The organism is Actinokineospora terrae (genome assembly GCF_900111175.1).
GTDB classification, from domain to species: domain Bacteria; phylum Actinomycetota; class Actinomycetes; order Mycobacteriales; family Pseudonocardiaceae; genus Actinokineospora; species Actinokineospora terrae.
The window spans coordinates 285,728-342,827 of record NZ_FOGI01000007.1; the positions used below are offsets into that span (position 1 = coordinate 285,728).

Here is a 57,100-nt window from a genome sequence, read left to right on the forward strand (position 1 = left end):
TAGTACCCCCGTGGACGAACCGCCGCCGCCCGTGCCCGGGCGGCGGCGGTTCTTTCGTCAGGGGGTGAGGAGTCCGCGCAGGGCGCGGTCGACCAGGTCGGTCACGACGGGCCGCGCGGCGTCGGTGTCCTGTCGCACCAAGCCGATGCGGGTGCGCCGGTGCAGGACGTCGTCGGCGTCGAGGGCGCCCTCGTGGCGGACCGCCCAGATGACCTCGGCCGCGGTGACCCCGGCGGCGACGGGCCTGCCGAGGTCCGGGTCGAGCAGGCCCATCGCGGCCACCGTGGGGGATTCGGTGCCGTAGCGGGCGATCAGGCGGCGTGGAGCGTCCAATGTGGCCAGTCGGGTGCGCGGGGCGGCGCCGACCAGGGGCAGGGTGCGGGTGCGGGAGGGGCCAGCGGACAGGCCCGCGAGGTCGATGGCCCGGTCGACGGCGTCGGCGGCCATCCGGCGGTAGGTGGTGAGCTTGCCGCCGACCACGGTGACGACCTTGTCCTCGGTGAGCACCGCGTGGTGGCGGGACAGGTCGGCGCTGCGGCCCGCCGCGCTGGGCAGGTCGACCAGCGGGCGCAGCCCGGCGAACGAGCCGAGGACGTCGTCTCGGGTCAGCCTGCTCTCCAGCACGGACGAGGCGACGTCGAGCAGGAAGTCCACATCGGACTCGGGAACCGCGGGCACGTCGGGGATCTCGTCGACGGGTTCGTCGGTCAGTCCGATGTAGACACGGCCGTCGTCCTGCGGCAGCACCAGCGCGAACCGGCCGAACGCGCCCGGGATCGGCACCGTCAGCGACGTCGCCCCGCAGCCGACCGCGGCCGCGTCGACCACCAGGTGCGACCCGCGCGAGGGCCGCAGCCGCACCGAGGGGACGAGCGTGCCCGCCCACACCCCGGTCGCGTTCACCACGACCCGGGACCGCACCAGGACTTGCTTGCCGGTCAGCCCGTCGACCACCTCGACCGAGTCCGGCGCCACGCCGGTCACCCTGGCCCTGGTGATGATCCGCGCGCCAAGGCCCGCTGCCGTGCGGGCGAGTGCGACGACCAGGCGGGCGTCGTCGGTGAGCTGGCCGTCGAACGAGAGCAGGCCGCCGCGCAGCCCGGCGGCGCGCAACCCGGGTGCCAGGGCACGCGCCTCGGCCGCGGAGACCCGGCGCGGGCTCGGCAGCAGGTCGGTGCGGGTGCGGGTGGCGCGGCGCAGGCCGTCCCCGGCGACCAGGCCGGTGTAGGCCAGCGCGGCGTCGCGGCCGGAGACCGGCGGGTGCAGCGGGATGAGCTGGGGGAGCGTGCGGGTCAGGTGCGGCGCGGTGGTGGTCATCAGGACGCCGCGCTCCACGGCGCTCTCGTGCGCCAGCCCGACATCGCCCTTGGCCAGGTAGCGCAGGCCGCCGTGCACGAGCTTGCTCGACCAGCGGGAGGTGCCGAAGGCCAGGTCCTCGGCCTCGACCAGGGCGACCGACAGGCCGCGGGCGGCCGCGTCGAGCGCGACCCCGGCCCCGGTGACCCCGCCGCCGATGACCAGGACGTCGACGACCTCGCCCGCGGTGATGGCGGCCAGGTCGGCGGCTCGGCGTTCGGCGTTCAGCGCGGTCGTGCTCATGTCGGCTCCGGTCTCAGGCTGGCGTCGAGCAGGTGGGCCAGCTCGTCGAACAGGGCGGCTGGGTCGAGGTCGGTGGTGGCCGGGCCGTGGGAGAGGACGAAGGACTGCACGACCAGCAGCAGGGCGCGCGCCTGCACCGCGGGGTCGCCCGCGCGGACCGAGCCGTCCGCGTGGCCCGCGAGCAGCCGCGCGAGCAAGAACTGCTCGGCGATGTACTGCGTGCTGCCCAGCCGCTGCACCACGTACGGCAGCACCAGTTCGCCGTCGCGGTCGAGCACGCTGCGCATCAGCGGGTCGGCGACGATCGCGCGCACCCCGGCCACCGCGCCCGCGACCAGCCGCGCCCTGGCGTGCGAGCCGTCGGCGCCGTGGTTGGTGCTGGCCAGCAGCGCGCCGAACTCGCGGGTCATCAGGGCCGCGAGCAGGCTGCGCACGTCCGGGAACCGCCGGTACAGCGTCATCCGGCTCACCCCGGCGCCGCGCGCGACGTCGGTCAGCGTGGTGCGGCGCACCCCCCGGGCGAGCACGCAGTCGCGCGCGGCGTCCAACAGGACGTCGTCGTCCACCCGACTGGGCGAAGCCATGTGACGTTTCACCGTCATGTGTCACACTCTATTCGTGAACGTGCCTGTGGACCACCTCGACCACCGGGTCCGCGGCGGCTGGACCCCCTCCGGTGCCGCCGACGCCGCGTTGCCCGCGCACGCGAGCAGGTGGTTGAGCGCGAGAACCGGGCTGACCCCCGTCGACACACCCGTCGCGCCCGACTCCGGCCTCCCGGTGCCCGAGTCGGTGCTGCCCGCGCCGGTGCGGGCCGTCCTGGCCGACATTGTCGGGGCAGAGCACGTGCTGGTCGAGCGCGAAGATCGGCTCGGCCGCTCCGGCGGACTGTCCTATGTGGATCTCCTGGTCCGGCGCGGTGCCGGTGAGCTGCCGGTACCCGACGCGGTGGTGCTCCCCGGCGACCCCGACCAGGTGCGCGCGGTCGTCGAGGCCTGCGCGTCACACGGGGTCGGGATCGTCCCGTTCGGCGGCGGCACGTCCGTCGTCGGCGGGGTGTCGGCGCTGCGCGGGGACAAGGTCGCGGTGGTCGTGCTCGACCTCGCGCGGCTCGACGAGCTCGTGTCGGTCGACCCGGTCTCGCGGCTCGCGGTGTTCCAGGCGGGCGTGGTCGCCCCGGACGCCGAGCGCATGCTCGCCGCGCACGGGCTGACCCTCGGGCACTTCCCGCAGTCCTACGAGCGCGCGACCCTCGGCGGGTTCGCCGCCACCCGGTCGTCCGGCCAGGCCTCCGCGGGCTACGGGCGGTTCGAGGACATGGTCGAGGGCGTGCGGCTGGCCACCCCGCGCGGCGACTGGCGCCTGGGCGTCTCGCCCGCCTCGGCCGCCGGGCCCGACCTGCGGCAGCTCGCGGTCGGCAGCGAGGGCCTGTTCGGCGTGATCACCGAGGTCACCGTCCGGGTGCGGCCCGCGCCCGCGTGGGAGCGGTACGAGGGGTTCGTGGTCGACGGGTTCGCCGCGGGCGCCGAGGTCGTGCGGCGGTTGGCGCAGGCGGGAGTGCTCGGCACCGTCACCCGGCTGTCCGACCCGCAGGAGACGGAGGTCGCGCTGACCCTGGCCGGTGGGTGGAAGACCGCGGCGGTGAAGGGCTACCTGCGCGCTCGCGGGATCGCCGAGCCGAGCCTGCTGGTCATCGGCTGGGAAGGCGCGACGCGGGAGGAGATGCTGACCCGCCGCCGGGCGACGCTGCGACTGGTCGACGGCGCGGTGCGGCTGGGCGTCCGGGCGGGGGAGACCTGGCGGCACGGGCGGTTCGCGGGGCCGCGGCAGCGCGATCTGCTGATGGACGTCGGGATGTGCGTGGAGACCCTGGAGACGGCGACGTACTGGTCGAAGTTGGGTGACCTGCGCGAGGCAGTGCGGGAGGCGCTGTTGAGGTCTCTTACCGCTGGAGGCCGCCGACCGATCGTGGCCTGCCACATCTCGCACTCTTACGAAACCGGCGCCTCGCTGTACTTCACGACTCTTGTCCCGCGCGATCCGTCCGACCCGGTAGGGCAGTGGCGCCGCGCGAAGGAAGCAGCCAGCGAGGCGATCGTGGGTCTAGGCACCATCACCCACCACCACGCCGTGGGGGTCGACCATGCCCCTTACCTTGCCTCCGAGATCGGCCCTCTTGGCGTGGACGTACTCCGCGCCATCAAGGCAGAACTGGACCCGTCGGGCGTTCTGAACCCGGGGAAGCTGGTCTGACCCGCCGCACCACCCCGAGCGCCAACCCGGCGATCAGCCCGCCGAAGAAGAGGAACACCGCGTAGTCCCCGCGGTTCCCGATCGCCCGCTCGCACATGTCGATGTACTGCACGAGCTCCTGCCGCTCCGGCTTGCCCAACGCCTCGGCGAGCGCGCCGCTCTCGACCCCGCCGAAGGTGTTCCCGCAGCTCACCGAGCTGTTGCTGGTCGGATGCGCCACACTCACCGGCACGATCGCCAACACCAACCCGACGACGAGCGCGAGCACCGCCAACACCGCCCCGAACGCCCGCGGCGTCAGCGTGATCTGGGCCAACGGATCCGGCTGCTCACTCATGCCGAGGAGCTTCGCCCATCCCCACCCGCCAGGGCTAGCCCCGATCGATCCGCGCCCGGCGGTTTACATCTCCCGGATATCGGGTAGAAAGTAACTACCTACGACGCCGAGTGGGTGTGACGCTCCCGTTGGGTGTTGTGGGTTGTGGGGATGCTCCCACAGGGATCGGGGTGGTGGTGGGCCACGGTGGGACGGCACCGTCGGCCCACCACTCCGGTCACCCCACCAGTCCGGTCACGGGGTGTGGAAGGCGCTGTGTTCGATCCGGCCGCCCTGGCACACCGAGCCGAACGGGAAGACCACGGTCACGGCGGTTCGGGAGCCCGGCGGGGTGACCTTGAGCGCGGTGGACGGTGGTTGGCACTGGTCGGGTTCGCCCGGGCCGGGGATCACGCCCCAGTGCAGGGTCTTGTCGGCGACGGCGCCCGGGGCCAAGAGGATGCGCACGCGGCCGGGGGCGATGCGGACCGCGTTGGTCGGGTTCGGGCGCCCGGACTGGTTCGTGAGTTGCAGCGTGCCGTAGCCGTTGAGCAGACACGCGGCGGTCGAGGCGTTGCGGACGCGCAGGGTGGCCCAACGCTGGCCCGCCCCCGGCTCCACGTTCCGGATCTCGCCGGTCAGGTGCTGACCGGTGCACTGGTTGACGACATCCGCCTGGGCCGGTGACACCAGCCCGGCAGCAAGCGCGACGGCGCTGAACAAGGTCCCCCACATGGCATTCTCCCTCTGATGAGGGCCCTGTCATACCGCGTCGGCGAGAACCGTTGCGGCGCAATGGGAATCCTTCACCCCATCGAGCAAGGACGAATCGGTCAACGGCGCCACGGGCCGGTCAAGACCGGCATTCCCGCCACCGGGGCGGTCCACACGTAGGTCCAGGCGAGGGTGCCGTCTGTGAGTACGACTCTTACGCGCGTGTAGTTCTCGCCCTCGTACTCGTCTATCTCGGTCAAGTCGGTGCCTGGCACCAAGGGGACGACACTGCCGTGGATGCCGGGGCCGATGCCCAGGGCTAGGGCGGGGTAGCCGTGGCCGGTGTCGTAGAGGGAGCCGTTGAGGTGTGCGTCTAGAGGGGCGCCGTTGGCGTGAGGGGCTAAGAGGTGCCAGTGGGTGTCGCCGGGGCGGAGGGTGCCGTAGGTGAAGAGGGTGGATGGGTAGTCGGTTGGGGGTGGGGTGCCTTTGATGAGGTCGGCGGTGAGGCCGTCGGTGGGGGCGGGGGTGCCTGTCATGCCTACCGCTGCTGCTTGGGGTATGTCGGCGCAGCGGATGGGGAAGCTGTTGACCAGTAAGGGTTTGCGGATGGTTGCCGCGCCCACATAGGCGGGAACGCGGTCGAAGACCGCACCGTTGTCGATCAGGGTTACCGTTCCGGTCGACACTGCCGCGAGTTCGTACCGCTCACCGCGGCCCTCGCACCTGTCGAGCACGGCCACCTGGTCGGGCGTGAGCATAAGAACGGCGTGGTCCTCCACCGCGCCGGGCACGGCTGCCAGCACTACTGGGCGCTGGTCATCCACTACGCGCAACCCGCTCGCCCACACGGCAGCGAGGCCCGAACACCGCACGCGCAGGACGACAACGGCGCCGGTAAGGCCAAGAGCGGACCGCAGCCACGCAATCTTGGACGGGCAAGGGTTCGAGCCGTACGACAGCACCGGAACCCGGTCCGCCAACGGACTCCAGTCACGTTCGGCCAACCACCCATCAAGGTCACGACCCTCGACTCGCCAACCCGACAACGCTGCCTGGTCAGCCTCTAGCCGCAAACCGCCACCGTCTTCGTGGACGTAAGAGAACGGCGGGCGCGCGCCCGGGTAAGGCACCGCTGGGTAGTCGGCGTCGGCGAACGTGGTCACCGCGTGGGCTTGCGCTCGTCGTAGGCGGCCTGCGCAGCCAGGACGCGTTCGGTGCTGGACTCGATGAGCCGATAGAGGCCACGCACCTGCTCGGCGATCGGTAGCCCAAGCTCGGTGAGGGAGTACTCCACGCGCGGCGGGATAACCGGGTGCACTTCGCGGTGGATCAGTCCATCGCGCTCTAGGGCCTGGAGGGTCTGGGCGAGCATCTTCTCGCTTACCCCACCCACCGCCCGGCGGAGTTCGCTGAACCTGTGGGTCTTGCTGAGCAGCACGCCGAGCACCAGCACTCCCCAGCGGCTGGCGATGTGCTCCATCACCGCCCGCCCGGGGCAGTTGCGGTCGAAGACGTCGAACGATGTGTCCTGGACCATCTCGCTCATCAGTCGCACGCTCCTCACCAGGACTCTTTCGTCCAGGTAAGTATAGGACGTTCAGGTAGGTACTTACCAGGAGTTAGTACCACTCGTACGGTGAGCGCACCACAGAAGAGGGAGAACCCACGATGACGATCCTGGTGACCGGGGCTACCGGACAGCTCGGCGGCCTCGCCGTGCGCCACCTGCTCGACCGCGTGCCCGCCGCCGACCTCGCCGTCTCCGTGCGCGACGCGAGCAAGGCCGCCGACCTGGCCGACCAGGGCGTCGACGTCCGGCAGGGCGACTTCAGCGCGCCGGAGACCCTGCGCTTCGACGGCGTCGACACCCTGCTGCTCATCTCCACCAACGGCCCGGACGAGATCCGCCTGACCGAGCAGAACGCCGCCGTGGACGCGGCCGCCCGCGCGGGCGTCAAGCGGATCGTCTACACCAGCGTCAGCGACGCCACGACCTCGCCGCTGGGCCTGGCCAAGGTCCACGCGGGCACCGAGGCGCGGATCAAGGCCAGCGGCGTGGCGCACACGTTCCTGCGCAACGGCATGTACCACGAGAACTACCTGGTCAGCCTCCCGCACGCGCTGGAGACCGGCACCCTCATCACCGCGACGGGCACCGGCCGCGTCGCCTCCGCCAGCCGCGACGACCTGGCCCTCGCCGCCGCGATCGTCGTCTCCGGCGAGGGGCACGACGGGGCGGTCTACGAGCTGACCGGCCCCCGCGCGTGGAACTTCGACGAACTCGCCGCGATCGCCTCCGACGTCAGCGGCAAGCCGGTCACGCACCTCAGCGTGCCGGGGGAGGACTTCCAGGCCAACCTGCTCGCGGCGGGCCTGCCCGGGTTCCTGGCCGCGCTGTTCACCGACATCCAGGTCAACATCGGTCTCGGCGTGCTCAGCGAGGTCACGTCCGAGCTGGGCACGCTCATCGGGCGCGAGCCCAAGACGATCGAAGAGGCCGTGCGCGACGCCCACTGACGGCGGCGACGGCGGTGGCCGATAGAAAGGGTCACCGGCAGACGAGCCTCCCAGGCCAGACGCCGAAGCAGCCCCCGTGACACACGCGCCGTGTCGCGGGGGCTGTGCAATTAAGAAGCCAGACGAGCAGCCTCTACGGCCAAGAGCAGCTCCGCGCCATCCCGGGGACGCGCTGGGTCTCGCCCGGTCAGCTCTTGCACCCGTCGAATCCGGTACCGCACGGTGTTGGGGTGCACGAACAACAGCTCTGCCGCCTCTTTGGCTGACCCCGCGACCTCGAACCACGCGACCAGGGTCCGGATCAGCACGTCCCGCTCACTCGCCGGTAGCGCCAACAGCCCACCCAGCACCATCCGCGACAGTTCGACGGCGAGCTTCGGTGAGCCCGCGACAAGACTCGTCACCGCGCGATCACCGAACACCACCACACCGTTCTCGCCCGGTGCTAGACACCGCAAGGCGATCCGCGCCCGCTGCACCGCCCACGGCAAGTGCCGCAACGAAACCACCGGGCTCACACCCACGGCTCCCGACAGCGTCTGCCGCACCGGAGTCAGATCTCCCCGTGGCACCAACAGGATCGTCCCCAAGGAGTGCGCCACATACCGCCAGTGCGAGGGGAGCCCGTTGGCGCCAACGGCGACGACGAACTGACCGTTCGCCGGTAGCCCCAACGCACGTGCAGCTTCCTCGTACTCGTAGTCGCGCGACAGCCGCCCTTCCAGTAACGCCTCCGCGACCGCGTCCCTGTCATGCCGGGCGGAGTCCGCAGCGAAGTCGCTATAGGCGGTGGCGATCGCATCCGAGTACGAGTCGATGATGCGCCACACGGTCGCGCTTATCGGCAACAACTGTTCGGGCGTAAGAAGGCCAGGCGGGATAGCCCGTTCCATCAACGCCTCATAGGTGAACGTCCCCGCGATCCGGAAAGCCCGCAGCACCGCCGAGAGCGGGATGCCCTGCATAGCCTGGGCGCGTCCGGTTTTACGCGCCGCGTCCAGCGCTACCTCGCTGCCCTCGATGAACGCTGTGAACGCGTGCCGCAGATTGACCTCGCACACCTTGCGCAGCTCGGCGGGCGTTACCTCGTTGACCCTGCGGTAAGAGGCTTCCTTCTCGGTGAGCTCCTCGGCCAGCTCGTCCGCGAGCTCCGCTACCCGCGCTAGCTGGGCTTTCGCCAGGTCACGCAGCTCGGGAGGCAGCGGCGACCTGGTCGTCGGGGCGGCCACCGCTCGACTCTAGCCGGTTGTGAACCTGTTTCCTACCGGCCGTTAGCTTGGCGCCCGGCACTAGAGCCCGAGGGCCTGCAACAAGGTGCGCAACTTGGCCTCGGTCTCGGCCAGCTCGGCGGCCGGGTCCGAGTCCGGCATGATCCCCGCGCCCGCGAACAGCCGCATCTCGTTCGCCCGGACCTGCGCGCAGCGGATCGCCAGTACCCACTGCCCGTCGCCGTCCGCGGTGCACCAGCCGACGGCGCCGCTGTAGAAGCCCCGGTCGAACGGCTCGAGCTCGGCGATCGCGGCCCGCGCGGCCCAGGTCGGCGTCCCGCACACCGCCGGGGTCGGGTGCAGCGCGGCCGCCAACCGCAGTGACGACACACCCCGGTCCACCAGCTCCCCGCCGACCCGGGTCGACAGGTGCCACATCGTGGGCGTGCCGACCAGCGACGGCCCCTCCACCGACAGCTCCCGGCAGAACGGCCGCAGCACCTCCACCACCGACTCGACCACCACCCGGTGCTCGGCCTGGTTCTTCGCCGAGGCCAGCAGCGCCGCCGCGTTCGCCCGATCGGTGGACGGATCACCCCCGCGGGGGAGGGACCCCGCCAGCGGGTTCGACACCACCCGGCCGCCGTCGCGCTCCAGCAGCAGCTCCGGGCTGGCCCCCAGCAGAGTCGACCCGTCGGGCAGCGGGGCGGCGAAGGTGTACCCGAGTGGGTTGGTCGCGGTCAGCCCGGACAGCAGCGCGCCGACCCGCACCGGCTCGTCGAACAGCAGCCGCGACGACCTCGCCAGCACCACCTTGCGCAGCTCGTGATCGGCACGCAGCGCACTCACCGCGGCCGCCACCGCGCGCCGGTACCCGGCGGCGTCGGGCACGTCGGTGACCTCGGGCCGGGCGGGCACCCACGGCTCGACCGGCCGGTACGGGTGCACCCCGCCAGCGCGCCGAGCGGACTCGGGTACCACCAGGTGGGCGGGGGTGTCCTGGCTGAACGGGATCGCGCCCACCGCGAACGGGGCGCCGGTGTCGACCAGCTGCTTGGTGACCTGGGCGGCCAGCTCGTCGGGGTCGGTGTCGGCCACGACCGCCCTGCTGCCCTCGGCTGCCACGGTGACCCCGGGCCCGGCCAGCACGAACGACCCCGGCTGGTACCCCTCGACCAGCGCTGCGGCCCGACCACCGTCCATCTCTCCATCATGCCCAGCGACCGGCTGGCGGACCCGTCGGCGCGGCTATGGCGTTGGCCACGAAAAAAACCGCAGGTGGGCGCCGAGAACGGCACCCACCCGCGGTTGCTGTGGCGCTCTGGTGGAGCTAGTTGAGCGCGTCGATGAGCGCGGAGCGCTGGCGGTCGCCAAGGCCCGCTGCCCGGCGGTCCGGGTCGATCCCGGCCTGCTCGAGCAGGGCGGCCACCTTGACCGCGCCGAGGCCGGGGACGGCCTTGAGCAGGGCGGCGACCTTCGTCTTGCCGATGGTCTTGTCGTCCTTGGCCTTGCCGAGCACCGACGCGATGGTCCGCTCACCGGACTTGATCTGCGCCAGCAGCTCGGACCGGGCCTTGCGGGCCTCGGCTGCCTTGGCGAGCGCATCGGCCCGCTGCTCGGGAGTCAACGTGGGCAGAGCCAACGTGCTAGTCCTTTCCCTCTTCACCCGACCGCGGCAGCGGACGGGCCAGCTGTGGTTCGTGGGCATCGCGGCTACCGACGGTGACCGAAGCGGATTGTTCAGCCCGCCCCGGCCGCACCGTGCGACCCGGGGACCGGATGCCTTTCACCAGTAAACGACACCTCGGAGGGCAACATACCCCCGACACGCGCAAAGGTCTTGTTCAGCGCACCCGCGGCCACCTCGCGACGCAGCGTGACAGCATGATCAACTAGCCAAATTGGACTGTTTCACCCGTGTTGCCCGGAGCGGGAAAGCACTATCGTCGGGTCCTACCGGCGGGTAAGTCGCCGGTCGCGCGTCGGGGCCCGATCCGTCAACCCGCCCCCAGGGAGCAACCAACGATGCTGAGCACGATGCAGGACGGCAACCTGTCGATCGCCACGCTGCTGCGCCACGGCGCCAGGGTGCACGCGACCGCCACGGTCACCACGTGGACCGGCACCGAGGGCCGCTCGGCGACCTTCGCCGAGGTCGGCACCGAGGCGGCGAAGCTGGCCAATGCGCTGCGCGGGCTGGGCGTCACCGGCGACCAGCGGGTCGGCACGTTCATGTGGAACAACCAGGAGCACCTCACCGCGTACCTGGCCGTCCCCGCCATGGGCGCCGTGCTGCACACGCTCAACATCCGGCTGTTCCCCGAGCAGTTGACCTACATCGTCAACCACGCCGAGGACCACGTGATCATCGTGGACGCCTCGGTCGCGCCGCTGCTGGCGAGGATCCTGCCCGGTTGCCCTACCGTCCAGCACGTCATCGTCGCCAACGGACCGGCGGAAGCGCTGACCGCGCCCGATCACATCACCGTCCACTCTTACGCGGACTTGCTGGAGAAGGCTTCCGGCGAGTTCGAGTGGCCAGAGGTAGACGAACGCACCGCGGCCGCGATGTGTTACACCTCAGGCACTACCGGTAACCCCAAGGGCGTCGTGTACTCCCACCGGTCGATCTGGCTGCACTCGATGCAGGTGTGCATGCCGGACGGGATGCAGATCTCCTCGGCCGACCGCACACTCGTGATCGTGCCGCAGTTCCACGCGATGTCCTGGGGCATCCCGTACGCGGCGTTCATGACCGGGGCGTCGCTGATCATGCCGGACCGGTTCCTGCAGCCGGAACCGTTGGCGCAGATGATCGCCACGCTCAAGCCGACCCAGTCGGCCGCCGTTCCCACTATCTGGCAGGGCGTGCTCTCTTACCTCGACCAGAACCCGGTAGACCTGTCCTCGCTGCGTGAGGTCGTCGTCGGAGGAGCGGCCTGTCCGCCCGCGATGATGCACGCGTTCTCGGAGAAGTACGGGCTATACATCGTGCACGCGTGGGGTATGACCGAGACCTCGCCTCTTGGCACGCTCAGCCGTCCACCGGTGGAGATCTCCGAAGAGGAGACCTGGCGCTACCGGTACACACAGGGCCGCCTGCCTGCCGGTGTCTCCGCTCGTCTTATCGGTGACGACGGCCAGGAAGTGCCGTGGGACGGGGAAAGCGTGGGCGAGCTGGAGGTCCGCGGCCCGTGGATCGCGGGCGCCTACTACAAGCCGGAGCCGGAGGACGTCGCCAAGTTCGTCGACGGCTGGCTGCGCACCGGCGACGTCGGCACGCTGACCCCGGACGGTTTCCTCTCGCTCACCGACCGCTCCAAGGACATCATCAAGTCCGGCGGCGAGTGGATTTCCTCGGTGGAGCTGGAGAACCACGTGATGGCGCACCCCGCGGTCGCCGAGGCGGCGGTCATCGGCATCCCCGACGCGAGGTGGGACGAGCGCCCGCTGGTGTCGGTCGTGCTGCGCCCCGGGGCCACCGCCACCGCCGACGACCTGCGCGAGTTCCTCGGCGCGAAGGTCGCCAAGTGGCAGCTCCCGGAGAACTGGGCCTTTGTGGAAGAGGTCCCCAAGACCAGCGTGGGCAAGTTCGACAAGAAGGTCCTGCGGGCCGCCCACGCACAGGGCAAGCTCGACGTCAAGCACCTCGACTGAGCCGGTCGCCGTCCCGGGACGCCCACCCGGCGTCCCGGGTACCGCCGAACGGGGACACCGGTTCACCCTGCTAGGTAAGGTCTTGGCGTCGCGACTTACCCGGAGGTGCCACCCTGCCCCGCGATAACCGCAAGCTCAACCCCACGTCCTTCGTGGTGCTGGGCATGCTCGCCCACGGCCCGGCGACCAGTTACGACCTCAAGCAGCGGGTCGCCTTCACCATCGGCAACTTCTGGGCCTTCGCCCACTCGCAGCTCTACGACGAGCCCGCGCGCCTGGCCGAGGCGGGCCTGCTGACCGCGACCGAGGAAGAGGGCGGCCGCCGCAGGCGCACCTACGCCATCACCGACGACGGCCGCGCCGCCCTGTCCGACTGGCTCGCCTCGCCCACCCCCGAGGAGACCGAGGTCCGCGACCTCGGCCTGCTCAAGCTCTTCTTCGCCACCTTCGCGGGCCCCGGCGACCTCCCCACCCTCGCCCACACCCGCCGCGACTCCCACCGCGTCCGCGCGGACGGCTACCAGGCGCTCTACGACCAGATCGCGCCGTACGCGGACAAGTGGCAGGTGAAGTCCCTCGAACTGGGCATCCGCATCGAGCGCACGGTCGAGGAGTTCTGGACCGAGTTCATCGACAGCCTCGACGCCGAGACCCCGCCAGGGCAGTAGCGGGTCAGCCCGCGCAGGACGGGGGTTGGCAGAGCAGGCCGCTGAGGGCCTTGTAGAAGATGGCGCCGATCTTGGTGGGGTCCGGGGTGACGAAGGCCTGGCCGCCGGTGGGGGTGGTGATCGCTTGCAGTTCGGCGAGGTCGGCGTCCGGGCCGATGCCGATGCCGATGAGCTGCAGGGGGCGGCGGGGGTCCTGGAGCTTGGCCAGTTCCTCCAGCAGTTGCGATCGGCTGATGCCGTCCGGGTCCTCGTTCTCGCCGTCGGTCAGCACCACCACCAGGTTGATCCGGCCCGGCTCCCAGTTCTCCCGGCCGGACTTGTAGGCGGCCAGCACGCTGTCGTACAGCCCGGTGGCCCCGCCCTTGATGGCCTTGACGCCGCGCAGCTTGTCCAGGGCGCCGGTGTTGAGCTGTTCGGTGACCGGGAGCACGGGCAGCAGTTCGCGGTAGTCCTTGGTGCCGTCGAGCTTGGTGGCGAACAGCCACATGCCGAACTTGGTGGTGGGCCGGAACAACCCGATGCCCACCTCGGCCGCCTTGATCGTCACCGCCATCCGGTCCAGCCCGGTGCCGGGCACCGGTTCGGCCATCGAGCCGGACACGTCGAGCAGCACCTGCATGCGGGAGCTCAGGTTCACCCCGGCCCACTGGTTCAGCAGCTGGTCGACGTCGTCGGTCGGCGGTAGCGGGATCGGGGCCTTGGACTCGATCGTGGTGCGGCCATCGGCGGAGCGGTCGCGCAGGACGGTGCCGTCCGGGCCGCGGAAACCCGCGTCGCCCAAGGCGGTCATGGACTCGGCCTTGCGCAGTTCGTCCAGGAGTCGTTGGGCTACCGGTAGTGCTGCCTGCGACGCGTTGGGTAACACCGTGTACGGGAAGTCCAAGGACGGCACATCGGCGTAGGTAGCCACTAGAGGGAACGCGGTGGTGCTTGCGTTGTGGCGTAAGAGAGTGCTCTCCGGGGTCGGAAAGACACTCAGCGGCGCTGAAGGGCTGTTCGTACCCGGTAAGCGCGCATAGAGGTCCGAGGTCTGGGGGAGTGTGTTCTGCGCCAGCTTCCGTAGTGACGTCGTGGTGGCCGCTGCTGGATCCGCGACCGCAGCGGCAGCCGCGCGTATGCCCAAGAGCGTGGACAGGCCAGACGGGTCTCGAGACGGGTCGGAGATGCCTACGGGGTTGATCTCCAGCGCCTGCGCCCACGTCGGCTTGTTGCCCGGCCACCCGAGCCCCACGGCGACGTCCTCCGTCATCGCCAGGACTACGGGCGTGGACGCGACCGGCGTGCCGCTCAGCTCGACGTTCCAGGCGCCCTTCTGGTGCGCGCGGCGCAGCCACAGGGTCGACTCGGGCAGCCACACGTCCGGCAGCGGCGTGCCATCCGACACGATCAGGGCCTCGGCGACCGCGTTCGACTCACGGGGCGACACCTGTACCTGCGTGCAGGCGTCGTTCACCCTGTTCGCCGCTGTCTGCACTATCGGCGCCAGGTCAGGCGTTACCGCGACAGCTAACGTCGCCTGGGCACAGCTCGCCGTGGTTGGGCGGTTGCTGACCGTGTCCAGCGCGAACCAACCGCCCACCACGAGTGCCAGCAGGACGACCAGGAGCAGCGCGGTCGAGCGGAAGCCCCATTTCGGTCGCCTGGGCGACGAGTGTCGTCCCATGGCCTACCTCTCGTGGGAAGGGGTGGCGCCATGCTAGACGCCATCAGCCCCCACGAGAAGCCGTCATGTGAACGGACCTCACGAGTACAGCTTGTCCACCTCGGCCCCGAAGTCGCGCATGATGACCCGGCGCTTGAGCTTGAGCGACGGGGTGAGGTGCCCGGTCTCCGGGGTGAACTCGGTGGCCAGCACGGTGAACTTGCGCACCGACTCCGCCGTCGACACCGCCGCGTTGCCCTCGTCGACCGCCTTCTGGATCTCGGCGAGCAGGTCCGGGTCGTCCACCAGGTCGGCGACCGTGGCCCCGGCGGGCTTGCCCGCGGTGGACTTCCAGTAGGTGAAGTACTCCGGGTCGACGGTGATCAGCGCGGCGATGTACTTCTGCCCGTCGCCGACCACCATGGCCTGCCCGACCAGCGGGTGCGCCGAGATCCGGTCCTCGATGACGGCCGGGGCGACGTTCTTGCCGCCGCTGGTCACCAGGATCTCCTTCTTCCGCCCGGTGATCCTCAGGAACCCGTCGGCGTCGAGCTCACCGAGGTCGCCGGTGTGGAACCAGCCGTCGCCGTCGATCACCTCGGCGGTCGAGGTCTCGTTGTTCCAGTACCTGCGGAACACCTGCTCGCCCTTGAGCAGGATCTCGCCGTCCTCGTCGATGCGCACCGTGGTGCCCGGCAGCGGTCGGCCGACCGTGCCCGGCCGCAGGTGCTGCGGGGTGTTGACCGCGGACGCCGCCGTGGTCTCGGTCAGCCCGTAGCCCTCCAGCACGACCAGGCCGACGCCGCGGAAGAAGTGCGTGAGCCGGGCGCCGAGCGCGGCGCCGCCGGAGATGGCGTACTTCGTGCTGCCGCCCATCGCGGTGCGCAGCTTGCCGTAGACCAGCTTGTCGAACACCAGGTGCTTGAGCTTGAGGCCGATGCCCGCCTTGCCGTCCGCCTCGCTGTAGGCGATCGCGGTGGCCGCGGCGGCGTCGAAGATCTTGCCCTTGCCCGCGGTGTGCGCCTTCTGCCGCGCTCCGTTGTAGACCTTCTCGAACACGTACGGCACCGACAGGATGAACGTCGGCTGGAAGGACGCCAGGTCGGACATGACCTGCTTGACGTCCGCGCTGTGGCCCATGGTGCAGCGCGCGTAGACGCAGCCCACCTCGACCATGCGGCCGAACACGTGCGCGATCGGCAGGAACAGCAGCGTCTTGGCCGCCTGGTCCTGGCCGCGGCCGTGGAACAGCTCGGCGAGCACCTCGGCGCCGTAGCCGCACTCGGCGAAGAAGTTGTCGTGGGTCAGCACGCAGCCCTTGGGCTGGCCGGTGGTGCCCGAGGTGTAGATGATCGTGGCCACGTCGTCGGCGGACACCGCGGCGCGCCTGGTGTGGATCTCGGCGGCGTCGACCTCGGCGCCTGCGGCGGTGATCTCGTCGAGGTTGTCGACCCGCCACACCTGGCGCAGGTCGGGCAGCAGTTCGCGGACGCTGTTGAGCCTGCCCAGGTGCTCGTCGGTCTCCACGACGACCGCGACCGACCCGGAGTCCGACAGGATCCACTGGATCTGCTCGGCCGACGAGGTCACGTAGATCGGCACCGGCACCGCGCCCGCGGCCCAGATCGCGAAGTCGAGCAGGGTCCACTCGTAGCGGGTGGCGGCCAGGATCGCGACCCGGTCGCCCGGGGCGATGCCGGAGCCGATCAGGCCCTTGGCGACCTCGGTGACCTCGTCGGCGAACTGGGTGGCGGTCACGTCCTGCCAACCCGCGCCCGCCTTGCGCCGGAAGGCGATGTCGGCGGGGCCCACCTCGGCGTTGTCGTACACCAGGTCGGCGAGTCCGCCCGCAACCTCACGCTTGGCGACTGGGGGTACGGCGAACTCGCGCATAGCTCTCCTCCGGCGCACGTCAGGCAGCGCGGCGAAGGTGACTCCTGCCGTCTACCTAGCGGTAACTTGGCCCGTATCTTGCCGCCAACCTCCTGCGGGAAGCCAGAGGGGCGGCGGAACTGATATCTGGCAATTGTGACAAATAAGTCCGCCCCGGGTGCACGGCGCACCCGGGGCGGACGGAGTAATCCTGCGGCTACTGCTCGGTCGTCAGGCGCCCAGCTCCCGCGCCTTGGCCGCGATCGCCGAGGACAGGGCGCTCACCTGCGCGTACACGCCGGGGTAGTTCGGGCGGGCGCAGCCGCGGCCGTAGGACACGATGCCGACCTGGACCCAGTTGTTCGCGTTGTCGCGGCGGAACATCGGGCCGCCCGAGTCGCCCTGGCAGGTGTCGGTGCCGCCCTGGGTGTAGCCGGCGCAGATCTCGACGTTGGCCTTCAGGCTCGGGTACGGGGTCTTGCAGCTGGTGTCCGAGACGAACGGGACCTGGGCCTTGAGCAGGTAGCGCTGCTGCGCGCCGCCCTCGGACGCCGCGCCCCAGCCCGCGATGGTGAAGGTGCCCGAGTCGTAGGCGGTGGACGTGGCGATCGGGAGCTTCGCCGCGCCGGTGATCGGGCTGGAGAGCTGGATCAGCGCCCAGTCGCCGCCCGCGGAGGTCGAGTAGCCCGGGTTGCGGTAGACGTACTTCGACGTGCGGGTGACCCGCGACGAGCTCTGCAGGTCGACCGCGCCGTAGGTGGCGGTGATGCTGGTGTTGTTGCCGGTGCCGTTGACGCAGTGCGCCGCGGTCAGCACGAGGTTGTCGGCGTACATCGCGCCACCGCAGCCCATCGACAGCCGGACCATCCAGGGGAACTCGCCCTGGGCGGCGCGGGTGCCGCCGACGACGGCGGGACCGTACTCGCCGGTGGGGCCGGGCTGGGCCGCCGAGGCCGGGACCGCGATGGCCGCGGCCGCGACCGTCCCGGCGATGACCGCCATGACCTTGCGCAGGGTGCTGAGCTTGCTCACGAAGTGTCCTCTCGTGTCCACACGGCACCGGGTTGTGCCGTTGCAGGGCGTGGAATCAACTCGCGACCGCCCACTGGATTCCACAGTGGACGGACGAACGGGGTGGTGCGGGTTCGGTGGGTAGCCGCACGGGCACTGTCCGTAGTGGAGTGCGGACAGGGCTTTGCGCCTCTCGGCGGGCGAAGGCGGCCGTGGTGCCCCGGGCCGGGCGTGGCGCTCGGCCCGGGGCAGTGGTCCAGCAGGGGTGGACCGACTAGAAGGTCAGCTTCCAGCTGTTGATGTAGCCGGTGTCGGTCCGGTAGGTGTCCTGCACCTTGAGCTTCCAGGTGCCGTTGGCCACCTCCGTCGAGGCGTTCACCGTGTACGTCGCGATCACGTTGTCCGCCGAGTCGCTGGTGGACGAGTTCTTCAGCCGGTAGGCGGAACCGTCCGGCGCGACCAGGTCGATGACGAGGTCACCGCGGTAGGTGTGCACGATGTTGACGTCGACCTTGAGCGTCGCCGGGGCGTTGCCGGTCACGCCGGAGACCACGATGTCGCTGGTCACGGCCGCGCCCGCGTCCGGGATGGTGACGTCGGCGGTGTTCTCGAAGACCTTGCCGCCCGGGTCCGGCGGCGTGGTGCCGCAGGTCCCGCCGATGGAGCGCTTCGGGCAGTCCGCGTAGTCGAGCAGCAGGAGCACGGCTTCCTTGTTGCGCGCGGTCTCGCGGGCGATGACCTCGTCGGGCGGGTAGAAGCCGCCACCGGCGGTGCCCGTCGGGTACATCTCGAAGGTGTAGCCGTAGATCTTGTGCACGCCCCACAGGTAGTCGTCGATCGACCCGTCGGTGATGTACAGGTCCGAGGACTGCTCGGGGGTGTAGTTGTTCTTGGTCGCCATCGCCTTGCCGATGGTGGAGAACACCCGCTGGTCCTCGCTCGTCAGACCGGGGGCGGTGTCGTCGTAGGTCCAGCCGTAGGGCCAGAGCACCAGCTCGGAGTAGGTGTGGAAGTCGATGCCCACGGTGATCTGCTGCTTGCCGCCGACGATCCGGCTGCCGACGAAGTTCTGCAGCGCCTTGACCTCGGGCGAGCTGGCCGCGGACGGGCCGCGGTAGGTCTCACTGCTGGTGGTACCCGAGGAACCGTTGCAGCAGCCCCACTTGAAGTCCCAGTTGCGGTTGAGGTCGGTGCCGACGTTGGACGACCCGGAGTTGGGCTGCCGGTTCTTGCGCCAGCTCTTGTAGGAGCCGGTGCTGATGTCGAACTCGCCGCCGTCGGGGTTGACGTCCGGGATGATCCAGATCTCGCGGCTGTCCACCAGGCCCTTGATCTTGGCGTCGGTGGTGTAGCCGTCGGTCAGCAGGTTGATCAGGTACACCGCCATCTCGACGGTCAGGTGCTCGCGCGCGTGCTGGTGCGCGGTGAACAGCACCTCGGGCTCGTCCTCGTCGGTCGCGGCGTTGTCCGAGATCTTGATCGCGAAGATGTCGCGGTTCTCGTAGGTCTTGCCGACGACCTGCTTGGTGATGATGCCCGGGTGGTCGGTGACCGCCTTGGTGATGACTGCGGTCATCTCGGCGTAGTTGTGGTAGTTCGAGTCGGCGCTGGGGAAGTCGGCCGGAGCCGCCGCGCCCCGCTCCGCCGCGAGCGCGGCGGTGTCCTGGGCGTCCACCCGGTAGCCGAGCTTGCGGATCTTGGCGACCTCGTCCGGGGTCGCGGTGATCAGCAGCCTGCTGTCCTCGACGCCGTTGACGGCGGCGCCGGTCTTGGCGATGGAGCTGCGCTCCTGGTGGGTCTTCACCCCGACCACGGCGTACTCGGCCGAGGTCCTGGTCTCGGCGGTGTCCGGCTTGGCCGAGGCCCCCGGGTTCGTTGACAAGATCACGGCAAGGGCGGCGATCGCCCCTACCGCTACGGACAGGCGTTTGCGCTTCACGCGTAGGCCCTCCTACAGGGAGTGCCCGGGGGCACTGGAGGTGGGTAATCGGGTCGACCGCCACGCGCGCCGGACGAACCCGAAGGTGCCCTCACGACCGGCGCGCATGGCTGTGCAGTTGGATGGTGGCCCGCCCGCTTCGCACGCCACAAGGCTGCGGAGGTGGTTTCCCGTTACCGGATATTTCCCAGTCGATTACCCCCGCGGCCGGAATAGATACGTATCCCTACCTACCGGTGCCTCGATTGTTCGTGGGCCGCCGCACCGGCACGCTTCACAGCAAGCACGGCGGGCCTACCGGCCCCCGGGCCAACCTCGGGAAGTCGGGGGAGCGGCGCCCACGCCCTCGTCACTCCCCCGCCCGAGGTCCCCCGGCCACGTGGTCACTTCGAGCCACGCACCCCGGGACCCGCGGCGACCAGCCAGGCGCTCGGCACCGCCTGGCGTGGTGTGGTGACGTCCTTGATGCAGGGGGCCGCTCACCGGTCGTCGGGTTCCGACGAGAGAGACCGTCCACCCCCGGACGGTCTTTCTCGTGTTCAGGCCCCTGCTAGCTCAAATCCTCGGCTTGCAGCTCGGCCCGCGAGGACACGCCCAGCTTCCGCAGGACCCGCGCCGCGTGCTGCTCGACCGTGCGCGGCGAGAGGAACAGGACGTCGGCGATCTCGCGGTTCGTGTGGCCCGCCGCCAGCAGCCGGGCGACTTCCTGCTCGCGCGGTGACAGCTCGTTGCCGTACCCCCGGCGCCCGCGCCGCGACGGCTTGCCGCCGCCCATGCCGCGCAGCAGGTGTCGGCACCGGGCCGCGTCCCTGGTGGCGCCCAACGAGTCGAACGTGTCGATCAGGGTCGACAGGATCTCGGTGGCCTTGTCGTTGTCGCTGGGCAGCAGGCAGATCGCCTCCCGCTCGGCGACCAGCGCGGCGAAGTACGGGGCGGGCAGCCGCTCGTAGCGGTCCACCGCCTCGCGGTAGTGCGACACCGCCACGTCGAGCTGCCCGCGCGCCTCGGCGAGCCGGCCCCGGCACTGGGCGAGCGCGGCCACCGACATCGGCGCGTCCCTGCCCTCGATGCCCGCGGCGACGTCCTCGATCAGGTTCTCCGCGTCCATCTCCCGGCCCGCGGCCAGGAAGGTGGCCACCGCGACCGGTCCCAGCTCGGTCGCCCACGCCCACACGCCCTTGGTGCGCAGGATCGACACGCCGCGGTCGACGTCCACGCAGGCGCGGGTGACCTCGTCCTGCGAGAGCATCGTGGTGGCCAGCGCCGCGCAGCCCGCGATGGCCACCGGCGCGATCGACTCCTCCGGCACGAACGCGCCGGTCTCGGTCAGGTAGCTGGTCGCCTCGGCCCACTCGCCGCGGGCCATCGCCAGCGACCCCAGCACCAGGCACAGCTCGCTGGCCACCGGGAACAGGTCCCGGTACTCGTCGAGCAGCCTGCCAGCCCGCTCGGCCAGCCCGTCCCAGTCGCCGGTCAGCCAGTCCAACCTGGCCTTGGTCGCCCGCGCGGTGCTCACCACGAACGGCGCCCCGCACTCGGCGGCGTACCGCAGGCCGCTGCGCAGCAGGTCGTTGGCCAGCCGGAAGTGCCCGGTCGAGGTGCACGCGTCGGCCAGGTTGCAGTGCGCGCGGGCCAGCTGCCGCTGCTCGCCGGGGGTGGACACGGTGTCGGGCAGCCGGTCCAGGTTGGCCAGCACGGACGGGTCCCCGGTGTGCAGCTTGGAGCCCATCTCGTTGGCCATCAGCGAGATCCGCAGCTCGTTGTCGTCGGTGGCCTCGCGGTAGCGGTCGGTGCGGGCCAGCCACGGCTCGAACTCGCGCAGCGGGGTCATCCCCATGAACGGCTGGCCGAGCACCGCGGCGCCCTTGGCGGCCAGGTCCGGCCGCTCGGTGAGGTCCGCGATGGCCATCTCGATCTCCGAGCGGGCCTCCTCGACCCCACCGGCCTGCCGGACCAGCAGCAGCCCGCGGTAGAGCCGCACCTCGCCGCGCGCCGGGGTGGACAGCCGCCGGTCCGACAGCAGCCGCTCCAGCGCCTCGGTCGGGTCGTGCTGGTCGAGGCCCAGGTGCGCGACCTGGCCCAGCTTGATCGCCAGTCGGTCCACATCGGCCGCGGGCACCGTCGGCTCCACCAGCAGCCGCTGCAGCAGGGCCGTCGCGGTCCCGGCGTCGCCGATCTCGGCGGCCCGGTCGGCAGCGGCCTCGCCGTAGTGCAGCCACGCCGCGGTGCGACCGGCGCGCTCGCTGTGCTCGGCCAGCTGCACCAGCGGCCGCGGCTCGACCTGGTCGAGCGCCTCGATGGCCCGGTTGTGCAGCTGCTGGCGGTCCGGGCCGCTGAGCGTGTCGTAGACGGCCTGCTGGGCCAGCGCGTGCCGGAACCCGTAGCGGCCGGAGTCGACCTCGTGCAGCACGTGCCCGGTCAACGCGTGCGTCAGCGCTGCCCGCACCCGGCTCTCACCGATCGCGGCGACCTCACCGAGCAACTCGGCGGGGGCGGGCACACCGAGCACCGCGGCCGCCTGCGCGAGCCGGGTGGCCGTCGTCGGGAGCGCTGCCAACCGCTCCGCCATGGCGTCGCGCAGCAGCACCGGGACGTCCACGTTGTCCAGCAGCCTGCGCGCCGTGGCGCCGTCGGCGTGGACCGCGCCCGCCGGGTTGCGCAGCGCGCGCAGCGTCTCCTCGACCACGAACGGGATGCCCGCGGTGCGCTCGTGCAGCTTCGTGGCGAACTCCGCGGACACGGCTTCCTCGTCCAGGATCGCCGAGGTCAGCGCCCGCACCTCGTCCACGTCGAGCGGGCCGAGTTCGAGCAGCACGCTGGTGATCCCGCTCGGCGGCCGGTACGCCGACCCCAGCGGCACCCCGCCTGGCACGTCCTCGCGCCGGTAGGTGACCACAATGGACAGGTTGGCAGGCGGGTCGCCCATCAGGAACCGCAGCAGCTGCCGGGAACCGTCGTCGGCCCAGTGCAGGTCCTCCACCACCAGCAGGACCGGGCCGAGCACGCTGAGCAGCTCGCGCATCGCGCGGAAGAGCCGGTGCCGCTCGGTGCGCGGGTCGCCGGTCGAGGCAGGCGCCTCCGGCAGGTACTCGGCGAGTTCCGGCAGCAGCGGCCCGATCACGCCTGCGACCGGGCTCAGCCTGGGGTGGTTGCGGGCCAGCCGGTCCGACGCGTCGCGCAGCGCCTCCAGCACGGCGCCGTACGGGAACGGTTCACCCACGGGTTGGCAGTAGCCCATGAGGACGGCCATGGGACCCAGTTCGGAGTCGAGGAGTTCGCGCACCAGCCGCGATTTCCCGACACCGGCCTCGCCCTCGATCATGATGACCGCGGGCTGCCTCGGCACGGCGGCCAGCAGTGCGCCGAGCTGGTCACCCCGGCCGACCAGCACCGGCGAGCTGGTCCGCATCAACCCGCTCGCGTCCTGGCGCCGCACGCTCGGCCTCGGTGTCCGGCTCATCCACACCCTCCCGACCGACGTGTCCGCTACCGCACCCGCTGGGGTTTTGGCGAGCCTAGGCGGCCTGCTCGTGATCTGAAACTCCATGATGTCACGGACTGAGAAGTTGATCTTAGGTGAAAGACGGGTATCCCTACGTACCGATATCCGGATTGTTCGTCCTGCCGCGCCCCTCGATGGTGATCCGCAAGTGGCTGTCAGTTACCAACCCTGCCCGACGGCCACACCCCCGGGTGGACCCTGCCACCCGGAGGAGCGGAATGGAGAAGCCCAGATGCGACTAGATCGCAAGACCCGCCGGGTTGTCGTGGCCGGGGTGGCCGCCGGTGCCACCGCCGTCGCGGTCCTGGCCGCGGTCACCAGCCCGGCTGCCGCCCAGCAGGCCACCGGTTCGATCCTGAGCGCCGCGCAGCCCATCGCGGGCAGCTACATCGTGGTGTTCAAGGACGGCGCCACCGACGCGCAGACCACCAACGGCAAGGCGCTGGACCTGGCCCGCAAGCACGGCGGCAAGGTCAGCAACACCTACGTCGCGTCGCTGCGCGGGTTCGCGGTCAAGCTCGACGAGGCCGCGGCCAAGCGCCTCGCGGCCGACCCCTCGGTCGCCTACGTCCAGCAGGACGGCGTCGCCAGGATGTCGGACACCCAGACCAACCCGACCTGGGGCCTGGACCGCATCGACCAGGCGAACCTGCCGCTCGACCAGAAGTACACCTACGCCAACACGGCCTCCAACGTGACCGCGTACATCCTGGACACCGGCATCTACAAGGCGCACACCGAGTTCGAGGGCCGGGCGACCGACGGCTACGACTTCATCGACAACGACTCCGACGCCTCGGACTGCCAGGGCCACGGCACGCACGTGGCGGGCACCGTCGGCTCGAAGACCTACGGCGTGGCCAAGAAGGTCAACCTGGTCGCGGTCCGCGTGCTCGACTGCTCCGGCAACGGCGCGTACTCGGTGATCATCAAGGGCATCGACTGGGTGGCGCAGAACGCCAAGAAGCCCGCGGTGGCCAACATGAGCCTCGGCGGCGGCGCGGACACCTCGGTGGACAACGCGATCAAGCGCGGCATCTCCGCAGGCGTCACCTTCGCCCTCGCGGCGGGCAACAACGCGGGCGACGCCTGCAACACCAGCCCGGCGCGCGTCCCCGAGGCGATCACCGTCGGCGCCAGCGACAACGCCGACAAGCGCTCCATCTGGACCGCGGGCTCGCTGGAGTCCAACTACGGCACCTGCCTGGACATCTTCGCGCCCGGCTCGGCGATCCTGTCCACCAAGAACGGTGGCAGCACCGCCACGATGAACGGCACCTCGATGGCCACCCCGCACGTGGCCGGTGCCGCCGCGCTCTACCTGTCGGCCAACCCGTCGGCCACCCCGCAGCAGGTCCGCGACGCGCTGGTGAACAACGCCACCTCCGGCAAGATCACCGACCTCAAGGGCTCGCCCAACAAGCTGCTCAACGTCAGCTTCATCGGCGGCGGCAACCCCGACCCCGAGCCGGGCACCTGCGACGCGGTGACCAACGGCGCCGACGTGTCCATCCCGGACACCAGCACCGCGGTGAACTCCCCGGTGACCGTCTCCAACTGCACCGGCAAGGCCTCGACCGGCACCAAGGTCAAGGTCGACATCAACCACACCTACACCGGTGACCTGGTCGTCGACCTGATCGGCCCGTCCGGCGCGACCTACAACCTGAAGAAGGCCCGTGGCGCCAGCTCCGCGTCCGGCATCCACGAGACCTTCACCGTCGACGCCTCCGCGGAGAACCGCAACGGCACCTGGAAGCTCCAGGTGACCGACGTGATGACCTACGACGTCGGCACCATCGACACCTGGACGCTGACCTTCTAGGGCGATCCAGTGGCCGCCGGTCCCCGGCGGCAGCGCGAGACCCCGGGCACCCGGCGCGCGGTGCGGACTCCACGCGCCGGGTGCCCGGTCCATGAAGGGCGAACACCCTGTTCGGCCGTGCTCGCACGGCTGTCGACCATCGTGGAAGGACCTCCTCATCATGCAACGATCCACTCGCGGGCGAGTCGTGCTCGCGGCGTTCGGTGCCGCGGCAGTCGCCGCCGCCCTGGTGGCCGTGGCCACCCCGGCGACCGCTGCCGAAGCCGACTTCGTGCGGGCCAAGGTGCCCGCGGCGGGCAACAGCTTCATCGTCTCGCTCAAGCCGACCGCCGCCGCGTCCGCCGCCAGCATCCAGGCCGCTTCCAGCGCCCTGGTCCAGAAGTACGGCGGCAACCTGGACTACGTGTTCTCGAAGTCCATGCAGGGCTTCCAGGTCAAGGGCCTGACCGACACCAAGGCGCGGCAGCTCGCCGCCGACCCCGCGGTCAAGAAGGTCTACCAGGACGGCACCGCCAAGGCGCTCGACGTCCAGGACAACCCCACCTGGGGCCTCGACCGCGTCGACCAGGCGAACCTGCCGCTGGACAAGAAGTACAACTACCCCAGCGGCGGCGCGTCGAACGTGACCGTCTACGTCACCGACACCGGCATCAAGACCGGCCTTGCCGAGTTCGAGGGCCGCGCCTCCGTCGGCGCCGACTTCATCGAGGACGGCCAGAACGGCCAGGACTGCTCCGGGCACGGCACGCACGTCTCGGGCACCATCGGCTCCAAGACCTACGGCGTGGCCAAGAAGGTCAAGCTGGTCTCGGTCCGCATGCTCGGCACCAGCTGCACCGGCAACGGCCCGGACTCCGCCGGTGTCAAGGCCATCGAGTGGATCACCGCGAACGCGCAGAAGCCCGCGGTGGTCAACGCCTCGTGGACCTTCGACACCGCCGACCTCGGCAACGACGCCCTCGCGGGCATGGTCAACTCCGGCGTGCAGATGGCGGTCGCCTCGGGCAACAGCTCGACCGACGCCTGCTCCACCGGCCCGGCGAAGGTCGCGGCGCTGATCACCGTCAACGCCACGTCCTCCAACGACGCGCGCGCCTCGTTCTCCAACTACGGCACGTGCACCGACATCTTCGCCCCCGGTGACAACATCACGTCGTTGTCGCTGACCGGTAGCGCCACCAACATGTCCGGCACCTCGATGGCCACCCCGCACGTCGCGGGCGTCGCGGCGCTGTACCTGTCGGCCAACCCGTCGGCCAGCCCGCAGGCGCTGCGCGACGCGCTGGTGAACAACGCCACCAGCGGCAAGGTCACCAACCCGGGCTCCGGCTCGCCCAACAAGCTGCTCTACAGCGGCTTCATCACCGGCGGCCCCGGCCCGGACCCGGACCCCACCTGCGGTCCCGGTACCAACGGCGACGACGTCACCATCCCCGACGGCGGCTCCGCGGTGTCCTCCTCGGTCACCATCGCCAACTGCACCGGCAAGGCCCCGACCACCACCTCGGTCAAGGTCGACATCAACCACACCTACACCGGTGACCTGAACGTCCAGCTCATCGGCCCGTCCGGCCAGGCCTACAGCCTCCAGCGCGCAGGCGGCGCCAGCTCGGCCACCGGCATCCACCAGACCTTCACGGTGGACGCCTCGGCGGAGAACCGCAACGGCACCTGGAAGCTCCAGGTCACCGACATCTACACCTACGACACCGGCAACATCGACACCTGGACCCTCACGGTCTAAGGCTGTTGTAGCTCCAGCGGGACCCCGGAGGCCGTTACGGCTCCGGGGTTCTTGCTTGTGGTGGCGGTACCCCGGACACGGCGAAGCAGCGGGGTTCCGGTGAACTCCCGCTGTGCCTGTGCCTTGCTCTGAAGGGCCTGCGCCCTGCTATGTGGGGAAAACGGGCAACGGCCGCCCCTCGCCTCCCAGCTGACGACCGTCGTGGATGGTCAGTCAGTTCGAGGGGCCGCCGCTGTTACCAGGTCCACCTGATGCCGTGAATGGCCGACTCCGAGCCCTGCACCGCCGTGTGGACTCCGCCGTAGGAGCCCGGTTCCAGCGTCTCCCGGTGCACCTCCGGGTCCTCCGCCGACTCCTGCGCGTACGCGTAACACGACGTGGGCAGCGTTGACGGGTGGAAGTTCACCTCCGCCAAGTAGTCCCGGAACGCCCGGCGTGAGCCTCGGGAGAACCGGCTAGAGCGGGCCTGGCCGAACCAACGCACCTCGTACTCGAACACCGCCGTCTGCCCAGCCGCGAGCGACCGGTCGAACAGCACCTCTGCCACCGTGAACCTGCTAGCCGTAACGGGTCGCACGCGCCCGACAGCGCAACCGGACCCAGTCAGCACAGCAGGCAGTGCTCGGTCTGTCTCCTCAGCGCGGTGCAAGACGACCATCGAGCGGAGTTGGTCCACCTCGGACCGGATCAGCATCCGGACCCTCGTGCGGACGTCCCGGCCGTTGTGGTCGAGGAAGTGCTGGTCGTGCACGCTCAGGTAGGTCAACTCGCCCGGCGCGGGCTCCGAGAGCTCGGAGAGCACCGGGGCGAGGCCGTTCGTGCTGTCCCACAACGACTCGTGCGGCCGCACGAGGCCGCCCCGGGCAACCCACCGCCCGCGGGGCTTGCGCGGCCCCAGGAGGGCAACCAGGTACCCGTGCGGCAGCTTCAGCACCTCCTCGATGACCTCGACCGCCCGCAGGGACTCCGGGCGCTCGGGGCGGGTGCGGCCGCGGCGCCAGTAGCTGAGGGTGGAGAGGCTGACCCGGATGCCCTCGCCCGCCAGCTTGCGCTGCAGGTGCTCCAGGCTCAGCCCGCTGCGCTCGATGGCGCCCGAGAGCACCGTCGGGAAGGTCTCCAGCGGTACGGGATCGCTGACGCGGAATGGCTGCATTGGTTCCCTCCTCGAGAAAACGGCAAGGACGGCAGGCCCCCGGTGGGGGCCTGCCGTCCCTGGCCAGTCAGGTGATCAGCTGGGGATCCTTGCGGTGCCCGCGTTGAACGCACCGAAACGGGTGACGGTCAGCGTGAACGTGGTCTTGCCGGTCTTCCCGTCGGCCGAGGTGGCCGTGATGGTGATCGGGTAGGTGCCGACCGGGGTCTGGAAGTTGGTGAAGAACCAGACGTTGCTGGTGCCGTTCTGGGCGATGGTCGCCGGGTTGAACGTGACCTGGGTGCCGGTCGGGGCGCCGGTCGCGGTCAGCCGCAGGCTGCCGGTCCCGCCGCTGGCCTTGACCGAGGTCTGCACGAGCTGGCCCTGCCAGCCGCTGCCCGAGGACGGGGTCGCGGTGACGGTGACGTCGCCGGCCGGCGGCTCGGTGGTGCCCTCCACGGTCAGCGAGACCGAGGTGGTGGCCGTCTTGCCGTTGGCGTCGGTGCCGGTGACGGTGATGTTCGAGGTGCCTGCCACCGCGGTGGACGACACGTCGAGGGTCAGCTTGGACGAACCACCAGCGGTGACCGAGGTCGGCTGGAAGACGGCCTTCACACCGGTCGGGACACCGGAGGCGGTCAGGTTGATGGTCTGGCCGCGGCTGCCACCGGCGGAGCTGATGGTGGTGGAGATGTACTTGCCCTTGGCCGCCTTCACGCTGCTCGGCGAGGCCGAGAGGGTGAAGTCACCGGCAGGCGGCTCGCCGCCACCGGTCACGGTCAGCGAGTACTTGCCGGAGGCCGTCTTACCGCTAGAGGTGCTGGCGGTGATGGTGACCTCGTAGGTGCCGTTCGGCGCCGAGGCGCTCGCGTCGAAGGTCAGCTTCGCCGAGCCGCCGGTGGTGACGGAGGTCGGCTGGAAGACAGCCTGGACGCCGCTGGGCAGGCCGGAGGCCGACAGCGTCGCGTTCTCGGCACCGCCGGAGCCCGCGGTGGTGTTGACGGTGGCCGACAGGTACTTGCCCGCGGCGACGGAGCCGCTGCTGGGGGTGACGCTGACGCCGAAGTCACCGGTCGGCGGGTCGACGGTGCCGACCTCCGACTTGACCCAGTCGCCCATCTCGTTGTCGAGGCGGCCGTAGACGCTGTACCACTTGAAGTCCGACCGGCTCCACGACGCGACACCGTAGATCTTGTTGTTGACGATCAGCGGGCCACCGCTGTCGCCGGGCAGGATCGTGATGCGGCCGTCGGAGTAGCCCGCGCAGATCATGTACGCGGACTTGAAGCCTGCGCCGACGCCCTGGCAGACCGAGTCGCCGTTGACGATCGGCAGGCTCGCCTTGTCCAGGGTGACGTCGGCGGAGTTGTCGTTGAAGTCCTTCTTGCCGTAGCCGAAGCCCTGGGCGGTCTTGCCGGGAGCGGCACCGCCGGAGTCGGCCGAGGTGGCGAACGCCGGGAACGCCGCACCACCCTTGAGCGCGATGTCCTTGTCCACGGTCACGACGGCGACGTCGTAGCCCTGGTCGAAGTTGACGTACTTCGGGTGCTTCTTGTAGCTGACGGCCTTGACGGCGAACCCGGTACCGGAGCCGCCCTTGTAGTCCTTGAGGTCGTCGAGGCCGTAGACGAACGACTTGTCGCCCGCGGCGTCAGCGCAGTGCGCGGCGATCAGGATCTTGCGCGGGGCGACGACGGTTCCGGTGCAGGTCTGGCCCTCGGGACGGGTGCCTCCTGCGCGGATGCCCGCGATGATGCCCGGGAACTCGCTCACGGTGGCGTCCGTGCCGCCGACGAACGACGGGGTGGCATCGCCGAGGTTGGCGGGGACGGTGTCACCCAAGTAGTTCGCCGCGGGGGCGTTCGCCGGGGCACCGGCGGTCGACTGCGCCGCATTCGCGATGCTGGCGCCGACCGGCACCAACACCGTGGCCGCGGCCAGAGCCATCAGACCCCAGGACCGTGGTGTTCGTTTCACGATGGTTCCTTTCCGGATCAGGAACGCTCGCCTCTAGGCAGGGACGGCGGCGGTTCGCTGCAGGTCACTTTCGAGTGACGCCCGGTGAGGAACAATCAGGGTCGGTATCCGTAGGGGTACGGAACTTTATCCGGACCTGCGAAAACACGTGCTGGAGATGGGGGTCGGGTGGACTCGACGGACGCCACGAGGCTGCGTATGAGCAGGCAGCGGGCCCGCGACACCGGGATCGAGGTCGCGCTGCGCAAGGCCCTGCACGTCCTCGGCCTGCGCTACCGGGTGCACCAGCGGCCGGTACGCACGGTGCGCAGGGAGGCCGATGTCGTCTTCAGCCGGGCCAGGGTCGCGGTGTTCGTCGACGGCTGCTTCTGGCACGGCTGCGCCGAGCACGCGACGTGGCCCAAGCGCAACGCGGCGTTCTGGCGCGACAAGATCGAGACCAACCAGCGCCGCGACCGCGACACCGACGCCAGGCTCACCGAGGCGGGGTGGCTGGCGCTGCGGGTCTGGGAGCACGAGGACCCAGTAGCCGCCGCCGAGCGGGTCCGGGCCGAGGTGCTGGCGCGTAGGTAGCCGGCGTGTGTGTGGTTACGCCGGGGAGTCGCGGCGCAAGGCAGTGCGGACCTCGTCGTACCAGGCGACCAGGCCGCGCTCGGTGGTGATGCTGCCGCGCAGGGTGAGGTACTCGTGCAGGCGGTGGCCGGTCAGCGCGTCGCGGTCCGGGAAGTCGTGCCGCTCGACCACCTCGTACCCGGCCAGCCGCTCGGCGTGGTGCGCGCGGTGCCGCTCGACCTCGGCCAGCACCGCGGCCTGGTCGCCGAAGCAGGCACCGCGGATCTTCACCGCCAGGTCGTCGCGTACCTGCACCGGCTGGGTGGGCTCGGCCAGCCACCTCTTCAACTCGGCCTGGCCGGGCGCGGTGACCGTGTAGACCTTCTTGTCCGGCCTGCCGGTCTGCTCGACGTGCTCCACCGCCACCCAGCCGCCGTCGGCCATCCGGTTGAGGACCCGGTAGATCTGCTGGTGGGTGGCCTGCCAGAAGTCACCGCCGGACCGGTCGAACCTGCGGGCCAGCTCGTAGCCGGTCCCCGTGTGCTCGCTCAGCGCGACCAGGATCGCGTGCTCCAACGCCATGTACTCGACAGTAGGTAAGCGCTTTCCCGCACTACAACGAGACGCGTGTCTCAGTGGGCCGCCAAGAACCGGGCGACGGCGTCGTTGAACTCCTCGGGCCGCTCCAGGTTGGGCAGGTGCGCCGCGCCTCTTATCTCTACGACGTGCGTGGCGGGGATGAGCTTCACCTCGTCGAGCGGGGTGTACTCGTCCTCGCTGCCCACTACGACCAAGGTAGGCACGGGGTGGGCGCGTAGTGATTCGCGGTAGTCAGGCCTGTCTGCTCGTCCACGCTGCGCTGCTGCTGCTCCCTCTGGTGGCGCTGACAGCATCATCTTCAGCACGTGCTCCGCGGCTTCGTTATTGCCGGGGGCGACCATCTTGGACAGGACTTCGCGCGCGTAGGGCTCCATCCCTTCTCGACTGAGCCTGTCCGCCATGTCCAGGCGGTCCTGTCGCGACTGTGTTGTCTCCGCGCGGGCCGTCGTGTCGGCGAGGATCAGGGCGCGCACGCGTTCCGGGTACCGCCGGTGGAACTCCATAGCGATCTGGCCGCCCATAGACAGGCCGCAGAGGACTAGAGGGACGTCCGGGGCTAAGGCGGCGAGGTCGTCGGCGAAGGTGCTCATCGCGGTCTTGCCGGACGCGGGTTCTGCCGTGCCGTAGCCGCGCAGGTCAGGGGCGATGGCGTCGAACCGGGCCAGTTGGGGCGTCCACATCGTGCGGTCGAACGGGTGGCCGTGGATGAGCAGCAGCATGGGGCCTCCTTGTCCCCACCACCGTATTCGGGGCATGCTGTCGGAGCAATGAAAACAATGCCCTCGGAGCAATAATGGACTTCCGCACGGTCGCCGACCGGATCGCCCGCGACATCGCCACCGGCGCGCTCGGCCCGGGGACGCGCCTGCCACCGCAGCGCCGCTTCGCCCGTGACCACGGGATCGCCGTGTCCACGGCGTCCCGCGTGTACGCCGAGCTGGTGCGGCGGGGCCTGGTGGTCGGCGAGGTCGGGCGCGGGACGTACGTGCGCGCCACGCCATCGGTCGCCGAGGCCGCCCTGGCCGAGCCGAGTGGCGCGCCGGTCGACCTGGAACTCAACTTCCCGGTCCTGCCGGAGCACACGGCGCTGATCGCTGAGAGCTTGCGCGTGCTCCTCCGCCACGACGTGCTCGCCGAGTCGCTGCGGGCCGTTGGCGTTACCGGAACTCCTTCGGCTCGGGCGGCGGCCGTCGAGTTGCTTGCGCGCGGGGGTTGGGTGCCGCGTCCGGAGGATGTGTTGTTCGCGGGCAATGGGCGTCAGGCGATCGCGGGGGCTATCGCGGCCTTGGTGGCGCCGGGGGAGCGGTTGGGGGTGGAGGACATCACTTACGCGGTGGTGAAGGGGATCGCGGCGCGCCTGGGTGTGGTCCTCGTGCCGCTGGCGACGGACGGCGAGGGGGTGACACCGGAGGCGTTGTCGTCGGCTGTGGGCCTGCGTGCTGTCTACCTGCAACCCACGCTGCACAACCCGCTGGGTGTCTCAATGGGACCTCGCCGCCGCGAGGCGATCGCGGAGCTGTTGTGTGCCAGGGACATCCCGCTCATCGAGGACGCCATCTACGGCTTCCTCCACGACGACCCTCCATTGTGGTCATTTGTGTCGCGCGCGGTTCTCGTTGACAGCCTGTCGAAGCGCGTTGCCCCCGGCCTCAGCCTCGGCTTCGCGGTGACCTCCCCGACCCTGCGCCCGCACCTGGTCAACGCCATCCGGTCCGGCGGCTGGTCCCCGCAGCACGTCGCCATGGCCGCCATGACCACCTGGACAACTGACGGCACCGCGGCCCGCCTCCGCGCCGACAAACGCGCGGACGCCCAAGCCCGCCAATCCCTGGCCGCCCAGTACTTGTCGGGCCAGGACATCCAGGCCGACCCCCGCTCCTACCACCTCTGGTGGCGCCTACCCCCGACCTGGCGCCCCGACACCTTCGTGGCCGCCGCGGCCCGAGCCGGGATCTCCGTCACCCCAGCCGCCGCTTTCGCCATCCCCCCGACAGTCCCCCCACAAGCCATCCGCCTGGCCCTGGCCTCCCCACCCCTCCCCACCCTCGCCACGGCCCTCTCCCACCTGGCAGCCCTAGCCGCGACCCCAACCCCCGACGCCGACTGATCCCGCCCCCTGGCTGATAACGATCAGCCAACCCCGCAGTCCCCGAACCCCGTGCTCCCCGCCCAATCAAGATCAACTCCCCGACCGGGGCCCACCCTCCCGGGGTCCGGGGTCCCATCTCTGAACCTATCGCTTTGCCCGCGGTGTCAATAGCGTCGCGCAAGGCCTGTGGACAACCAGCCGCCTTGGGGACAACCCGCCACGCGCGCCCGGCTACTGGTCGCGAACTCACCCGGCGACAAGCCGCAGTGCCTCGATCAGCACCGGCCCGGGGATCCGCACCTGCAGGTCCGGCGCCGCGTGCAGCAGCAGGTCCGGCGGCCCCCCGGCCTGGTCCGCCAGCCGGTCGATCAGGATCGCGATCTCCACCCCGCTGAACTTCTGCCAGTGCTGCGGCCAGTCCGGCGGCACCGCGTCGTCGGTCACGAACGCGTCGACCACCCGGTCGCGCAGCACCAGCCGGGTCCGGGGCGGCCGGGTCGGGTCCGCGGGCAGCACGAGCGTCGCGGCGAGGACGGCGATCACGGCTTCCCGGTACTCGATCTGCCCGGTGTGCGCCAGCTGCAGCACCGCCTCCGCCTCCGACCGCGGTTGCGGCCACCCCAGCGCCACCGGCGACGGCCGGTACTGGGGGTTGGCCTGGAACTCCGCGATGACCCCGCCCCAGGTGTCCACCGGGTAGCGGCCGACCACCGCCCAGTCGGGGGTGTCCGGGCCGGGGTGGGAGGGGTCGAGGACCTCCACCCAGCCGCCGGGGTGGCCCAGGGCGTAGGACCGCATCTCCGGGGTGATCGGGGGCGACCACCGGGGGCGGTAGCGCGGGTTGGGGACGAACTCGCTGGTGATCTCCCCGTTGCCGTCGACCAAGTACCTGCCTGCGACCTGCCCGTCCTCGGCGACGACCGGCAGCCAGCTGTCGGGCGCGGACTTGGCCTCCGCGCGCAGGGCGGCGGTGATCGGAGGACGGTGCGGGGTCGACATCGGCCGTGCCACTCTCCCTGGCTCGTGACGGGTCCTGACGAGTAACTCGCAGGGTACGAGAATCGGTTGCCGGAGACGGGACGACAGGGCGACACCGCCCGGGGGTCGCGCAGTCTTGCCCGACCAGGTGGAACGCGGCTTCACCCCAACCGGTGACCACGGAATCGCCTGCTCACACTCCGTGTAGGCGCGGACCTGCGTGGACGCGGGGGAGCGGCCAACATCGACAGTGCCCCTGACGCCTCCGGTCGGATCTGCCAGGTGTACCCGTTCGTGTCCAAGGTGGGCTCCGGGACCGCACGTCGTCCGGGCTGGGGAACGCGGCGAGCGGCGCGGTCCGGTCACGACACCGCCGGGCCGCCGTCAGTAGCCGAGCGGAGTGTGCTCGTGGCAGCGGCATTGGGCCATCCCGGTGAACCACGGGGGCCACCGAATCCCGCAGTGGTGCGAAATCCACCGCCATCCGGGTGTCGACGGCTGGTCGGGCCGTTGGTCGATATGTCCACAGTGGACTCGACGCTATGCCTGCATTTACGAAACAATAGGCAACACGATCAGATGGGCGTTTCGCTGTCGTCATGGCGCTTGGCATGCGGGATCATCTGCGCCATGACCGGTCGGGACGGCGAAGACACCAACTCTTGGCCACTCGGGGAACTGCTGCGCCGTGCGCGTGACGATAAGGGCTGGTCGCAGGAGGACGCGGCGCAGAAGGCCCGGTTCTCCCGCACCTCGTGGCAGCAGTTGGAGAGTGGGCGGCGGGCGGACCGCAAGCCGTTCCGCCCCAAGGCGGACACGGTGATCAACGCCGCGCTGGCGGTGGACATCGAACCGAGCGAGGCGCTGCGGCTGGCCAACCTCGACCCGACCAAGTACGAGCCTGCCCGCGCCGGGCGGCCAACGGCGACGGTCACCGAGGTCCGCGAGCTGGTGATGCGGCTGACCGAGGAGCAGCGGCAGGCGGTGGTCAACCTGATCCGGTCGTTCACCGAGCCGATCCCCTCGACCTCGCCCACCACCGCCGAGGCCTACCGGCACAACAACGTGCTGCCGCACAAGAAGCGCGGCAAGGGCGACTACTAGCGGCACCGCCGAACGGGTGGAGTTCGGACACCGTTCCTCCGCACAACGTCCACCCGATCGCACCACCGGCCGGGGCAGGCTGGGTCGTGGACCCGCCCACCCGGGGCGGGCTGCGAGAGGAGTGCCATGAGCACGGTCGTCCTGGGGGCTGTCGCAGCGGTGTTCGCGAGCGTCCTGCCCGCGGATGCGGGGACCAGCATCACCTTCGCGGGCGCGCCCGGCGCCTTCCCGGTCGACGGGGCCAGCGGCGCGTGGGCGACGCCCGAGCTGGAGCCGAGGATCTGGGAGTACGACAACGTCATCAAGTTCGACAGTGACAGCTACAACGGGCACGGGTTCGACTGGCTGGCCATCGAGCTCTCCGGTGCCGGTGGCGCCCCGCTCGCGCCGGGGACCTACACCGGCGTGACCAACCGGTACCAGCACCCGGACAACGTCGGCATCCAGGTGATCTGGAACGGGCTCGGCTGCGGCGACGACACCGCCGAGTTCACCATCACCACCCTGGAGCGCGACGAGGACACTGGGCGCCTCACCGCGTTCGACGCCGACATCACCCAGCGCTGCGGGGCCGCGGACGGTCCGGTCTTCACCGCCGCGCTGCACCACCGGGGCTGATCGGCGCCAGGGCGAGGATAGGTCTAGACCATAGTGGCCGGTTGTCGCTAGCCTGCGGCCATGCGGTCGCGTGTGGTCACCCTGCTCCTCGCCCTGGTGTGCGCCCAGGTCCTGCTCGTCGTCCCGGCGACCGCGACCCCGGTGGTCCGGTTGCCGCGCCCGACCGGACTCCTTCCGGTTGCCACCAAGGCCGTCCACGTCGTCGATGAGTCCAGAGTGGACCCGTGGGCGCCGTCGCCGAGGCCGCGCGAGCTGATGGTCCAGCTGTGGTACCCGACGTGGACAACCAGGGGCGAGCGCGCCGAGTACGCCGACGTCGAGGTCACCCGGTCGCTGGAGGCCGCGCTCGGAGCGCCCCAGGACTCGCTGCGGGTGATCACGCCCAACGCCGTGCGGGATGGCGCCGCGGTGCCGGTCCGGTTGCCGCTTGTGCTGTTCAGCCACGGTTACGCGGGTTCGCGGGCCACGGGAACGGCACTCGCGGAGGACCTGGCCAGCCACGGGTACCTCGTCGCCGCCGTCGACCACACCTACGAGGCCGCCGCGGTCCGCTTCCCGGACGGTCGCGTGATCCACCACGGACTCCCGCCCGAGGACGACGTCGCCGCCGCGATCCGGGTCCGGGCCGACGACCTCAGCACGGTGCTGACCGAACTGCTCCGCCGCCGTCTGGTCGACCCGCGTCGAGTCGCCGCCATCGGCCACTCCGCGGGTGGCGCTACCGCCTTCGAGGCCGCCCGAACCGACCGCCGGATCCACGCTGCTCTTAATCTCGACGGCGGTCTTACGTCACCGGTGGCTCCGGTCCCGGTTCCAGCGCTCTTGCTGACAGGCGCGTGGCACTTCGACTCGTGGACTGAATGGGCTTCGGTGCAACGCTCGTGGGGCCGTCACCTGGCTGTGAACACCATGGGCCACTACAGCTTCACCGACGCGCCGTACTACATCGAGCCCGGTAACCTGCGCGCACTACCGGCCGATATCTTCGCCGAGCTATTTGGCACCATTAGCCCTACCCGTGCGATCGAGTTGCAGCGCACCTACGTCCGCGCCTTCCTGGACCGCCAGTTGCGCGGAGTGCCCACCGCGTTGTTCGACCGGGAAGTCCCGCGATACCCGGAAGTCGAGATCCGCTGAACCGTCACCCGGCCGCGGAATCGTCGTCCCGCGCTTTCTCGGTCAGCCGGTGGAATTGGTCGACAATGAGCTGCACGTTGTTCTCGATCCGGTCGAGCCGTTCCGTCCGGACATCGATCACGTCGATCTTCCCGCTGATTTCCCGCAACAGGTGGACGATCAACTCCAGGTACCCCGGCACGTCATCGGCCGACTTGGCCGCAGGCTCACCCGGCCGCGGCGGGGACCGGTGCTCCAGCACGGAAATCAGGTGCTGCGGGTGCAGTTCCAACGCCGTCGACAACGCCTCCAGCGTCAGCGGGCTGCGCTTGCGGTCGCCGAGGTTGTACTGGATCTCCCGAATGGTCCCCTTCGACAGCTGCGACCGCCGGATCAGTTCCTGCTGATTGAGCCCCAGCGCCACCATCCGCTCGCCAACCACAGCAGCCACCGCCGCCCAGTCTTCCTCCACCAATTCCCTCCACCCTCGGCACAGGCGCCCGAGAGTAGCGCCCCCCGATTGTCGAGGCAGCCCGCCCGGCGGTACGGTTAATATTAATCCAATAGAACGGATAAAAAGAGTTGTCCCGAGAGGGTGTTGAGTCGACTCCGCAACCTGCACACCACCTCCGGCAGTGCTGCGGACGCCAGCTCTCGGGCGACTTCCCACTCGGCCCGCAACGCCCTACCCCCGCAGCCCCTAGCAGTCCCTCCCGCCAAGCGACCTCCTTCACCATCCGCGCCGTCGAGCCGCTACGAGAAGAACGAGTTGCGTGGTGCGCAACGCTGGTGGCGGCGTGCGGCGGATGCGGGCCATTGGCTAGCGGCATTGGAGTTGGCACGGATCACCAGTGATTCCGCGCTGCATGCCAAGCGAGTCCTTCTGCGGCAGGCGGCTCGTGGCGGTATCGGGCCTGCCGCGTCGGTTCTGGGCGGCATGCTGTCGCGCGAAGGGAGGTGGATCTCGTCAGCTGCTGTCCTGCACAAGGCCGCGGCCGCCGGAGATGTCTCCTGTCTGCGGATTCTCGGTGTCGCCTACGCCGAGTTGGGACGGACAGGCAAGGCGCGTGAGGTTTGGGCTAGAGCTGCGGAAGCGGGCAGCGCCCCCGCTGCGGTCAACCTCGGCACGGTGGAAGCGCAGTCCGGCCGTGTCCCTGCGGCCCTAGCGATATGGGAAAGCCTTGAGGAGTCCAGCTACTCGCCGGTCGCCTTTCGTTGCCGAGGTGTGGCCGCGCTGCTGGCTGGTGACCACGCAAGTGCGCTCGCTCTTCTCGCGAAGGCCAACGAGGTGACCGACTGGCGTTCGTCGGTACTCCTGGCCTATTCCCATGCCCGCCTCGGGAGCTCGGCCGAGGCGGCGATCTGGATTCGGATAGCGCGTCGTGTCGGCCTGGGCAGCGCACGAGACGGTCACGTTTACCTGCGCAAGGTCGTGGCCGGTGACTGGTTGGCAGTGGTGGGCGATTGGCAACGATAGCGAGAACAAGGTCAGGCCCTGGCCCGCGATCTCGCAGACCAGAGCCCGACATCACCCGGCGAAAGGTGTCCACCGACCATCGCTCCAACGGCCCCCACCGCCAACACAACAGCCAAACCCTCCAGGCGCCCATCCCCCCGCACCCAACCTCGCCACCCCGAACCCGCCCGCCGCACCCCCACAACAAGCGCCCCACACAGACCCCAAACACCTAACGCGCCCCCCACTCAGGGGCCCGGGGCCAAGCTCTCCCGGTCGGGCACAGTCAAACCCGCGCCCCCACTCGGGGGCACAGTCAAACCCGCGCCCCCACTCGGGGGTCCGGGGGCGAAGCCTCCCGGGCGGGCCTGGGGTTGCACCCCAGAGAAAATGACGAGCGACACCCCCCGCGCTTTCCGCGGGCACACCTCGCCCAGAGCTCGTGCCCCCGGCAGGATTCGAACCTGCGACGCACGGTTTAGGAAACCGATGCTCTATCCCCTGAGCTACGAGGGCGGCGCCTGACACCCTACCGGGTCCGTCTCTGGCACGGCTCGCGGGTGGTCCTCAGGGTGGACGTCCGGGGAGGGGGGTGGGTGGTCCACTAGGGGCGATACCGGATGTCGGTCCGTTTGAGGTGTGGGCAGGATGCTCCTGGTACGGGCTGTGGATGAGGGGAGTCGGGGTGGCTGGGCGGCGGTTGGAGATCGATGGGGTGTCCAAGCGGTACGGGGACATCGTGGCGTTGCGGGAGATGACGTTCCAGGTCGGGGCGGGGGAGCTGTTCGGGTTCGTCGGGTCGAACGGGGCCGGGAAGACGACCACGATGCGGATCGCGCTGGGGGTGTTGGCGGCGGATGCCGGGGTGGTCCGGTGGGACGGGGAGCCGATCACCCTGGAGACGCGCAGGCACATCGGCTACATGCCGGAGGAGCGCGGGCTCTACCCGAAGATGAAGGTCGCCGAGCAGCTGGTCTACCTGGCTAGGCTGCACGGTTTGACCACGGCGCAGGCGAAGCGGTCCGTGCAGGAGTGGACCGAGCGGCTGGGTGTCGCGGCCAGGCGTGACGACGAGGTGCAGAAGTTGAGCCTGGGCAACCAGCAGCGGGTGCAGCTCGCGGCGGCGCTGGTGCACAACCCGTCGATCCTGGTGCTGGACGAGCCGTTCTCCGGGCTGGACCCGGTCGCGGTGGACGTGATGAGCAAGGTGTTGTCGGACAAGGCGGCGGAGGGGGTGCCGGTGGTGTTCTCCAGCCACCAGTTGGACCTGGTCGAGCGGTTGTGCCACCGGGTAGGGATTGTCCGCAATGGACAGATGGTCGCCTGCGACACGGTCGAGGCGTTGCGCGCGGGCGGCATCGAGCACCTGGTGGTGGACGCGCCGCGGGCTCCGCGCGGGTGGGCGGACGGGCTGCCGGGTGTCACGGTGGTCGAGCAGACCGGCACCAAGACCGTGTTCGAGCTGGGCGAGGGGGTCGACGACCAGGCCGTGCTGCGGGCGGCGCTGGCGACCGGGCCGGTCACCGAGTTCAGCAGGCGCGGGCAGTCGCTGACCGAGCTGTTCCGCAACGTGGTGTCCGAGTCGCACGAGGCGGTGGCGGCATGAGTTCGGTTCCCGATGTGCGCGTCGGCAACTGGGAGGCGGTCGGGCTCGTCGCGGGGCGGGAGATCACCGGCAGGCTCAAGTCCAAGGCCTTCATCATCACCACCGCGGCGACGCTGCTGCTGCTGATCGGCTTCAGCCTGGTGATGAAGTTCGTCGCGGGCGGCTCCGACGCCACGGTCGGCGTGTCCGGCGGCTCGGTCGCGCTGGAGGCCCCGCTCAAGGCGACGGCCACCTCGATCGGGCAGACCATCGACACCCGGCAGGTCGACGAGGCCGCAGGCCGGGCGCAGGTGGACAGCGGCGACCTCGACGCGCTCCTGGTCGGCGACGGCAGCAAGATCGTCGTGGTCGTGAAGAAGGAGATCGACGAGAAGCTGCGCAACACGCTCAACGTGCTGGCCGGTCAGCTCGCGCTCAACCAGGAGATCACCGACCTCGGTGGTGACCCGGCGCAGGTCGGCAAGCAGGTGGCCGATGCCAAGGCCGAGGTCAGGCCGATGGAGCCGCCGTTCGACTACAACGGCCAGCAGCTGGTCATCGGCATGATCGCCGGGATCCTGATCTACATGTCGCTGCTGATCAACGGCCAGTCGGTGGCCCAGGGCGTGGTCGAGGAGAAGTCCAGCCGGGTGGTCGAGCTGCTGCTGGCCACGATCCGGCCGTGGCAGCTGATGCTGGGCAAGGTGGTCGGCATCGGCGTGGTCGGCCTGGTGCAGATGGTGGTGATCGGCGGGGCCGGGATCGCGGTCGGTCTGGCGACCGGGGTGTTGACCATCTCGGTGTCGGCCGCGGTCGGCACGGTGGTCTGGCTGGTCGTGTGGTTCCTGCTCGGGTTCTTCGCCTACTCGCTGGTGTTCGCCGCGCTCGGTGCGCTGGTGTCGCGGCAGGAGGACATCGGTGGGGTCATCACGCCGCCGTTGATGTTCGTGATCCTCGGCTACGTGCTCGGTATCTCGATCCTCCCCTCCGACCCGGGCAGCAAGCTGATCGAGATCTTGTCGATGGTGCCGCTGTTCGCCCCGACCCTGATGCCGATGCGGTTGGCGATGGGTGGCGTACCGGCGTGGGAGGCCGGGCTCGCTGTTGTGCTTGTCCTGGCTCTTATCCCGGGCCTGGTGTGGTTGTCCGGCCGCATCTACCGCAACGCCGTGACCCGTAGTGGCGCCAAGGTCAAGCTGCGGGATGCCCTGCGCGCTACCTGATCAAAACACTGTCACGTGTGGAACCGGGCGACAGGGTACGATCTCACCTCATGCACCGCTATTTGGTGACGGAGTGACGGTCGACCGGGAGGCGCCTGTGATCAAAGTGCTCATCGCGGACGACGAGGACCTGATCCGGTCAGGTCTGCGGACGATCCTCGCCAGCGCGGGCGACATCGAGGTGGTCGCCGAATGCGACGACGGCGTGCAGGTGGCAGACCTGGTCAGGCTGCACCGGCCCGCCGTCGTCCTGCTGGACATCAGGATGCGCACCTGTGACGGCTTGGACGCCTTACGCGCGCTGATGGCCCTACCGGAGCCTCCGGCCGTGTCGATGATGACGACCTTCGACGTCGACGAGTACGTGCGCGAGGCACTACGCATTGGTGCGAATGGGTTTCTTCTTAAGGACACCGAGCCCGCGCACATCATCAAGGCCGTGCGTGACCTCGCGACCGGTGGCGCTGTCCTTGACCCGAAGGTCGCTGCGCGTGTGGTTACCACGGTCGCGGATGGTGCCCGTGCCGCTGAACCTGCCCGACAACTGCTGTCGACGCTGTCTGACCGTGAGCTTGAAGTCGTTGGCTTAGTGGGTCACGGGCTCTCGAACGCCGAGATCGGCCAGCAGTTGCACCTGTCCGAGGCGACGGTGAAGGGGTACGTGTCCGCTGTCTTAGGCAAGATCGGTGCGGTTAACCGGGTCCAGGCCGCGTTGGTGGCTTACCGAGGCGGCTTGATCGCGTAGTCCTCGGACGGCGTGTAGACCTCGACACGGTTGCGGCCATGGCGTTTTGCGCGGTAGAGCGCCACGTCGGCGTTGGCGAACAAGCGCTCCAGCGTGTCGTGGCCGGTGGCGACCCCGACGCTCACCGTGGGCTGCTGGGAGACCCCGAGCATCGTCGTCCAGTCGTGGTGGTCGACCGCGAGCCGGATGCGTTCCGCCACCGCGACCCCGACCGGGCTGGTGCGGCCTTCCGAGTGATCGGTGACCGCGTCGGTCAGCAGCACCACGAACTCGTCGCCCGCCCAGCGCGCGATCAGGTCCCCGCCACGGCACTCCGCCCGCAGCAACTGCGCGACCTCCCGCAGCGCCGCGTCACCCGCCGCGTGCCCGGCCACGTCGTTCACGCTCTTGAACCAGTCGACGTCGATCAGGACAAGCCACGGGATCCGGCCTGTCGCCGTCGCGCGGTCCAAGATGCCTTGCGCGGACCGCTCCAGGCCTAGGCGATTAGACAGCCCTGTCAGCGGGTCTCGGGCAGCCATCTCTTGCGCTGCCGTCGCCAGACGCTGCGCGCGGATCGCAAGGCGTCGCTGCTCCAACGCCTGACCTAGACCCTCTTGCAGCGTCTCTATCGCTGTCTGCCGGGCGGAGATGTTGCGGCGCAGCGCCTCCGCCTCGCCGACCGGATCGCCGTTCTCGTGGCAGACGTCGGCCAAGTCTTGCGAGTACCGCTGCAAGAGCGACGCGTCGTTGATGCGCTCGGCCTCGTCGACCGCGATCCGGCCGAACCCGGTGGCCTGGTCGAGCCGCCCCTGCCGCCGCCGAACCATTGACAGCACCCAGTTCCCGACCGACCGCGCCCACCGGTTGTCCTGCCGCGCGGCGAGCGTCAACGCCTCGTTGGCCGTCTTCTCCGCGCGGAACAACTCGCCGATGCCCGCCAGCGCCGCGCCGTAGGCGGCCAGGAGCGCGATGTGGATGCGCCCCTCGGTGACCAGCGCCAGGCCTTCCTCGAACAGCGGGATGGCCTCCCGGAACGTCGCCTCGGCCAACTCGGGCGGCAGTTCGCAGGCGCGGAAGTTCAGCGTGCCCGCCAGTCCTTGCAGGCAGTGAGCGAGGATGTCCCTGTCTTCACCTGATCGTGCGACCTCGACCGACACTCGACTGATGTCCAGCGCGGCTCGGCGGTGACCGATCCCGTCCAGCAGGTACCCCAGCCGCCCCAGGGTGTCCGCCGCGTACGAGCCGGTCGGCTTCTCCGCGTCGATATCGCTCCACCCCTCGGCGGCCAGTTCGAGGGCGAGCGGGATCCGCTTGAGCCGCCACGCCGCGACCGCCCGCCTGGTCAGGATCGCCGCCCTGGTCCACGGGTCCAGGTCCGGCGGGACCTTGGCCAGCAGCTGGTCGAACAGCGAGTTCGCCTCGTTGGCCCGCCCGGCGTCGATGAGCAGGCGGACCTCCTGGTCCGCCAACAACGCCTCGGTCGCGCCCTGGCCGTCGTGCCCCACACCGTCCCCGACCTGCTCGCCGAACGGCGGGCCGTTCGTGGTCTACGACACAGTGACGGCCAGGCTACAAGCCCGCCGCGACATGCACCGAATGGAGTAGTGGCGCTCTAGAGCTGTGCAGTCCCGTCAGAGCTGTGTGGTCCCGTCCGGCGACTCCCTCCATTGCGCGAACGGCCGGTCTAGCGCCCATCGGCCGTCTTCGTGAGTCAGGACTCTGTGGTCGCAGTGCGGCGGGTTCGACAACGATTCGAACAGCTCGATGCTCCACGAGAACATCCGCCTGCACAGCAACCGCATCGTCAACCCGTGCGACACGACCAACGCCGTGTCGGGGTGGCTCGGATCGTGCTCTACGCGGGCCTCCAGCTCGGTGAGGAAGCTCGCCACGCGGTCATCCACGTCCGCGCCCGACTCGCCGTGCGCGAGCCGGTAGAAGAAGTGGCCGAACTCGTGCCGCTTCTGCTTCTGGACCTGCTGCTCTACCGGGTCCTGCAGGTTCCCCCAGTCCTGTTCACGTAACCGGGGCTCTTGCACACGCCGTTCTACCGGTAGGCCTAACAACTCAAACGTGCGCATCGTGCGCACGTACGGACTGATGTAAGCGGCTACTGGTCGGCCCGTGAGCAGCTCGCGTAGACGCGTGCCTTCGGCGCTTGCCTGCGCCTCACCGCGGGGGGTCAGGGGGAGGGCGTGGTCGGGTATGCGGCAGTAGGCCAGCTCGTCGATGTTGCCCAGGCTCTCGCCGTGCCGCAGCAAGATGATCCGCACACTCACTATCGTGCCCAATGTCCACCCTGGCCGAACAACCCTGGAGCCGATCCGTGATTAAGTACATCGCCTTGTACCGGCGGCCGGACGAGCCGGAGGACTTCGACGCGAAGTACTTCGACAGCCACCTGCCGCTCATCGAGAAGACACCCGGGCTGCTGCGCTGGGAGGTCGCCAAGGTGCAGCGGGTCTTCGTGCACGGTTTCCTCGGCGAGAGCGAGCCCTACCTGGTCGCCGAGATGTACTTCCAGGACGAGGCGGCGCTCAAGACCGCGCTCCAGTCACCCGAGTGGCAGGTGGCGGGGGCGAACCTGTCCGAGATCGGCGGTCTTGACCTGGTCGCCATGTTCGCCGCGGAGGTGCGGTCGTGAGCGTGCCGGGCACGGTCGCGGTAGTGGGCGGCGGCACCATGGGAGCGGGCATCGTGCACGTCTTCCTCGCCGCCGGTAGCTCTGTCGTGCTCGCTGAGGCTGACGCCGAACGTGCGGCTCTAGGCGTGAGCAACGTCGAGGCGTCGCTGAAGAAGGCCGAGGAGCGCGGCAAGCTCGACGGGACCGCGGCCGAGCTGCTCACCCGCCTGTCCACAGTGGAAGACCTCGCCGCGCTGCCGACCGACACCGCCCTGGTCGTGGAGGCCGTGCCGGAGCGGCTGGACCTCAAGCGCGCCGTGTTCGCCACCGCGGCCCGGCGCTGCCCGGACGCGGTCCTCGCGTCGAACACCTCGTCGTTGTCGATCACCGAGCTGGCCGAGGGCCTGCCGGGGGAGCGGCTGATCGGCATGCACTTCTTCAACCCGGTGCCGGTCCAGGCGCTGGTCGAGCTGGTCGTGCACCCCGGCTTGGCCGCGTCGACTGCCGCGACCGCCCGCGGCTGGGCCGAGGCGCTGGGCAAGACCGTCATCGAGGTCAGGGACTCGCCCGGCTTCGCCACGTCCCGCCTCGGGATCGCGGTCGGCATGGAGGCCATCCGCATGGTCGAGGAGGGCGTCGCCTCCGCCGAGGACATCGACACCGGCATGCGGCTCGGCTACGCGTGGCCGATGGGCCCGTTGCGCTTGACCGATCTTGTCGGCCTTGACGTGCGGCTCTCCATCGCCGAGCACCTCGCGCGCGAGCTCGGTCCGCGGTTCGAGCCGCCGCAGTTGCTGCGCGACAAGGTCGCCCGCGGGGAGCTCGGGCGCAAGACCGGACAGGGATTCTTCTCGTGGTAGTCGTTCGCCCTTACGCAGACGAGGACTACGAGGCCGTCTACCGACTGCGGCGCTTGGCGTTCGGTGGACCCCACGAGCCGCCCCCACCCACGGTGGAGTCGCATGGTGGGGCGAGCGCTCTTGTCGCGCACGACGACTCCGGCCTGGCCGGTTACCTGCGCGTCTGGGGCTACCGCCAGTTCTTCGGCGGTAGGGCGGTGCCGATGGGTGGCGTGGCCAGCGTGTCAGTAGCACCTCACGCGCGAGGTAGTGGCGTCGCCGGGAAGTTGCTGACCGATGCTCTAGCGCTGATGCACGAGCAAGGACAAGGGATCTCCACGCTGTACCCGTACGTGATCCCGCCTTACCGCCGTCACGGCTGGGAACACGTCGGCACCATGCAGACCGCGTTGGTGACGTTGTCCGACCTCGCGGGCACACCACGGTCCTCGGTCTCGGTCCGACCGGCGACCGAGGCCGACCTGGATGCGATCCACGCCTGCTACCTCAGGACAGCGTCAACGATCGACGGCATGCTCGACCGCGCCACCTCGGCGTTCACCCTGTCTCGCGTGCTCGAACTCGACGTCGTCACCGTCTCTCCTGGACCTGACGGTCTACGCGGCTACCTCACCGCTGCTCGACCTGACGGCAAACGCTTGCGCGTCTACGACCTGATCGCCGACGACGTAGACACCGCGCACGCGCTCTTGCGGCAACTCGGGAGCTGGTCAGGTGGCATAACCGACGCCAACGTCCGACTCGTCGACTACACCTTGCTCGACCTCACCGTGCCGGGCGGTCTCCAGCGCGGCTTGGAGGTGCACGACTTCATGCTCCGCGTGGTCGACCTCCCTGTAGCGGTAGCGGCGCGGGGTTGGCCGGCCGTGGCGGAGTCGAAGCCGTTCAGCGTGGACATCGAGATCACCGACCCGCACGCCCCGTGGCAGGCAGGGCGGTGGCGCTTGATCCACGAAGACGGCACGGTCACAGCCGAGCCAGGTGGAAGTGGTGAGGTCTGCCTGGAGGCTCGTGCGCTCGGTCCCTGGTACGCGGGCTCGGCGACAGCGGCCTCGCTGCGAAAGGCAGGGCTCCTGACCGGCCCGCACGAGGCGGCCATAGCGCTCGACAGGCTCACCGGCGCGCCGCACCCGGTCCACCTAGCCGAATCCTTCTGAGTACTACCCTGCGCGTTTGTGCTGCTCATCGTCCTCGAACTGATCGGTCTCGCCGTGTTCGCGGCATCAGGGGCCTTGGCGGCCGTTCGAGCGCGGCTTGACTTGTTCGGTGTCGTCGTCCTAGGGCTCACCACGGCCCTGGGCGGCGGCATCCTCCGCGACGTGCTGCTCGGCATCCACCCGCCGACGAGCCTCACGACCTGGACCTACCTGGTCGTCCCGGTCGGGGCAGCGCTAGGAGTCTTCGGATTCCACCCCCAAGTCGCCAAGCTGAGGCGCGCGGTACTGCTAGCCGACGCAGTAGGCCTAGGCCTGTTCACCGTGTCCGGTACCGCTACCGCCCTCAACACGGGCGTCCCGGCCTACACCGCTTGCCTCATCGGCATGACCGCAGGCATCGGGGGCGGGGCACTACGCGATCTTCTGCTCCGCGAGATACCCCTAGTTCTCCGGCGCGAAATCTACGCACTGGCCGCGCTCGCCGGTGCCGTCGTAGTTGTCGTCGGCACCCGAACTGGCTGGCCAGCGGCTCTTGTCGCGGTCGTGGGGGCGACGATCGTTAGCGCTGTCCGGCTGGTCGCACTCTGGAGGCAGTGGAACGCGCCAGTCGCTAAGGGTCTTGAACGGTGAACTCTCAGGCGCGTCTCAGCAGCACAGTGAAGACTAACCGCATGCGCATTCTGGTAGTCGACGACGACCGGGCCGTGCGCGAGTCCCTCCGGCGGTCGTTGCAGTTCAACGGCTACCTGGTAGACCTCGCCAGCGACGGCCAGCAGGCGTTGGAGGCCGTCCTCGGCACCGGCGGCGACCAGGTCGACCGCCCCGACGCCATGGTGCTCGACGTGATGATGCCCCGGCTCGACGGGCTGGAGGTGTGCAGGCGGCTGCGCGGCGTCGGCGACGACCTGCCCATCCTCGTGCTCACCGCCCGCGACCTGGTCTCCGACCGCGTGGCCGGGCTCGACGCAGGCGCGGACGACTACCTGCCCAAGCCGTTCGCGCTGGAAGAGCTGCTCGCGCGCCTGCGCGCTCTGCTGCGCCGGGCCGCCCACGAGCAGACGACCTCCACCGCGCCCACGCTCGGCTTCGCGGACCTGGAGATGGACCCGGGCACCCGCGAGGTCCGCAGGGGCGAGCGCCAGATCAGCCTCACCCGCACCGAGTTCGCCCTCTTGGAGCTGCTGCTCTCGCACCCCAAGCAGGTGCTCACCCGCGGCCGGATCCTGGAGGAGGTGTGGGGCTACGACTTCCCCACCTCCGGCAACGCCCTGGAGGTCTACGTCGGCTACCTCCGCCGCAAGACCGAGGCGGACGGCGAGCCGAGGCTGATCCACACCGTCCGCGGCGTCGGCTACGTCCTGCGTGAGACCCCACCCTGATGACTGACCTCCATGTCGGGGACCGCGCGACGCAGCGTGTGTCCCTGCGCTCCCGCATCACCTTGTTGGCCGCGTTCTGCGTCGGCGGCGCGGTCGCCCTGGTGTCCCTCGGCGCGTACATCACCGTGTACCGCGGCCTCTACCAGCAGATCGACGACAACCTGCGCGAACGCGCCGACGCGCTGGTCAACAACACCCAGGTCGTCGCCGAGGGCCGCACCGAGATCCCGCGGATCTTCCTGGAGCTGTCCGACATCAAGTTCGACGTGATCGACGAGACCGGCCAGTCCGCGATCAACCGCCCGGTGATCCGCCCGCCGGTCGGCTCGGAGGAGCTGGAGGTCGCCGCTGGGGCGAAGGTCCAGCACGTCCGCACCGACCAGGCCACCGACACCCGGGTGCTCACTGTGAAGTACCCGTTCCTCGAAGGCACCGCCCTCGTCCTGGCGCAACCGCTGGAGTCGACGAAGAGCACCCTGAGCAAGCTCGCGGTGGTCCTTATCGTCATCGGCGGCTCCGGGATCATCGTCGCTGCCTTGGCCGGTACCGCTGTCGCGCGCGGCAGCCTAAGACCGGTGCAGCGCCTTACCGCCGCGGCGGAGCGGGTGACCAGAACCGGTGAACTCAGACCTATCCCCGTCGCCGGGGACGACGAGCTGTCTCGGCTGACCGACAGCTTCAACACCATGCTCGGCGCCGTCGCGGAAGCCCAGGAGCGACAACGCAGGCTCGTGGCCGACGCCGGGCACGAGCTGCGGACGCCACTCACCTCGCTGCGCACCAACCTCGAGCTCATGCTCGCCTCCGAGGCCCCCGGCGCGCCGAACCTGTCCGCGCAGGACCGCGCCGAGATCCAGGACGACCTGCGGGCCCAGCTCGACGAGCTCACCCAGCTCATCGGCGACCTGGTCGAACTGGCCAGGGAGGACGCCGCGCCCTCGGTGCAGGAGCACGTCGAGCTGCTCGAGGTGGTCGAGCAGGCGCTCGACCGCGCGCGCAGGCGGGCCAGCCACGTCCAGTTCGACGTGCGACTACAGCCGTGGCACCTCGTCGGGCACGCCGCGTCGCTGGAGCGCGCGGTGCTGAACCTGTTGGACAACGCGGTGAAGTTCAGCCCGCCGGGCGGTGTCGTCCGGGTCGAGTTGACACCAACGGGTGATGGTTTTGCCTTTCTGCAAGTTGCTGATGCGGGCCAGGGAATCAGCGACGACGACCTCCCGCACGTGTTCGACCGGTTCTACCGCTCGGAGGAAGCACGCACGCTCCCAGGCTCTGGTTTGGGCCTGGCGATCGTAAAGCAGGCTGCTGAACGGCATGGTGGATCAGTGTTCGCCGGTAGATCTGCCGACGGCGGCGCGCTAATGGCGATGCGCCTTCCCGGCAGGGCCGACTGAGCCGACCGGGGTAAGCGGGCGTCGCGGACAAACAAAACCGCTCGTTTGACTGCGTAGAATTATGTTGTGCTCGCACGTCAGCGTCAGGAACTGATCCTGGAGGAGGTCCGGCGCACCGGCGCCGTCCAGGTGCACGCCCTGGTCGCCCGGCTCGGCGTGTCCGACATGACCATCCGCCGGGACCTGGACGTCCTGGCCAAACGCGGCCTCGTGGAGAAGGTCTACGGCGGTGCTACCGCCGCCGTAGGGCAGGTCACCCGCGAGCCTGGGTTCAAGTCTGTCCGGTCACTGCAAGAGAAGCAGGCCATCTCCGCGCACGCCGCGTCGCTCATCCGCCCCGGTACCGCTATCGGGATCTCCGCGGGCACTACGACGTGGACGTTCGCCAGATTCCTCGACGACATCCCCGATCTGACCGTGGTCACCAACTCGATCAAGGTTGCCGACGTGCTGCGCGCCGGGCGGCGAGACTGCACGGTAGTGCTGACGGGCGGCGTGCGAACCGCGACCGACGCGCTCGTTGGCCCTGTCGCGGTGCGAACGCTGCGTTCCCTGCACCTCGACATGGTGTTCCTCGGTGTGCACGGCATGGCCGAGGGACCCGGCTTCACCACGCCGAACATCAACGAGAGCGAGACCGATCGCGCGCTGGTCGAGGCGGGCCAGAAGCTGGTGGTGATCGCCGACCACACCAAGTGGGGCGTCATCGGCATCTCCACCGTCGCCGCGCTGGAGGAGGCGGATGTGCTGATCACCGACGACGGGCTGCCCGACGCGGCCGTCACCCTGCTGCGGGCCAGGGTCGGCGAGCTGGTCGTGGCCGAGGCGCTGCCGGAGCTCGAGGAGTACGTCGAGGCCGAGGTGTGAGGCGCACGGCAGCCAGGCTCGCCGACGGCCGCGAGATCATCTACTTCGACGACACCCCGGGCGCACCCGCGCGGGTCGCCGTCGACACCAGGGACCTGCCGCCCGCCGAGACCTCGTCGCAGATCCGCCGCGACCCGCTGACCGGCGAATGGGTCGCCCTCGCCGCCCACCGGCAGGCCCGCACCTACAAGCCCCCGGCCGGGTTGTGTCCACTGTGTCCGTCTGCGCCGGACCAGCCGTCCGAGGTTCCGGAAGCCGACTACGACGTGGTCGTCTTCGAGAACCGCTTCCCCTCTTTCGCCCAACACGCGGTCGGGCCGTACGAGCCAGGTCTCGTCCCGCGCGCGCCAGGCCTCGGCCGGTGCGAGGTCGTGTGTTTCACCGCCGACCACAACACTTCGTTCGGCGAACTGAGCCCTGCGCGCGTGCGCACGATCGTTGACGTTTGGGCTGACCGAACAACAGCGTTGTCAGCGCTACCTGGCGTCGAACAGGTCTTCCCGTTCGAGAACCGCGGCGACGAGATCGGCGTGACCCTGAGCCACCCGCACGGGCAGATCTACGGCTACCCGTTCGTGACACCCCGCACCGAGAAGATGCTCGCTGTCGCCCAGGCGCACGGCGGGCCAATACTGGGCGACGTTCTCGCGTACGAGCAGGCGGACGGCAGCCGGATCGTCGCCACCTCCGAACACTGGACCGCCTACGTACCCGCCGCCGCGCGCTGGCCGATAGAGGTACATCTGGTGCCCCACCGGCACGTCTTGGACCTGCCCGCGCTTACCGCAGCCGAGCGGGACGACTTCGCGGAGCTCTATCTGACTGTGCTCGGAAGGCTTGACGGTCTCTATGACCGCCCATTGCCTTATATAGCCGCGTGGCACCAGGCCCCGGTCAGGACGGGGCGCGAGTTCGCGTGGCTGCACCTGGAGGTCTTCTCTACGCTGCGAACCGCGGACAAGCTGAAGTACCTGGCGGGTTCCGAGTCCGGCATGGCGGTGTGGATCAACGACACCACGCCGGAGGACCAGGCCGCCCGGCTGCGCGCCGCCCCGGCCCGGTACCGCGGCTGAACCGGAATCACGGGTTCCGCACAGGACGGTCTCAGGTGCTTCTCAGTCACGACGGCCAAGGTGGTTCATATGACCGAGAACGAGCCCGACGAGCAGACCGGACCCACCGGTCTCCGGTCATCGCGAGCAGCCGCAGGCGCCGCGCAGCCGTCGGGCGACCGGACACCGACCGGGGAACAGGGCCCCGCTCGGCCGGAGGCCGGTACCCCGGCGCGTGGGGAGCAGGGCCCCACCGCGCCGGGGGCAGGCACCTCCACCCAGAACTCGCCGCACGACCCCCGTTCCGGGTCGCCCGCGGCTTCGGAGTCGGACCCGGGTGCCTCGTGGCGGCCGAGTTCGGCTGAGCAGGACGGCTCCGCGCACCAGGGTGCGCGACAGCCGGGGTCCGCCGCCCAGGACCACACCGCGCAGCAGGGTGCGTGGCAGTCCGCCCAGCGGCAGACCCACCAGCAGGACGGTGCAGCGCACCAGGGCGCCGCTGGGGAGTCGGGCACGACTGCCGGGCGGCGCGCGGACGAACTGTCAGGGTCAGCAGAGCAGCGCGGCGGGTCGCAGCCCGCCGAGCAGCACGGGGAAGCGGGGCCGCGGGTGAGTTCAGCGTCAGAGTCGCCAGAGGGACAGCCCGGTACGGCGCGGCAGGGCGCCGTACCGAGCGAGGACGCCGTCTGGCGGTCGGCAGCGGGGGAGCCCTCGGGCTCGTCCGAGCGTCCCGGCGCTGCTTCGGCGCCGGAGAGCGCCTCCGGGGCGCAGCCGACCTCGGTCGAGCACGGCGTTGCCTCAGACGAGGCGGCCTGGCAGTCGAGCGCGGCTGAGCCTCGCGGGGACTCACGAGGGACGTCGGCCGCGGACGACAGCGGGTGGCAGCAGCCTGGTGCGGCGCGGCAGGGCGCGGCATCGAGCGAGGACGGCACGTGGCGGTCGGGCGTGGCTGCCGATGGGCCTTCGAGTGCCCTTGAGCATCCCGGCGAAGCGCTAGCCGCTTCCGCCTCGGAGAGTGACCCTAGGTGGCAGTCGCAGCCGACCTCGGTCGAACGCGGCGTTGCCTCGACCGAGGAGACGGCTTGGCAGTCGGGCACCGCTGCTGAGCGGCGTGTGGGCGAACCTGCGGGTTCGCAGGCGCGTCCCGGTGCGGCGTCAGCTGCATCGGACGACGCCAGTGGGGATGCGTCGGCAGAGAGTGCCTCCGGGTGGCAGCCGGGGACAGGCGGGGACAACGAGCAGGGCGATGCCGCGCGGCAGGGCGCGGGGTCGTCCGGCGGGTGGCAGGCCCCCGCACCGGGTGGCGCGACGCGGCAGGGCGTCGGGTTGCCGGAGGGTGCGGGGGCGGACGCGGTGTGGCGCGCGTCCGGGCAGCAGGGGCTCGGGCAGGCGTCGGGACAGCACGGCGTCGGGCAGCAGTCGGGGCAGTGGGCGACAGGCGGGGCGCAGTCCGAGTGGTCGGGCTCGCAGACCGGCGCCTGGGCGGCAGGCGCGCACCAACCCACCGCGGGCGCGCCGCAGCAAGGGTGGCCGCAGGGGGAGTGGCGGCAGGGAGTGCCGCAGCAGGGAACTCAGCTCTACCCCCAGCCGCGTCGGGAGCCGCGGCGCGTGGGGTTCGTTGTCGGGGTCGCGGTGCTCGCGCTGGTCGTCGGGGGTGGCGCGGGGGTCGCGGGCGGGTTGATCGCCTCGGATCAGCGGGCGCCGGTGCACAACGCGCTGGAATCGGCGCCGCCCGCCAAGCAGACCGCCGCCCCGGCGGGCTCGGTCGAGTCGGTGGCGCAGAAGGTGCTGCCGACCGTGGTGCAGTTGCAGGTGCGCGGTCGGTCCTCGGCAGGGGAGGGTTCCGGCTTCGTCATCAGCAGCGACGGGTTCATCGTGACCAACAACCACGTGATCGAGGGCGCCGTGGGCGGCGGTCAGATCCAGGCCGTGTTCCAGGACGGCCGCACCGCCACGGCCACCATCGTCGGCAGGGACCCGACATCGGACGTGGCCGTGGTGAAGGCGCAGGGTGTCGACAACCTCCAGGTGAGCGAGCTCGGCCGGTCGGACGACCTGCGGGTCGGGCAGGCGGTGGTGGCCATCGGGTCGCCGTTCGAGCTGTCCGGCACGGTCACCTCGGGCATCGTCAGCTCGCTGCACCGGCCGACCCGCGCGGGCGGTGAGGGCGGCAGCCAGGCCACGGTCATGGACGCCATCCAGACCGACGCCGCGATCAACCCGGGCAACTCCGGCGGCCCGCTGGTCAACATGCAGGGCCAGGTCATCGGCATCAACTCGGCCATCTACAGCCCGCAGAGCAGCGCGTCGGGCAGCGGCGGCTCGGTCGGCATCGGGTTCTCCATCCCGATCGACCAGGCCAGGCGCACCGCCGACGAGATCGTCAAGACCGGCAAGGCCACCCAGACGGTCCTCGGTGTCTCGGTCCGCGACGCCGACGACGGTGGCGCCGTCATCGCCGACGTCGTCTCCGGCGGCGCGGGCGAGCAGGCGGGCCTCAAGCCCGGCGACGTCGTCACCAAGCTCAACGACCGCCGCATCGACACCGCCGACGCGCTCGTGGCCGCGGTCCGCTCCCAGGCTCCGGGCGACAAGGTCACGCTGACCCTCACCGGTGGCAAGACGAGCCAGGCCACTCTCGGCGGCCAACCGGTGGAAACCGGCTGACCGGGCCCGTCCCCCGATCGCTCGGGCGCCCCACGCGCCCGAGACCAACTCCACCAGCCACCGCCTCCCCTCGGAGGCGGTGGCTGCTGACTCCGCAGGGCCCGCTGACGCCCTGACACCGACTCCGGTTCGTTGCCCCCGAACCGGACCGGGCTCCTCCGTGGAGCCCAACGCCGAGCCGCACGCGGTTGGACCACCCCTCACCACCCGCGTGCGGCTCCGGGCCGCACCGGGTCATGGCCACGGGGGATAACGGTAGTTCGCGCGGTCGAGATTACTTTTCGTGTTTGGCCGAGAACTGTTTGTGGATCGGCGCCGAGTTGTCAGGGGAATGCGGATCCTTGAACTCAGTGAATTCGGTTATCCGCGCCGGGAGGTCGCGAGCGGATGCATGGTGACGATGCACGGGACTGGTAGCGTTCCCAGTCCCGTGCGGCGCCGGGCGCACTGTCCACTCCGGTCACCCGGGAACGGTGCGGCTGACACAGTCACTGTCTCTCCGTGTTCGGTTTGGTCACCAGCTGTAGTGGACGGTCGCGCGCCGGGTATGCTGCCGATGCTCCATCTGCCCCCGTCCGATCCCCCGGGTGCGCACGGCAACGGCGCCACGCGATTGCGTCGTGCACATTGCGCGATGACAGCGGCACAATTGGTTCCAAGAAAGCGGCAGGATCGCGAATTGTGATCTAGCTGCAGGCGATCTACCGCGACACGACGGGGTCGCAGACGTGACAATGGGGCTATGGCGTCGACGCTGCGCAGGGTTCGGGACTCGTTGAGCGGTCCGGTGCGGGTGCCGCTGGGCCTGCTGGCCGCCGTCGTGTGCGTCGGCGTTGCCGTCCTCCAGGCGACGGTGCTCACCGTCCGCACCGAGGGCCTGTCCGGCACGCACGCTTTCCTCGTCCACTGGGCCCACCCGGCGGTATGGGTAGTGCTCGGCGCCGTGTGCCTGGAATACGCGATGCGCGCCGAACGAATCATCCTCAACCGCACCGCCATGGTCGCCGTAGGCCTCTACCTGGCCTTCCTCCTCTCCGTAAGTTTCGCTTGATCCCCACCCCCTCAAGGCCCACCACTTCCCCGCAACCAGTCCACAATGACCGTCCACGTACGACCCGCGCCAGCCACACACCGCGCAAAGCACCCCCTCGCCTGCCTACGGCCCACCCCCACCAGCAACTCCAGCGCTCAGGGATTGGGCTCGCGGGTGCCTGTGTCGAAGCCCCGTGCCGTCGCGCTCTGCGTCAAGACCCTGCTGCGGTCGGCCCGTGCCCGCCGCCACCGCTGCGTCCGAGGCGTCTGGGTCCTTTGACTCGACCGGCGCCTGGAGCGTGTCCAACTCGACGCGGGCGTCTGCCCACCGGCTGTCGCCGTGTTGGGCTCGCTCTCGCGTGCGCCGGGTCGCGCTAGCGGGCGGTCAGGGGGGCTCGCGCTGTCCTGTGGTGGCATCGGTGAACAGTTGCTGTCGTGGTTGACCTCCGGCGGCTTGTCGGCGGTGATCCGACTACGGTGGCACCTATGGAACGCAGCGCGCAGCGGCTTGGCCGGGCTCTGATCGTGATCGTCGACGACCGCGTGGCCCACGGGGAGCACGAGGACACGGTCGGGCCCCTGGTGACCGAGCTCCTCGAGGAGGCAGGCTTCATCGTCGACGGTGTCGTCACCGTCGAGGGGGAGACCGTCGCGATCCGCAACGCGCTCAACACCGCCGTCATCGGCGGCGCCGACCTGGTGGTCACCGTCGGCGGCACCGGCGTGTCCCCTCGGGACGTCACCCCCGACGCCACCCAGGGCGTGCTCGACCGCCCGATCCCCGGTATCGCCGAGGCCCTGCGCTCGTCCGGCCTCGCCGCGGGCGCCGTGGACGCGGGCGTGTCCCGAGGGCTGGTCGGTGTCTCCGGCAGCACGCTCGTGGTGAACCTGGCAGGCTCCCGCAGCGCCGTACGCGACGGCATGGCGACCCTGTCCGCACTGGTCCCCTACGTCATCGGCGAGCTCTCCGGCCTGGACACGAACTGATCTCCCTCGTGTCGACCCCGCCCACCCCGCCGCCCCACCCCGCGGAGCCCCCCAAGCGCCGCCGCCCCACCCTGGACGAAATCTTCGGCGACGTCCTCCCAGACACCACCACCGACGAACGCGACCCCACCCCCACCCCACCCTCCACCGACGACTGGTACCACCAAAACCGCCCACCCCACCACGGCGGCTGACCACGGTGCGGCGACCGGTCAAGCCGCGAGAGTTGACCGGTCGGACCAGGCAGGGAAAGCCGCTGGAACCCTGCACTGTCGTCGAGGCCTGGGAGCGGCAGCGAGGTGATGTTGGGGTGTCGCCCACCTCCTGGGTTAGTCGGGGTGAATCGCGGTGGCGCGCTGCGGGGTGGACTGGAGGTCGGGGCCGCAGCGCGCTCGCGCGGGGGTCAGCGGGACTGCTGCTGGCGGAGCAGGTCGCGGATCTCGGTGAGGAGTTCGACGTCGGTGGGCTCGGCGGGGCCGGGCTCCTCGCCGCGCTTGCGGCGCTCCTGGATGTGCTTGACCGGGAGCACGATCACGAAGTAGACGATCGCGGCGACGATCAGGAAGTTGATCGCCGCGTTGATGACCGCGCCGAAGTCGAGGAACGTCGTCGGGTTGCTGCCGATGATCCGGAAGCCGAGGCCCTCGGCCGCCTTCGTGCCGCCTGCCGAGTTGATCAGCGGCTTGATCAGGCCGTCGGTGAACGAGGTGACGATGGTGGTGAAGGCCGCGCCGATGATGACCGCGACCGAGAGGTCGATGACGTTCCCGCGCATCAGGAAGTCCTTGAAGCCCTTGAACACCGCTGCGCTCCGATTTCTCTGGTGGACGGCGCGTCACCGTCCGGGGGCGATGGCTACCGGAGCGTAACCGCCACCGGTTCCCGCAACGCCGCCGCGGCCACCTCCGCCGCCTCGGCCCTGGGTAAGGCGAGCAGCACGAGCACCCCGGCGTCGGACGGGCGCACCGTCAGCACCGCCGCGTCCCTGGCCAGCACGACGCGCTCCCTGGCGATCACGTCCACCCGGACACCCGGGTAGAGCAGGTCGGCCACGCCGTCGTCCGGCAGCCGCACCGGCACGGCCGCGCCGTCCGGGCCCGCGGTGGCCGCCAGGTTGTCCGCGCCGACGAGCCGCACCCGGGTGATCGGCTCGCCCTCGCCGATGGCCCCGGCGGGCACCCGGGCCACCGCCTCGGCCGGATCGGACAGCGCGGCGGCCGGTCGCAGGTCCGGCGGCGCGCGCATGACCTTGACGTCGCCGGGTGTGAGCGCGACGCCAGGGGCGAGTGCCCGCGCGGCGACGAGAACGGGCACCGAGGCGTCGGGCGCGGACGGCCGGACGGCGAGGCAGCCAGCGACGAGCACCAGTGCCGCGGCGAGCACTCGGCGGACGGTCGACTGGCGTGGTCTGCGGAGCCTGATCATGGCGTTCCTCCTGGTCAGCTGGGCGCTGACACC

52 protein-coding genes and 1 tRNA gene (1 of these 53 only partly in view) are annotated in these 57,100 nt (G+C 70.2%); 28 read left to right on the forward strand and 25 right to left on the reverse strand.

All coding sequences use genetic code 11. From position 1 onward, the window contains the following. Positions 1 to 3, forward strand: partial view of a hypothetical protein gene (locus tag BMY07_RS17765; RefSeq protein ID WP_092779605.1) — the end only. It extends 1,563 nt beyond the left edge of the window; 3 of the gene's 1,566 nt are visible here — the last part of the coding sequence; its start codon lies off the left edge, out of view; the stop codon is at positions 1 to 3. Between the two features lie 54 nt (positions 4 to 57). Here BMY07_RS17765 and BMY07_RS17770 read toward each other — a convergent pair whose 3' ends face one another. After that, positions 58 to 1,599, reverse strand: coding sequence for a glycerol-3-phosphate dehydrogenase/oxidase (locus tag BMY07_RS17770; protein WP_092779607.1), 1,542 nt, complete (start codon positions 1,597 to 1,599; stop codon positions 58 to 60). Then, positions 1,596 to 2,201 (reverse strand): TetR/AcrR family transcriptional regulator, encoded by a 606-nt coding sequence (locus BMY07_RS17775; RefSeq protein WP_092779609.1) that lies wholly within the window; start codon positions 2,199 to 2,201, stop codon positions 1,596 to 1,598. Before BMY07_RS17775 ends, BMY07_RS17770 begins: the two co-directional genes overlap by 4 nt. Here BMY07_RS17775 and BMY07_RS17780 point away from each other — a divergent pair. Further along, a complete protein-coding gene (locus BMY07_RS17780) occupies positions 2,200 to 3,852 on the forward strand; it encodes an FAD-binding oxidoreductase (RefSeq protein ID WP_092779611.1) in 1,653 nt (550 codons plus the stop codon). The genes BMY07_RS17775 and BMY07_RS17780 overlap by 2 nt on opposite strands. Here the strand turns inward: BMY07_RS17780 and BMY07_RS17785 are convergent. From BMY07_RS17785 to BMY07_RS17800, 4 genes are all read right to left on the reverse strand, one after another. Further along, positions 3,800 to 4,189, reverse strand: a complete 390-nt coding sequence (locus tag BMY07_RS17785; RefSeq protein ID WP_092779614.1) for a hypothetical protein — start codon at positions 4,187 to 4,189, stop codon at positions 3,800 to 3,802. The two genes, BMY07_RS17780 and BMY07_RS17785, sit on opposite strands and share 53 nt — an antisense overlap. A gap of 234 nt (positions 4,190 to 4,423) precedes the next feature. Beyond that, entirely contained in the window at positions 4,424 to 4,903 is a 480-nt protein-coding gene (locus tag BMY07_RS17790) for a DUF4232 domain-containing protein (protein ID WP_092779616.1), read from the reverse strand. A 98-nt stretch (positions 4,904 to 5,001) separates the two neighbouring features. Beyond that, positions 5,002 to 6,045 carry a gamma-glutamylcyclotransferase family protein gene (locus BMY07_RS17795; RefSeq protein ID WP_092779618.1) on the reverse strand — a complete coding sequence of 348 codons (1,044 nt, stop codon included), beginning with the start codon at positions 6,043 to 6,045 and terminating at the stop codon, positions 5,002 to 5,004. Continuing rightward, positions 6,042 to 6,428, reverse strand: coding sequence for a winged helix-turn-helix transcriptional regulator (locus BMY07_RS17800; protein ID WP_218150683.1), 387 nt, complete (start codon positions 6,426 to 6,428; stop codon positions 6,042 to 6,044). The genes BMY07_RS17795 and BMY07_RS17800 overlap by 4 nt, the downstream gene beginning before the upstream one ends. 122 nt (positions 6,429 to 6,550) lie before the next feature. On the opposite strand from BMY07_RS17800, the gene BMY07_RS17805 reads away from it, so the two are divergent. After that, the gene (locus tag BMY07_RS17805; protein ID WP_092779620.1) at positions 6,551 to 7,399 is read left to right on the forward strand and encodes an SDR family oxidoreductase; all 849 of its coding nucleotides are present in this window, start codon (positions 6,551 to 6,553) and stop codon (positions 7,397 to 7,399) included. A gap of 110 nt (positions 7,400 to 7,509) precedes the next feature. On the opposite strand, the gene BMY07_RS17810 is transcribed toward BMY07_RS17805, so the two are convergent. From BMY07_RS17810 to mihF, 3 genes are all read right to left on the reverse strand, one after another. Next, the gene (locus BMY07_RS17810; protein WP_092779622.1) at positions 7,510 to 8,628 is read right to left on the reverse strand and encodes a PucR family transcriptional regulator; all 1,119 of its coding nucleotides are present in this window, start codon (positions 8,626 to 8,628) and stop codon (positions 7,510 to 7,512) included. A gap of 60 nt (positions 8,629 to 8,688) precedes the next feature. Then, entirely contained in the window at positions 8,689 to 9,810 is a 1,122-nt protein-coding gene (locus tag BMY07_RS17815; RefSeq protein ID WP_092779624.1) for an isochorismate synthase, read from the reverse strand. Between the two features lie 127 nt (positions 9,811 to 9,937). Then, a complete protein-coding gene (gene mihF / locus BMY07_RS17820; RefSeq protein WP_177215623.1) occupies positions 9,938 to 10,249 on the reverse strand; it encodes an integration host factor, actinobacterial type in 312 nt (103 codons plus the stop codon). Between the two features lie 383 nt (positions 10,250 to 10,632). Here mihF and BMY07_RS17825 point away from each other — a divergent pair, with 383 nt between their 5' ends. After that, on the forward strand, positions 10,633 to 12,264 hold the full coding sequence (locus tag BMY07_RS17825; protein ID WP_092779628.1) for a long-chain fatty acid--CoA ligase: 1,632 nt from the start codon (positions 10,633 to 10,635) through the stop codon (positions 12,262 to 12,264). A 164-nt stretch (positions 12,265 to 12,428) separates the two neighbouring features. Next, the gene (locus BMY07_RS17830) at positions 12,429 to 12,932 is read left to right on the forward strand and encodes a helix-turn-helix transcriptional regulator (RefSeq protein WP_092779630.1); all 504 of its coding nucleotides are present in this window, start codon (positions 12,429 to 12,431) and stop codon (positions 12,930 to 12,932) included. A gap of 4 nt (positions 12,933 to 12,936) precedes the next feature. On the opposite strand, the gene BMY07_RS17835 is transcribed toward BMY07_RS17830, so the two are convergent. The 5 genes from BMY07_RS17835 to BMY07_RS17855 form a co-directional block, all read right to left on the reverse strand. After that, positions 12,937 to 14,595 (reverse strand): substrate-binding and VWA domain-containing protein, encoded by a 1,659-nt coding sequence (locus BMY07_RS17835; protein ID WP_092779632.1) that lies wholly within the window; start codon positions 14,593 to 14,595, stop codon positions 12,937 to 12,939. Positions 14,596 to 14,673: 78 nt separating this feature from the next. Continuing rightward, a complete protein-coding gene (locus tag BMY07_RS17840) occupies positions 14,674 to 16,467 on the reverse strand; it encodes an AMP-dependent synthetase/ligase (protein WP_092779634.1) in 1,794 nt (597 codons plus the stop codon). A 210-nt stretch (positions 16,468 to 16,677) separates the two neighbouring features. Further along, on the reverse strand, positions 16,678 to 17,448 hold the full coding sequence (locus BMY07_RS17845; protein ID WP_092780041.1) for a S1 family peptidase: 771 nt from the start codon (positions 17,446 to 17,448) through the stop codon (positions 16,678 to 16,680). 283 nt (positions 17,449 to 17,731) lie between these two features. Then, positions 17,732 to 19,396 (reverse strand): M14 family metallopeptidase, encoded by a 1,665-nt coding sequence (locus BMY07_RS17850; protein WP_092779636.1) that lies wholly within the window; start codon positions 19,394 to 19,396, stop codon positions 17,732 to 17,734. 550 nt (positions 19,397 to 19,946) lie between these two features. Further along, positions 19,947 to 22,856, reverse strand: coding sequence for an ATP-binding protein (locus BMY07_RS17855; RefSeq protein WP_245782459.1), 2,910 nt, complete (start codon positions 22,854 to 22,856; stop codon positions 19,947 to 19,949). A 274-nt stretch (positions 22,857 to 23,130) separates the two neighbouring features. Here BMY07_RS17855 and BMY07_RS17865 point away from each other — a divergent pair, with 274 nt between their 5' ends. Continuing rightward, the gene (locus tag BMY07_RS17865; RefSeq protein WP_092779642.1) at positions 23,131 to 24,723 is read left to right on the forward strand and encodes a S8 family peptidase; all 1,593 of its coding nucleotides are present in this window, start codon (positions 23,131 to 23,133) and stop codon (positions 24,721 to 24,723) included. A gap of 160 nt (positions 24,724 to 24,883) precedes the next feature. Further along, a complete protein-coding gene (locus tag BMY07_RS17870) occupies positions 24,884 to 26,467 on the forward strand; it encodes a S8 family serine peptidase (protein WP_092779644.1) in 1,584 nt (527 codons plus the stop codon). 235 nt (positions 26,468 to 26,702) lie between these two features. On the opposite strand, the gene BMY07_RS17875 is transcribed toward BMY07_RS17870, so the two are convergent. Together BMY07_RS17875 and BMY07_RS17880 are read right to left on the reverse strand one after the other, a co-directional pair. Continuing rightward, positions 26,703 to 27,620 carry a helix-turn-helix domain-containing protein gene (locus BMY07_RS17875; protein WP_092779646.1) on the reverse strand — a complete coding sequence of 306 codons (918 nt, stop codon included), beginning with the start codon at positions 27,618 to 27,620 and terminating at the stop codon, positions 26,703 to 26,705. A 75-nt stretch (positions 27,621 to 27,695) separates the two neighbouring features. After that, a complete protein-coding gene (locus BMY07_RS17880) occupies positions 27,696 to 29,576 on the reverse strand; it encodes a trypsin-like serine protease (protein WP_245782460.1) in 1,881 nt (626 codons plus the stop codon). 198 nt (positions 29,577 to 29,774) lie between these two features. Here BMY07_RS17880 and BMY07_RS17885 point away from each other — a divergent pair, with 198 nt between their 5' ends. After that, positions 29,775 to 30,149: a very short patch repair endonuclease gene (locus BMY07_RS17885; RefSeq protein WP_092779650.1), complete on the forward strand. Its 375-nt coding sequence runs from the start codon at positions 29,775 to 29,777 to the stop codon at positions 30,147 to 30,149. A gap of 15 nt (positions 30,150 to 30,164) precedes the next feature. Here BMY07_RS17885 and BMY07_RS17890 read toward each other — a convergent pair whose 3' ends face one another. Beyond that, the gene (locus BMY07_RS17890; RefSeq protein WP_092779652.1) at positions 30,165 to 30,710 is read right to left on the reverse strand and encodes a PadR family transcriptional regulator; all 546 of its coding nucleotides are present in this window, start codon (positions 30,708 to 30,710) and stop codon (positions 30,165 to 30,167) included. Between the two features lie 50 nt (positions 30,711 to 30,760). Continuing rightward, entirely contained in the window at positions 30,761 to 31,447 is a 687-nt protein-coding gene (locus tag BMY07_RS17895) for an alpha/beta fold hydrolase (protein WP_092779654.1), read from the reverse strand. 74 nt (positions 31,448 to 31,521) lie between these two features. On the opposite strand from BMY07_RS17895, the gene BMY07_RS17900 reads away from it, so the two are divergent. Beyond that, a complete protein-coding gene (locus tag BMY07_RS17900) occupies positions 31,522 to 32,835 on the forward strand; it encodes an aminotransferase-like domain-containing protein (protein WP_092779656.1) in 1,314 nt (437 codons plus the stop codon). A gap of 228 nt (positions 32,836 to 33,063) precedes the next feature. Here the strand turns inward: BMY07_RS17900 and BMY07_RS17905 are convergent, their stop codons facing one another. Further along, on the reverse strand, positions 33,064 to 33,816 hold the full coding sequence (locus tag BMY07_RS17905) for a type VII secretion system-associated protein (RefSeq protein ID WP_092779658.1): 753 nt from the start codon (positions 33,814 to 33,816) through the stop codon (positions 33,064 to 33,066). Between the two features lie 609 nt (positions 33,817 to 34,425). On the opposite strand from BMY07_RS17905, the gene BMY07_RS17910 reads away from it, so the two are divergent. The 3 genes from BMY07_RS17910 to BMY07_RS17920 all read left to right on the forward strand — a co-directional run bounded on the left by BMY07_RS17910 (position 34,426) and on the right by BMY07_RS17920 (position 36,654). Beyond that, positions 34,426 to 34,899 carry a helix-turn-helix domain-containing protein gene (locus BMY07_RS17910; RefSeq protein ID WP_170224013.1) on the forward strand — a complete coding sequence of 158 codons (474 nt, stop codon included), beginning with the start codon at positions 34,426 to 34,428 and terminating at the stop codon, positions 34,897 to 34,899. A 126-nt stretch (positions 34,900 to 35,025) separates the two neighbouring features. Further along, entirely contained in the window at positions 35,026 to 35,517 is a 492-nt protein-coding gene (locus BMY07_RS17915) for a hypothetical protein (RefSeq protein ID WP_092779662.1), read from the forward strand. 60 nt (positions 35,518 to 35,577) lie between these two features. Continuing rightward, positions 35,578 to 36,654, forward strand: coding sequence for an alpha/beta hydrolase family protein (locus BMY07_RS17920; protein WP_092779664.1), 1,077 nt, complete (start codon positions 35,578 to 35,580; stop codon positions 36,652 to 36,654). A gap of 4 nt (positions 36,655 to 36,658) precedes the next feature. Here the strand turns inward: BMY07_RS17920 and BMY07_RS17925 are convergent, their stop codons facing one another. Then, a complete protein-coding gene (locus BMY07_RS17925) occupies positions 36,659 to 37,105 on the reverse strand; it encodes a transcriptional regulator (protein ID WP_245782461.1) in 447 nt (148 codons plus the stop codon). 357 nt (positions 37,106 to 37,462) lie between these two features. Between BMY07_RS17925 and BMY07_RS33750 the strand changes: the two genes are divergently transcribed. Then, entirely contained in the window at positions 37,463 to 38,110 is a 648-nt protein-coding gene (locus BMY07_RS33750; RefSeq protein ID WP_143073531.1) for a tetratricopeptide repeat protein, read from the forward strand. Positions 38,111 to 38,532: 422 nt separating this feature from the next. Here the strand turns inward: BMY07_RS33750 and BMY07_RS17930 are convergent. Next, positions 38,533 to 38,605, reverse strand: a tRNA-Arg gene (locus BMY07_RS17930). Positions 38,606 to 38,759: 154 nt separating this feature from the next. On the opposite strand from BMY07_RS17930, the gene BMY07_RS17935 reads away from it, so the two are divergent. From BMY07_RS17935 to BMY07_RS17945, 3 genes are all read left to right on the forward strand, one after another. Next, complete coding sequence (locus BMY07_RS17935) at positions 38,760 to 39,695, forward strand: ABC transporter ATP-binding protein (RefSeq protein WP_092779665.1); 936 nt, start codon at positions 38,760 to 38,762, stop codon at positions 39,693 to 39,695. Then, positions 39,692 to 40,897 carry an ABC transporter permease gene (locus BMY07_RS17940; RefSeq protein WP_092779667.1) on the forward strand — a complete coding sequence of 402 codons (1,206 nt, stop codon included), beginning with the start codon at positions 39,692 to 39,694 and terminating at the stop codon, positions 40,895 to 40,897. The genes BMY07_RS17935 and BMY07_RS17940 overlap by 4 nt, the downstream gene beginning before the upstream one ends. A gap of 97 nt (positions 40,898 to 40,994) precedes the next feature. Next, entirely contained in the window at positions 40,995 to 41,642 is a 648-nt protein-coding gene (locus tag BMY07_RS17945) for a response regulator (RefSeq protein ID WP_092780045.1), read from the forward strand. On the opposite strand, the gene BMY07_RS17950 is transcribed toward BMY07_RS17945, so the two are convergent. Together BMY07_RS17950 and BMY07_RS17955 are read right to left on the reverse strand one after the other, a co-directional pair. Beyond that, positions 41,618 to 43,129, reverse strand: a complete 1,512-nt coding sequence (locus BMY07_RS17950; protein WP_092779669.1) for a GGDEF domain-containing protein — start codon at positions 43,127 to 43,129, stop codon at positions 41,618 to 41,620. The two genes, BMY07_RS17945 and BMY07_RS17950, sit on opposite strands and share 25 nt — an antisense overlap. A gap of 126 nt (positions 43,130 to 43,255) precedes the next feature. Beyond that, positions 43,256 to 43,897, reverse strand: a complete 642-nt coding sequence (locus tag BMY07_RS17955) for a histidine phosphatase family protein (RefSeq protein WP_092779671.1) — start codon at positions 43,895 to 43,897, stop codon at positions 43,256 to 43,258. A gap of 53 nt (positions 43,898 to 43,950) precedes the next feature. On the opposite strand from BMY07_RS17955, the gene BMY07_RS17960 reads away from it, so the two are divergent. The 12 genes from BMY07_RS17960 (at position 43,951) to BMY07_RS36230 (ending at position 55,836) form a co-directional block, all read left to right on the forward strand. Continuing rightward, complete coding sequence (locus tag BMY07_RS17960) at positions 43,951 to 44,268, forward strand: EthD family reductase (protein ID WP_092780047.1); 318 nt, start codon at positions 43,951 to 43,953, stop codon at positions 44,266 to 44,268. Further along, positions 44,265 to 45,107 carry a 3-hydroxyacyl-CoA dehydrogenase family protein gene (locus BMY07_RS17965; protein ID WP_218150684.1) on the forward strand — a complete coding sequence of 281 codons (843 nt, stop codon included), beginning with the start codon at positions 44,265 to 44,267 and terminating at the stop codon, positions 45,105 to 45,107. The genes BMY07_RS17960 and BMY07_RS17965 overlap by 4 nt, the downstream gene beginning before the upstream one ends. Then, positions 45,101 to 46,264, forward strand: coding sequence for a GNAT family N-acetyltransferase (locus BMY07_RS17970; protein WP_092779673.1), 1,164 nt, complete (start codon positions 45,101 to 45,103; stop codon positions 46,262 to 46,264). The genes BMY07_RS17965 and BMY07_RS17970 overlap by 7 nt, the downstream gene beginning before the upstream one ends. An 18-nt stretch (positions 46,265 to 46,282) precedes the next feature. Then, positions 46,283 to 46,894, forward strand: coding sequence for a trimeric intracellular cation channel family protein (locus BMY07_RS17975; protein ID WP_092779675.1), 612 nt, complete (start codon positions 46,283 to 46,285; stop codon positions 46,892 to 46,894). Between the two features lie 41 nt (positions 46,895 to 46,935). After that, complete coding sequence (locus tag BMY07_RS17980; protein ID WP_092779677.1) at positions 46,936 to 47,643, forward strand: response regulator transcription factor; 708 nt, start codon at positions 46,936 to 46,938, stop codon at positions 47,641 to 47,643. After that, complete coding sequence (locus BMY07_RS17985) at positions 47,643 to 49,037, forward strand: sensor histidine kinase (protein ID WP_092779679.1); 1,395 nt, start codon at positions 47,643 to 47,645, stop codon at positions 49,035 to 49,037. The genes BMY07_RS17980 and BMY07_RS17985 overlap by 1 nt, the downstream gene beginning before the upstream one ends. A gap of 66 nt (positions 49,038 to 49,103) precedes the next feature. Continuing rightward, the gene (locus tag BMY07_RS17990; RefSeq protein ID WP_092779681.1) at positions 49,104 to 49,904 is read left to right on the forward strand and encodes a DeoR/GlpR family DNA-binding transcription regulator; all 801 of its coding nucleotides are present in this window, start codon (positions 49,104 to 49,106) and stop codon (positions 49,902 to 49,904) included. Then, entirely contained in the window at positions 49,901 to 50,977 is a 1,077-nt protein-coding gene (galT, locus tag BMY07_RS17995; protein WP_092779683.1) for a galactose-1-phosphate uridylyltransferase, read from the forward strand. The genes BMY07_RS17990 and galT overlap by 4 nt, the downstream gene beginning before the upstream one ends. 1,305 nt (positions 50,978 to 52,282) lie before the next feature. Further along, on the forward strand, positions 52,283 to 53,623 hold the full coding sequence (locus tag BMY07_RS18000) for a S1C family serine protease (protein ID WP_245782462.1): 1,341 nt from the start codon (positions 52,283 to 52,285) through the stop codon (positions 53,621 to 53,623). Between the two features lie 742 nt (positions 53,624 to 54,365). Beyond that, on the forward strand, positions 54,366 to 54,674 hold the full coding sequence (locus tag BMY07_RS18005; protein ID WP_092779687.1) for a hypothetical protein: 309 nt from the start codon (positions 54,366 to 54,368) through the stop codon (positions 54,672 to 54,674). A gap of 467 nt (positions 54,675 to 55,141) precedes the next feature. Further along, the gene (locus BMY07_RS18010) at positions 55,142 to 55,642 is read left to right on the forward strand and encodes a MogA/MoaB family molybdenum cofactor biosynthesis protein (RefSeq protein ID WP_092779689.1); all 501 of its coding nucleotides are present in this window, start codon (positions 55,142 to 55,144) and stop codon (positions 55,640 to 55,642) included. An 8-nt stretch (positions 55,643 to 55,650) separates the two neighbouring features. Then, positions 55,651 to 55,836, forward strand: a complete 186-nt coding sequence (locus tag BMY07_RS36230; protein ID WP_092779691.1) for a hypothetical protein — start codon at positions 55,651 to 55,653, stop codon at positions 55,834 to 55,836. A 209-nt stretch (positions 55,837 to 56,045) separates the two neighbouring features. Here BMY07_RS36230 and mscL read toward each other — a convergent pair whose 3' ends face one another. Both mscL and BMY07_RS18025 read right to left on the reverse strand, forming a co-directional pair. Continuing rightward, positions 56,046 to 56,444 (reverse strand): large-conductance mechanosensitive channel protein MscL, encoded by a 399-nt coding sequence (gene mscL, locus BMY07_RS18020; protein WP_092779693.1) that lies wholly within the window; start codon positions 56,442 to 56,444, stop codon positions 56,046 to 56,048. Positions 56,445 to 56,497: 53 nt separating this feature from the next. Continuing rightward, positions 56,498 to 57,067, reverse strand: coding sequence for an SAF domain-containing protein (locus BMY07_RS18025; protein WP_092779695.1), 570 nt, complete (start codon positions 57,065 to 57,067; stop codon positions 56,498 to 56,500). Positions 57,068 to 57,100 lie beyond the last annotated feature (33 nt).

Coding starts and splice junctions, on each gene's coding strand:
- BMY07_RS17770 (WP_092779607.1), bottom strand. CDS start 1,599: ATGAGCACGACCGCGCTGAACGCCGAACGCCGAGCCGCCGACCTGGCC.
- BMY07_RS17780 (WP_092779611.1), top strand. CDS start 2,200: ATGTGTCACACTCTATTCGTGAACGTGCCTGTGGACCACCTCGACCAC.
- BMY07_RS17775 (WP_092779609.1), bottom strand. CDS start 2,201: ATGACGGTGAAACGTCACATGGCTTCGCCCAGTCGGGTGGACGACGAC.
- BMY07_RS17785 (WP_092779614.1), bottom strand. CDS start 4,189: ATGAGTGAGCAGCCGGATCCGTTGGCCCAGATCACGCTGACGCCGCGG.
- BMY07_RS17790 (WP_092779616.1), bottom strand. CDS start 4,903: ATGTGGGGGACCTTGTTCAGCGCCGTCGCGCTTGCTGCCGGGCTGGTG.
- BMY07_RS17800 (WP_218150683.1), bottom strand. CDS start 6,428: ATGAGCGAGATGGTCCAGGACACATCGTTCGACGTCTTCGACCGCAAC.
- BMY07_RS17805 (WP_092779620.1), top strand. CDS start 6,551: ATGACGATCCTGGTGACCGGGGCTACCGGACAGCTCGGCGGCCTCGCC.
- BMY07_RS17815 (WP_092779624.1), bottom strand. CDS start 9,810: ATGGACGGTGGTCGGGCCGCAGCGCTGGTCGAGGGGTACCAGCCGGGG.
- BMY07_RS17825 (WP_092779628.1), top strand. CDS start 10,633: ATGCTGAGCACGATGCAGGACGGCAACCTGTCGATCGCCACGCTGCTG.
- BMY07_RS17830 (WP_092779630.1), top strand. CDS start 12,429: ATGCTCGCCCACGGCCCGGCGACCAGTTACGACCTCAAGCAGCGGGTC.
- BMY07_RS17835 (WP_092779632.1), bottom strand. CDS start 14,595: ATGGGACGACACTCGTCGCCCAGGCGACCGAAATGGGGCTTCCGCTCG.
- BMY07_RS17840 (WP_092779634.1), bottom strand. CDS start 16,467: ATGCGCGAGTTCGCCGTACCCCCAGTCGCCAAGCGTGAGGTTGCGGGC.
- BMY07_RS17845 (WP_092780041.1), bottom strand. CDS start 17,448: ATGGCGGTCATCGCCGGGACGGTCGCGGCCGCGGCCATCGCGGTCCCG.
- BMY07_RS17855 (WP_245782459.1), bottom strand. CDS start 22,856: ATGAGCCGGACACCGAGGCCGAGCGTGCGGCGCCAGGACGCGAGCGGG.
- BMY07_RS17865 (WP_092779642.1), top strand. CDS start 23,131: ATGCGACTAGATCGCAAGACCCGCCGGGTTGTCGTGGCCGGGGTGGCC.
- BMY07_RS17870 (WP_092779644.1), top strand. CDS start 24,884: ATGCAACGATCCACTCGCGGGCGAGTCGTGCTCGCGGCGTTCGGTGCC.
- BMY07_RS17875 (WP_092779646.1), bottom strand. CDS start 27,620: ATGCAGCCATTCCGCGTCAGCGATCCCGTACCGCTGGAGACCTTCCCG.
- BMY07_RS17885 (WP_092779650.1), top strand. CDS start 29,775: ATGAGCAGGCAGCGGGCCCGCGACACCGGGATCGAGGTCGCGCTGCGC.
- BMY07_RS17890 (WP_092779652.1), bottom strand. CDS start 30,710: ATGGCGTTGGAGCACGCGATCCTGGTCGCGCTGAGCGAGCACACGGGG.
- BMY07_RS17895 (WP_092779654.1), bottom strand. CDS start 31,447: ATGCTGCTGCTCATCCACGGCCACCCGTTCGACCGCACGATGTGGACG.
- BMY07_RS17900 (WP_092779656.1), top strand. CDS start 31,522: ATGGACTTCCGCACGGTCGCCGACCGGATCGCCCGCGACATCGCCACC.
- BMY07_RS17905 (WP_092779658.1), bottom strand. CDS start 33,816: ATGTCGACCCCGCACCGTCCTCCGATCACCGCCGCCCTGCGCGCGGAG.
- BMY07_RS17910 (WP_170224013.1), top strand. CDS start 34,426: ATGACCGGTCGGGACGGCGAAGACACCAACTCTTGGCCACTCGGGGAA.
- BMY07_RS17915 (WP_092779662.1), top strand. CDS start 35,026: ATGAGCACGGTCGTCCTGGGGGCTGTCGCAGCGGTGTTCGCGAGCGTC.
- BMY07_RS17920 (WP_092779664.1), top strand. CDS start 35,578: ATGCGGTCGCGTGTGGTCACCCTGCTCCTCGCCCTGGTGTGCGCCCAG.
- BMY07_RS17935 (WP_092779665.1), top strand. CDS start 38,760: ATGAGGGGAGTCGGGGTGGCTGGGCGGCGGTTGGAGATCGATGGGGTG.
- BMY07_RS17940 (WP_092779667.1), top strand. CDS start 39,692: ATGAGTTCGGTTCCCGATGTGCGCGTCGGCAACTGGGAGGCGGTCGGG.
- BMY07_RS17980 (WP_092779677.1), top strand. CDS start 46,936: ATGCGCATTCTGGTAGTCGACGACGACCGGGCCGTGCGCGAGTCCCTC.
- BMY07_RS17985 (WP_092779679.1), top strand. CDS start 47,643: ATGACTGACCTCCATGTCGGGGACCGCGCGACGCAGCGTGTGTCCCTG.
- BMY07_RS18005 (WP_092779687.1), top strand. CDS start 54,366: ATGGCGTCGACGCTGCGCAGGGTTCGGGACTCGTTGAGCGGTCCGGTG.
- BMY07_RS18010 (WP_092779689.1), top strand. CDS start 55,142: ATGGAACGCAGCGCGCAGCGGCTTGGCCGGGCTCTGATCGTGATCGTC.
- BMY07_RS18025 (WP_092779695.1), bottom strand. CDS start 57,067: ATGATCAGGCTCCGCAGACCACGCCAGTCGACCGTCCGCCGAGTGCTC.